At 70.1% G+C, this 57671-nt stretch carries 49 protein-coding genes (1 of these 49 running past the window's edge); 29 read left to right on the top strand and 20 right to left on the bottom strand.

Annotation, left to right across the window (positions count from 1 at the left end; all coding sequences use genetic code 11):
- Window positions 1-51 precede the first annotated feature (51 nt).
- A complete protein-coding gene (locus tag AB0C17_RS27660) occupies window positions 52-678 on the bottom strand; it encodes a helix-turn-helix domain-containing protein (RefSeq protein ID WP_357481182.1) in 627 nt (208 codons plus the stop codon).
- 118 nt (window positions 679-796) lie between these two features.
- On the opposite strand from AB0C17_RS27660, the gene AB0C17_RS27665 reads away from it, so the two are divergent.
- On the top strand, window positions 797-1516 hold the full coding sequence (locus AB0C17_RS27665; RefSeq protein ID WP_357384696.1) for a DUF998 domain-containing protein: 720 nt from the start codon (window positions 797-799) through the stop codon (window positions 1514-1516).
- Between the two features lie 396 nt (window positions 1517-1912).
- Here the strand turns inward: AB0C17_RS27665 and AB0C17_RS27670 are convergent, their stop codons facing one another.
- Together AB0C17_RS27670 and AB0C17_RS27675 are read right to left on the bottom strand one after the other, a co-directional pair.
- Complete coding sequence (locus AB0C17_RS27670; protein WP_357472905.1) at window positions 1913-4591, bottom strand: hypothetical protein; 2679 nt, start codon at window positions 4589-4591, stop codon at window positions 1913-1915.
- Entirely contained in the window at window positions 4588-6303 is a 1716-nt protein-coding gene (locus AB0C17_RS27675) for a hypothetical protein (protein WP_357472908.1), read from the bottom strand. Before AB0C17_RS27675 ends, AB0C17_RS27670 begins: the two co-directional genes overlap by 4 nt.
- 637 nt (window positions 6304-6940) lie before the next feature.
- Here AB0C17_RS27675 and AB0C17_RS27680 point away from each other — a divergent pair.
- Window positions 6941-7615, top strand: coding sequence for a GNAT family protein (locus tag AB0C17_RS27680; RefSeq protein ID WP_357481184.1), 675 nt, complete (start codon window positions 6941-6943; stop codon window positions 7613-7615).
- Window positions 7616-7702: 87 nt separating this feature from the next.
- On the opposite strand, the gene AB0C17_RS27685 is transcribed toward AB0C17_RS27680, so the two are convergent.
- Complete coding sequence (locus tag AB0C17_RS27685) at window positions 7703-8623, bottom strand: RNA polymerase subunit sigma-70 (protein ID WP_357384704.1); 921 nt, start codon at window positions 8621-8623, stop codon at window positions 7703-7705.
- 136 nt (window positions 8624-8759) lie between these two features.
- Here AB0C17_RS27685 and AB0C17_RS27690 point away from each other — a divergent pair, with 136 nt between their 5' ends.
- A complete protein-coding gene (locus AB0C17_RS27690) occupies window positions 8760-9440 on the top strand; it encodes a DUF899 family protein (RefSeq protein ID WP_357481187.1) in 681 nt (226 codons plus the stop codon).
- A 266-nt stretch (window positions 9441-9706) separates the two neighbouring features.
- Here the strand turns inward: AB0C17_RS27690 and AB0C17_RS27695 are convergent, their stop codons facing one another.
- The 4 genes from AB0C17_RS27695 to AB0C17_RS27710 form a co-directional block, all read right to left on the bottom strand.
- Window positions 9707-10489 carry a hypothetical protein gene (locus AB0C17_RS27695; RefSeq protein WP_357472914.1) on the bottom strand — a complete coding sequence of 261 codons (783 nt, stop codon included), beginning with the start codon at window positions 10487-10489 and terminating at the stop codon, window positions 9707-9709.
- A complete protein-coding gene (locus AB0C17_RS27700) occupies window positions 10486-11055 on the bottom strand; it encodes an RNA polymerase sigma factor (protein ID WP_357384710.1) in 570 nt (189 codons plus the stop codon). The genes AB0C17_RS27695 and AB0C17_RS27700 overlap by 4 nt, the downstream gene beginning before the upstream one ends.
- Window positions 11056-11090: 35 nt before the next feature.
- Complete coding sequence (locus tag AB0C17_RS27705; protein WP_357384712.1) at window positions 11091-12209, bottom strand: acyltransferase; 1119 nt, start codon at window positions 12207-12209, stop codon at window positions 11091-11093.
- 312 nt (window positions 12210-12521) lie between these two features.
- Window positions 12522-13505 carry an ankyrin repeat domain-containing protein gene (locus tag AB0C17_RS27710; RefSeq protein WP_357472917.1) on the bottom strand — a complete coding sequence of 328 codons (984 nt, stop codon included), beginning with the start codon at window positions 13503-13505 and terminating at the stop codon, window positions 12522-12524.
- Between the two features lie 83 nt (window positions 13506-13588).
- On the opposite strand from AB0C17_RS27710, the gene AB0C17_RS27715 reads away from it, so the two are divergent.
- The 9 genes from AB0C17_RS27715 to AB0C17_RS27755 all read left to right on the top strand — a co-directional run bounded on the left by AB0C17_RS27715 (window position 13589) and on the right by AB0C17_RS27755 (window position 24752).
- Window positions 13589-14914: a polysaccharide pyruvyl transferase family protein gene (locus AB0C17_RS27715; protein ID WP_357481190.1), complete on the top strand. Its 1326-nt coding sequence runs from the start codon at window positions 13589-13591 to the stop codon at window positions 14912-14914.
- A gap of 443 nt (window positions 14915-15357) precedes the next feature.
- Window positions 15358-16347, top strand: a complete 990-nt coding sequence (locus AB0C17_RS27720) for a helix-turn-helix domain-containing protein (RefSeq protein WP_357472921.1) — start codon at window positions 15358-15360, stop codon at window positions 16345-16347.
- A gap of 144 nt (window positions 16348-16491) precedes the next feature.
- Window positions 16492-16956 (top strand): hypothetical protein, encoded by a 465-nt coding sequence (locus AB0C17_RS27725; protein ID WP_357384721.1) that lies wholly within the window; start codon window positions 16492-16494, stop codon window positions 16954-16956.
- A gap of 253 nt (window positions 16957-17209) precedes the next feature.
- Complete coding sequence (locus AB0C17_RS27730) at window positions 17210-17482, top strand: hypothetical protein (RefSeq protein ID WP_357472924.1); 273 nt, start codon at window positions 17210-17212, stop codon at window positions 17480-17482.
- 411 nt (window positions 17483-17893) lie between these two features.
- Window positions 17894-19153, top strand: a complete 1260-nt coding sequence (locus AB0C17_RS27735) for an ABC transporter substrate-binding protein (protein WP_357472927.1) — start codon at window positions 17894-17896, stop codon at window positions 19151-19153.
- A gap of 71 nt (window positions 19154-19224) precedes the next feature.
- Complete coding sequence (locus tag AB0C17_RS27740; protein WP_357473014.1) at window positions 19225-20178, top strand: sugar ABC transporter permease; 954 nt, start codon at window positions 19225-19227, stop codon at window positions 20176-20178.
- Window positions 20175-21044 (top strand): carbohydrate ABC transporter permease, encoded by an 870-nt coding sequence (locus AB0C17_RS27745; protein WP_357472930.1) that lies wholly within the window; start codon window positions 20175-20177, stop codon window positions 21042-21044. The genes AB0C17_RS27740 and AB0C17_RS27745 overlap by 4 nt, the downstream gene beginning before the upstream one ends.
- A gap of 3 nt (window positions 21045-21047) precedes the next feature.
- Window positions 21048-22721 carry a CocE/NonD family hydrolase gene (locus AB0C17_RS27750; protein WP_357472933.1) on the top strand — a complete coding sequence of 558 codons (1674 nt, stop codon included), beginning with the start codon at window positions 21048-21050 and terminating at the stop codon, window positions 22719-22721.
- A gap of 66 nt (window positions 22722-22787) precedes the next feature.
- Complete coding sequence (locus tag AB0C17_RS27755; RefSeq protein WP_357384731.1) at window positions 22788-24752, top strand: right-handed parallel beta-helix repeat-containing protein; 1965 nt, start codon at window positions 22788-22790, stop codon at window positions 24750-24752.
- Window positions 24753-24827: 75 nt separating this feature from the next.
- Here the strand turns inward: AB0C17_RS27755 and AB0C17_RS27760 are convergent, their stop codons facing one another.
- The 7 genes from AB0C17_RS27760 to AB0C17_RS27790 form a co-directional block, all read right to left on the bottom strand.
- Complete coding sequence (locus AB0C17_RS27760) at window positions 24828-27230, bottom strand: phosphoketolase family protein (protein ID WP_357384733.1); 2403 nt, start codon at window positions 27228-27230, stop codon at window positions 24828-24830.
- Between the two features lie 136 nt (window positions 27231-27366).
- A complete protein-coding gene (locus AB0C17_RS27765) occupies window positions 27367-27936 on the bottom strand; it encodes an SRPBCC family protein (protein WP_357472936.1) in 570 nt (189 codons plus the stop codon).
- A gap of 39 nt (window positions 27937-27975) precedes the next feature.
- On the bottom strand, window positions 27976-30540 hold the full coding sequence (gene adhE, locus AB0C17_RS27770) for a bifunctional acetaldehyde-CoA/alcohol dehydrogenase (protein WP_357384737.1): 2565 nt from the start codon (window positions 30538-30540) through the stop codon (window positions 27976-27978).
- A 134-nt stretch (window positions 30541-30674) separates the two neighbouring features.
- On the bottom strand, window positions 30675-31487 hold the full coding sequence (locus AB0C17_RS27775) for an ABC transporter ATP-binding protein (RefSeq protein ID WP_357384740.1): 813 nt from the start codon (window positions 31485-31487) through the stop codon (window positions 30675-30677).
- Complete coding sequence (locus AB0C17_RS27780; RefSeq protein WP_357384742.1) at window positions 31480-32295, bottom strand: ABC transporter permease; 816 nt, start codon at window positions 32293-32295, stop codon at window positions 31480-31482. The genes AB0C17_RS27775 and AB0C17_RS27780 overlap by 8 nt, the downstream gene beginning before the upstream one ends.
- Window positions 32292-33062, bottom strand: a complete 771-nt coding sequence (locus tag AB0C17_RS27785) for an ABC transporter permease (protein ID WP_357384744.1) — start codon at window positions 33060-33062, stop codon at window positions 32292-32294. The genes AB0C17_RS27780 and AB0C17_RS27785 overlap by 4 nt, the downstream gene beginning before the upstream one ends.
- A 7-nt stretch (window positions 33063-33069) precedes the next feature.
- On the bottom strand, window positions 33070-34044 hold the full coding sequence (locus AB0C17_RS27790; RefSeq protein ID WP_357472939.1) for an ABC transporter substrate-binding protein: 975 nt from the start codon (window positions 34042-34044) through the stop codon (window positions 33070-33072).
- 60 nt (window positions 34045-34104) lie between these two features.
- On the opposite strand from AB0C17_RS27790, the gene AB0C17_RS27795 reads away from it, so the two are divergent.
- The 7 genes from AB0C17_RS27795 (at window position 34105) to AB0C17_RS27825 (ending at window position 39093) form a co-directional block, all read left to right on the top strand.
- Window positions 34105-35523, top strand: a complete 1419-nt coding sequence (locus AB0C17_RS27795; RefSeq protein ID WP_357472944.1) for a flavin-dependent oxidoreductase — start codon at window positions 34105-34107, stop codon at window positions 35521-35523.
- Window positions 35520-35987, top strand: a complete 468-nt coding sequence (locus tag AB0C17_RS27800) for a MarR family transcriptional regulator (protein ID WP_357472947.1) — start codon at window positions 35520-35522, stop codon at window positions 35985-35987. Before AB0C17_RS27795 ends, AB0C17_RS27800 begins: the two co-directional genes overlap by 4 nt.
- Window positions 35984-36481 carry a DUF3237 domain-containing protein gene (locus AB0C17_RS27805; protein ID WP_357472952.1) on the top strand — a complete coding sequence of 166 codons (498 nt, stop codon included), beginning with the start codon at window positions 35984-35986 and terminating at the stop codon, window positions 36479-36481. The genes AB0C17_RS27800 and AB0C17_RS27805 overlap by 4 nt, the downstream gene beginning before the upstream one ends.
- 121 nt (window positions 36482-36602) lie before the next feature.
- On the top strand, window positions 36603-36995 hold the full coding sequence (locus AB0C17_RS27810) for a DUF6153 family protein (protein ID WP_357384754.1): 393 nt from the start codon (window positions 36603-36605) through the stop codon (window positions 36993-36995).
- A 77-nt stretch (window positions 36996-37072) separates the two neighbouring features.
- Window positions 37073-37720: a DUF305 domain-containing protein gene (locus AB0C17_RS27815; protein ID WP_357384756.1), complete on the top strand. Its 648-nt coding sequence runs from the start codon at window positions 37073-37075 to the stop codon at window positions 37718-37720.
- A gap of 93 nt (window positions 37721-37813) precedes the next feature.
- A complete protein-coding gene (locus AB0C17_RS27820; RefSeq protein ID WP_357384758.1) occupies window positions 37814-38176 on the top strand; it encodes a BlaI/MecI/CopY family transcriptional regulator in 363 nt (120 codons plus the stop codon).
- Complete coding sequence (locus AB0C17_RS27825; protein WP_357384760.1) at window positions 38173-39093, top strand: M56 family metallopeptidase; 921 nt, start codon at window positions 38173-38175, stop codon at window positions 39091-39093. The genes AB0C17_RS27820 and AB0C17_RS27825 overlap by 4 nt, the downstream gene beginning before the upstream one ends.
- Window positions 39094-39117: 24 nt before the next feature.
- Here AB0C17_RS27825 and AB0C17_RS27830 read toward each other — a convergent pair whose 3' ends face one another.
- From AB0C17_RS27830 to AB0C17_RS27845, 4 genes are all read right to left on the bottom strand, one after another.
- Complete coding sequence (locus tag AB0C17_RS27830; protein ID WP_357472955.1) at window positions 39118-40677, bottom strand: CopD family protein; 1560 nt, start codon at window positions 40675-40677, stop codon at window positions 39118-39120.
- A gap of 206 nt (window positions 40678-40883) precedes the next feature.
- Window positions 40884-41300, bottom strand: a complete 417-nt coding sequence (locus AB0C17_RS27835; protein WP_357472958.1) for a hypothetical protein — start codon at window positions 41298-41300, stop codon at window positions 40884-40886.
- Window positions 41301-41325: 25 nt separating this feature from the next.
- The gene (locus AB0C17_RS27840; RefSeq protein WP_357472961.1) at window positions 41326-42759 is read right to left on the bottom strand and encodes a fatty acid--CoA ligase family protein; all 1434 of its coding nucleotides are present in this window, start codon (window positions 42757-42759) and stop codon (window positions 41326-41328) included.
- Window positions 42749-44293: an NAD(P)-binding domain-containing protein gene (locus AB0C17_RS27845; RefSeq protein ID WP_357384768.1), complete on the bottom strand. Its 1545-nt coding sequence runs from the start codon at window positions 44291-44293 to the stop codon at window positions 42749-42751. Before AB0C17_RS27845 ends, AB0C17_RS27840 begins: the two co-directional genes overlap by 11 nt.
- A gap of 63 nt (window positions 44294-44356) precedes the next feature.
- On the opposite strand from AB0C17_RS27845, the gene AB0C17_RS27850 reads away from it, so the two are divergent.
- Genes AB0C17_RS27850 through AB0C17_RS27880 form a run of 7 tightly spaced genes read left to right on the top strand, consistent with a single transcriptional unit; the run spans window position 44357 to window position 53115 of the window.
- Window positions 44357-45844 (top strand): aromatic amino acid ammonia-lyase, encoded by a 1488-nt coding sequence (locus AB0C17_RS27850; protein WP_357384770.1) that lies wholly within the window; start codon window positions 44357-44359, stop codon window positions 45842-45844.
- A 12-nt stretch (window positions 45845-45856) separates the two neighbouring features.
- A complete protein-coding gene (locus tag AB0C17_RS27855; protein ID WP_357472965.1) occupies window positions 45857-47422 on the top strand; it encodes an NAD(P)-binding domain-containing protein in 1566 nt (521 codons plus the stop codon).
- A gap of 1 nt (window position 47423) precedes the next feature.
- Window positions 47424-48515 carry an alpha-hydroxy acid oxidase gene (locus AB0C17_RS27860; protein WP_357384774.1) on the top strand — a complete coding sequence of 364 codons (1092 nt, stop codon included), beginning with the start codon at window positions 47424-47426 and terminating at the stop codon, window positions 48513-48515.
- On the top strand, window positions 48512-49846 hold the full coding sequence (locus tag AB0C17_RS27865) for a cytochrome P450 (RefSeq protein WP_357384776.1): 1335 nt from the start codon (window positions 48512-48514) through the stop codon (window positions 49844-49846). The genes AB0C17_RS27860 and AB0C17_RS27865 overlap by 4 nt, the downstream gene beginning before the upstream one ends.
- Window positions 49843-51111 (top strand): cation:proton antiporter, encoded by a 1269-nt coding sequence (locus tag AB0C17_RS27870; RefSeq protein WP_357384778.1) that lies wholly within the window; start codon window positions 49843-49845, stop codon window positions 51109-51111. The genes AB0C17_RS27865 and AB0C17_RS27870 overlap by 4 nt, the downstream gene beginning before the upstream one ends.
- A 52-nt stretch (window positions 51112-51163) precedes the next feature.
- Window positions 51164-51835, top strand: coding sequence for a response regulator transcription factor (locus AB0C17_RS27875; RefSeq protein ID WP_357384780.1), 672 nt, complete (start codon window positions 51164-51166; stop codon window positions 51833-51835).
- Window positions 51835-53115 carry a HAMP domain-containing sensor histidine kinase gene (locus AB0C17_RS27880; RefSeq protein ID WP_357384782.1) on the top strand — a complete coding sequence of 427 codons (1281 nt, stop codon included), beginning with the start codon at window positions 51835-51837 and terminating at the stop codon, window positions 53113-53115. Before AB0C17_RS27875 ends, AB0C17_RS27880 begins: the two co-directional genes overlap by 1 nt.
- Here AB0C17_RS27880 and AB0C17_RS27885 read toward each other — a convergent pair.
- Window positions 53075-54190 (bottom strand): carboxypeptidase-like regulatory domain-containing protein, encoded by a 1116-nt coding sequence (locus AB0C17_RS27885; protein WP_357384784.1) that lies wholly within the window; start codon window positions 54188-54190, stop codon window positions 53075-53077. The genes AB0C17_RS27880 and AB0C17_RS27885 overlap by 41 nt on opposite strands.
- A 243-nt stretch (window positions 54191-54433) precedes the next feature.
- On the opposite strand from AB0C17_RS27885, the gene AB0C17_RS27890 reads away from it, so the two are divergent.
- The 3 genes from AB0C17_RS27890 to AB0C17_RS27900 all read left to right on the top strand — a co-directional run.
- Complete coding sequence (locus tag AB0C17_RS27890; protein ID WP_357384786.1) at window positions 54434-54886, top strand: OsmC family protein; 453 nt, start codon at window positions 54434-54436, stop codon at window positions 54884-54886.
- 175 nt (window positions 54887-55061) lie between these two features.
- Window positions 55062-56516: a family 43 glycosylhydrolase gene (locus tag AB0C17_RS27895; RefSeq protein ID WP_357384787.1), complete on the top strand. Its 1455-nt coding sequence runs from the start codon at window positions 55062-55064 to the stop codon at window positions 56514-56516.
- A 25-nt stretch (window positions 56517-56541) separates the two neighbouring features.
- A protein-coding gene (locus AB0C17_RS27900; protein ID WP_357472971.1) for a family 43 glycosylhydrolase crosses the window boundary here: on the top strand, window positions 56542-57671 show its 5' portion. It continues 319 nt past the right edge of the window; the window shows 1130 of its 1449 coding nt (coding positions 1-1130); it begins with the start codon at window positions 56542-56544; the stop codon falls past the right edge of the window.

Consider the following 57671-nt stretch of genomic DNA (forward strand, 5'->3'; position numbering starts at 1 on the left):
GCCCGCCCGGAACTCCGGATCGAACTGACGTCTCGTCTCAGCCATGAACCTCTATCCCTCAAGCTCCGGCCTCCACGCTACGAGGGGAACCGCATCATGCTCACTCCAGCCCTGATCGAGGATCCGGAATCCCGCGTCGAGCATCGGATCGGTGTCACTCGTCACGAGTAGCTGGATCTGGAGGGCGAAACGAGCGTAGACCCGGATGTCGTCGCTCGGCTGGGACAGGCCGAGATCCTCGGTGATGGCCGCGACGAGTGCGTCCTCGTGGCGGAGCCACATCCGGGAGGCGTACTCCTGAAGGGCCGGTGTGGCTTCCATCAGCGACATGACGCGGCGGCGGAGCGGCGCCTCCTCGCCGGACCACATGGCGACGAACTCGGAGCGGTAGTAGGCCTTCAGCGCCTCCGAGATCGAGAGGCCGGCCGGTCTCTCGCGTACGGCGGCGACGAGTCGCTCGCGTTGCGCGTCTTCCTCGTGGAAGAGGAGTGCCTCCTTCTGGGGAAAGTGGGCGAAGACAGTGGTGGGGGAGACGTCCGCCTGGTCGGCGATCTCTCGCACGCTCACCGCGTCGAAGCCGCGCTTGAGGAACAGCTCCTGCGCAGCTAGCAGGATCGAGGCTCTGGTCATGGCCTTCTTTCGCTCGCGCCGCCCAGTTTGATTCAGCTCCCCTGCCATGCCCGTCATCGTACAACTCTGACCATTATTGTATTGACACCGAAACTGGTGCCACTACACTTTTGCAGTGATACCAGGGGCGTCCGTCCCTGCCGACCTCGCCGAAGGGCTCCCGGCCATGACACAACTGGTGACGGCAACGCCGACGGCAACCGTCTCTGCGGCGCAACGGAGCGGCCAGCGCCGGCCCGCCGGAGCAGCGCTCGCCGCAGCGGCAGCGATCTTCCTGCTGCTCGAGTTCGTCGCCGCCGCGGCCTGGCGGAGTCCGCCCTACAGCTACACCTACCACTACATCAGCGACCTCGGAGTCCACGGCCCGCTGACCGCGTTCGGCCAGTACGTGTATTCGCCCCTCTGGTGGGTCATGAACACCGGCTTCTCCCTCTTCGGAGTCCTGGTGTTCATCGGTGTCGCCCTGCTCAACGGCCTGCGAGGCTGGCGCCGGGGGGTCCTGCTCGGCATGGCCACCCTGGTCGGCGCCGGCGGCGTCGTGCTGGCGCTCTTCCCCGGCGACGGCGAAGCCGATCGGCAGGGCACTGTCGACTTCCACGGCCTGGGTGCCATGGCCGCCATCGTCGGCGGCAACATTCTGATCATCGTGCTCGGACGCATGTACCGAGATCTCGGCATCGGTAGGAAGCCCGGGAAGGCCATGGTCATGCTCGGCGCCTTCGGACTCGTCTCCACGGTGGCTTTCCTCGCCGTCGCCGGCTCAGGGGCCAACGTGTTGGTCGGCCTCGTCGAACGCTGCGCCGTCTACTCGATCCTCATCGGCCTCATCTCCGCAGGGGTTTCCATCTGTCGCCGCAGGTACCGGCGGGATACCGCCGCGCTCTAATACAGCGGCAGTTGTCCAGGGGGAGCCGCGTCGTCGGTAGTGGCAGATCCGGGCTTGGTGTTGGCGGCGTCGTCGCCTTCGGACCATCCCCGGCGCGGTGAAGCCGATCATCATGCCGTCACCGGGCCGGCTCCCTTTTGCGGTAATGGATCGGGCCACGGCAAGGCAGGCGTGGGCGGCCATCGAGAGCGTGATGGGCGTACCAGGCCCGTCAGTCGCGGACCTGGTACTCATAAAGGCCGGCTTCGTTCCTGGCTTGAATGGTGGTGTGCGGTGTCCGATGCACGGAAATGGACTGAAGTACACCGGTCCGAGCCCGAGGAATCCGGTGGCGTGGCCGCATCCGCCACAGCACCGGCGCCGCTGTCCGCAGGGCGGTGACCGGGCACGAGGCCGTCAGGCAGCCGCAGGGGCAACTTCCCGGCCTTCGAGTTCGTCCAGGCGCCGCCACCATTCTGGAAACTCGGGCCGCAGTTCGGTGAGATCCTTCTCCTCACCGGCTATGAAACAGATGCCCTCGCCTGTGGCGGCGTCCCAGTAAGCGACGTCGCGTCCTTCGGCGAATCGGATGCGCACGTAGTCGAGATCCGTTCCGCCCACGATCAGGTGGGCGGCGAGGCAGGCCAGATCAGTGGCCGCACGGTCGACGGTAAGGCCCGCGATCGGTTCCTGCACCCGAAGAACATCAACCTCGCTTGAGCGTGCGGGGAATCCCTGGCCGGCAAGTCGCCGCACGATGGTTCTCTCCCATCGCACGGACGCCGCTCGGATGTCCCAACTGGCACTCATCAGTTCTACGATCTCGCGACCCGTGTAGTTCCCAGCGACGTAGCGCAGGTTAGCGACGAGAGCGGCGGCCTGCCGCGCGTCTGATGCGGTCAGCCTCAGCAGATGTTGATCAAGGCCGAGCGTCGGCGACAGCAGCAGTGCCTGAGCTTGATCGCGTACGGCCGAACGTAGCTCGTCGTCGAGGTCATATGCGGCGAGTTCGGAGAGGGCACGAAGCATAGTTTGTCGAGCCTTCGCCCCGGTGAGAACCTGCTCGGCGGCTGCGCGCTCCTCTCCGGGGAGCGAGGCAACGTTACTCTTCGGGCCCCACAGAAACGACCACGTAGCGAGCTGCGCCATGATCGCCCGTCCTGGGTCGATAGCGTCACCGTGCAGCAGCTCGCGCAGGACGTGGCCCAGGATGACCGCGTTGCGCACCGTCAGGGTGGGGCCGAGTTTCTCCTGAAAGGCTTTGTTCTGCAATGCCGCAGTGAATCGGATGGCGAGCCGGTTGCAGGCCATGCGGGTCCGGGTAGAGACGCTCAGGCGCCGCGTGAGCTCCTCCTTCAGCTCGACGTCGTCTGGTTCGCCTCCGGCGTCGAGGTCGTTGTCACGGTCGCCCATAGTGGACGGCCCGGCAGCCCCGCCCAGGCGAGCGGCGATCGAGCTGAGGATGACCTCGATGTCCGATGCGGGCTCTCCATCGGGCCCTCGGCTCCGTTGGTAGCCCCGATAGCGGGGGTGCCGGTAGAGCCGGTCCCAGTCGATTTCCTCCCACCGCAGCCGCTCCCCGTCACCCCCGTCCCCGGCTTCGGTTCCCGTCTTGGTCCCTGCCACCTTCCAAGCGGTCTCGGGATCGAAGATCAGCGTCTGCTCCAGCTGTCTGAGGAGCTGGAACAGGTCACTGTCGTCGCGGGGCAAGGTCCCCGTCGAGGACAGCAGATGATTGTCGTCTCCGCTTCGCTCCATCCGACCACGCAGCGAGTCCACGTGGTAGGGCCACGTCGGCTCCGGATCGGCGGTGCCGGCGCTGCCGGGCAGGCGGACGTCGATGCGCCCGCCATGCGTGAGCCGATCGACGTCCCTGTCAGCCAACCGGAACCGGAAACTCGTGCCGTCACCCTGGGCGGCCAGCGCGAGCACCGCGGTCCCGTCCGGAAAGACCAGGTCCGGCATACCCGAACCCAGGGCTGCGTTGAACACCAGCGTCAGGAGGTTGCCCTGTAGCTCGCTGTAGAGCAGTGCCACGGCACCTGCCGATGGTGTCTCACCGCCGCCCCGAAAGGTCAACGAGATCGATTCCGCGGTAGGCAGCGGCTGTATCGTCAGCGGCTTGTAGAGGCCAACGAACCCTCCGCGCGGCCGCGTCTCAATCACCGCCAGCTCGATGTTGCCGGTGGCGGCCGTCAGCAGCAGTGCCCGTCGAGACATGTTTGCCGAACCGGTGACCAACACCTCCTGCTTGCTGCCCACCACATGAATGAACTTGGCGTGCAGGAAGGCCGTCGGAGCGTCGGTCACGTGGACCCTCTCGAGCGACACCGCCGTGCCGGGGCGAGTCGCCAACGCGGTGAGGCGCCCCCCATCGACCGACGTGTCCGGGGTGAGCAGAACCCGCAAACGGCGGGGTCGTAGCCGGTCCAGCAGTTGCCCGAGCGCCGCCACATCCTCGTCGTAGAACGGTGCGTGCACCGTGAGCAACTCGACCGGACCGTCCACCGCGGCGGTGATCACCTCGATCAGCGGAGTATCGAGATTGTGGTGCAGCGGCTGCTGCGCAGTTGGCTGAGGGATCAACCACGGAGTGGAAGACCAAGCCAGGCCCAGCCCGGCGACTGCGGCGGGATCGAGCCACCCCCACGCCGCGATCCCGTCGATCAAGGACCGGAGCGCGGCGAACACGTCGGCATGCTCACCGATGCTGTCGTCATAGGTGTAGCGGTGCCACAGCTCACCGGGTTCGGCGTACCCGTCTGGCCCCAGATTGCCCGAGCCGACCAGCAACCGGCCCGCTGTGGACGTCGTCAGCAACACCGCCTTCGCATGCGCTGCCCACGGGTTGCGGACCGGTGCGGCCAGATAGGTTCGGTTTGCCTGACCGAGCCGCTGCCCGGATCGTGCCGCAGTGGCGAACTGCTCGGCCAGCCGCCGATCATCGGCCAGCACTATCCGGTTCGGCACTCGGCTCAACTGCCGAAGCAGATGGGTCTCGAAGAAGTCCAGGTGTGCCGAGTAGGTCAGCACGATCAGGTTCGTCCACGCACCCTGGACCTGCTCCGGGACGATGAACGGGGGCACGACACTCACCGCGCGTTCTCCCGGTGGAACCGCGCCGCCGCCTTCTGCGCCGCGCCAGCTGGGAGGTCGCCGTCGGTCAGGAGGGCCGACCCGGCGAGGGTCAGCTGCCGCTGCGGCAAGCTCAGGCTGGAGACGAGGCCGAGCTCGTGAGCGATCGTACTCAGGGCCCAGAACCGGCTGTCGTTGAAGCCGACCGGCGCGTCGGCGGGAAAGAACCGCAGCGCGTCACCGACCCGCCGGAAACGAAAGGTGTCCCCGCTGCTGAAGAGCTTCGCCGTGGCCACCCGCTCATGCTGGACAATCACGAAGTCGATGATGATCCATTGGAGGAGTTCGGCGATCGTCTGGTTTGCCATGAGCCGCTTGCGTAGCAACTCGTAGAAGCGGCTCATGCCGATGCGCTGGCCGCCACCCTCGGTAAGCAAATCGGCGTCGTCACCCAGGTCGGCCTGCCGCCCGGGGGCGCCGAGTCTGCGGTGAACGAGCAGCAGGATTCCCAGCATCGCGATCAGCGTTTCGGCGTCGTCCTCGGCGTTGGCGCACCAGTCGTAGAGGCTGTGCTCGTCGAACTCCTCGTGTCGAGGCCACAGATCGTCGACTCCTGGCGCCACATCGACGTGCCCCGTGAGCCACTCGGCGAAGGCCGCGCCCGGCATGTCGGCCCCGATTCCAGGATCGGGCAGGTCGCCGCAAAAGCTGTTGTCGTCGAGTTCTTCAGTAATGATCGCCCAGAGTTTACTCAGGGGAACCAGGCTCAGACCGTCGTCGGACAGCTCCAGCCCACGGCGTGCCACCCACGCCCACAGCCGATTGAAGGCAAATGCAAAATACTCGCGCGCCTGGTAGATGCGCCACCGTCGGGCGGTGATGAGCACTCCCGGCAGCGGTACGTACGGCTGGCCGTCCAATTGCCGGAAGTAGACAAGCTGGCGAAAGCGGTCCTGGCTTACCGCCTCCGCCGGAGCTGTCCGGCAGAAGTCGAGAATGAAGCGAAAGGTGGCGCGCCGCCGCTCAGCTTCCTCGGGCTCGCCGTGGTGCAGGAACACGTCTTGAAGTAACGGTAGGTCGGCGGTGGCGGCCGTGGGCAGCTGGCACAGGCAGCCGGCGGCTGCGAACTCCGTGAGAACCTCCCGCGGGACAGCGGCATCGCAGTCCGCGAAGTAGTCCCGGTAGAATCGGGTTCCGTCGACTGCAGCGCGATACCCGGCCGCCACCGACCGACCCAACGGCGTCGGAGCGTCGAACACCACCCCAGTACCCGGATCGGTCAGCACGACCAAGCCCATCGTCTCCATCACCGTGCGGTAGTAGAGCCCGTATCCGCCGAGTGGCTCCTTGATGTAGTCGAACCCCGGATCGAACTCCTCCTGACCGATCACACCGTATGTGCGCCTGGACCCGACGATGCCGCTCGTCAGGGTCTCGTGCTCAGGCTGCTCACAAAGCTGGCAGGCAACGGAGTACAACGCCTCCCGGGGGCGATAGAACGCCCGGAAGGCGCTCCGGTGGCGCGGCAGATCCCGCGCCCAAAACTCGTCCAACAGGAACGCGTAGAACGACCAGTACCGTGGGTGGGCGGTCAGCACGTTGACGCCCGGCGACAGCCGCGTCAGCAGCCGATCAGAACTAACCGAACCGAGCCCGAGATGGTCCTGCCCCGAGCCGCGCGAATAGGCCCGCGCCGCCCAGAACGGCCCCGTCAGCTCACCCTCGGACGTCATACGCCGGCAGGTGCTGACAGCCGGAACGAAGCCGCCGGGGCTCCGCCATCCCATGGCCTGCCGGTAACCCGGCGTGTGCCGAGCGCGGACCCGCACCAAGCCGTAATCCAGCTCTGAGCCGCGTCGGCGTGGCATACGCGGTGGACACCGCCCTAAGCGAAGCCGCACTATCGCGGTCGAAAACTACGACCGATCGTCTAGCCGGAACGTATGGTACTCGTCCAGCCACCGCCCGGAAGGCTTCCATGCCGTTCTCCTGTCCGGTGAGCCGGGTGCGACATTTCCACTGAGGACTGCGGTTGCCTGTCGTCCGAGCAGAATACTGCGTAACCGCCAGCATCGGTAAGCGCGGAGCAGCAAATGAAAGCGAACCAACTGGTCCGCGAGGCTGACAGCAATGTCCTAGGGTGATCTGGTGAGGATGCGGCGCCACACAGGCATGTCCGGCCGTGGGTGCCGACCTTCACCGGCATGCATCGAGCCGGCCGTCGATCCCCTGCGGGGCGGAGGTCATCAGACGAAGATCGGCGTCAACCAGGACCCAGCCCCAACCAGCCGCGATGTTAGCCAGGCTGAGAAACGCACCAGCCGACATCTTCGGGCAACGGCAGACGGCAGGACGGGGCATGATGCTCGGATGACATTGGCCGAGATCTGGCCCGTGCGCCGTCTGCGGGTGACGACGTCCGTGCTTGAGCTGGCTGTGCCGGGTGAGGACGAGCTCGCCGAACTGGCGATCCATGCGGCAGCTGGCATCTACGATCCGCAGAACCGCTTTCTGACGCGTTCGCCCGTGGCGGGATGGGAGTCGGGACCGTCTCCCCAAGCCGAGTGGTCGTTTCTGCGGTACTACTGGGCATCCCTGGCGGACTGGCGGCCGAGCAGATGGAACCTGGTAATGGCTGTGAAGGTCGATGGCGCGTGCGTCGGGGTGCAGGAGATCGGCGCGCAGGGCTTCGGGATCACCAAGACCGTCTCGACGGGGTCATGGATCGCGCGGCGGTTCCAGCGGCGTGGTTACGGCAAGGAGATGCGGGGCGCCATCCTGCATCTCGCGTTCGCCGGGCTGGGAGCGGAGCGCGCCGAGTCCGCCGCCTGGTCCACCAACGCGCCGTCGCTGGGAGTCTCGTGGTCGCTTGGCTATCAGTCGAACGGCACCACAATCCGGGCTTTCGAGGGTGTCCGCCAGGAGCAGATCAACCTGGTGCTCGACCGCGAACGGTGGGAGAGCCGGCGTGACGACATCGCGATCCACGGACTCAGCGACGAGATGCTTGAGCTGATGGACGTCAAGCCGGCCGCATCCCGGTGATGGCCGCTGCCCGTGTGGCCGCACGTCCGTCGGGCTGCGTAGCCACTACCAGCGCAGACTCGGCCACTTGGCTTGAGACCTACTCGTCTAGGGCTCGAGCGTGGCGGGCATGCTGAAGGCGGCGACGTGACGGGCACCGATGAAGGCGTTGCTCTCTACGATCCTCCCGTTCTCGATCCGGAGTACGTCGACGACCAACGCCTCGTAGTGCGGGCTGCCGGGCCGGCGGAGATAGTTGATCAGTGCCGGGCGCCCGTTGGCCGAGGTGAGGAACGTACGCCAGTCGAGCGGTCGGCCGAGGAACTCCGCGGCCGCGTCGATCCCGACGACTGGCGGCTCGGGCGGCATCGTGATCCGTACGTCCTCGGCGAGCAGTGCCCGGATCGTCTCCGGGTCCTTCGCGTTGGCGTAGCGGCGCAGGATCTCTTCGTCCTTACTGGTGAGCTGCGGGCGGCGCCAGTCCTTCGGATCCGACGGAGCGCGCCGCCGGAGGGTGTGGCGGGCCCGCTGGAGGAGGCTGTTGACGGCCGCTACGGCGGTGTCGAGCGCGGCGGCGATCTCCTGCGGCGTCCAGCCGTAGACGTCGCGCAGCACGAAGGCCGCCCGCTGCCGCGGCGGTAGGTACATGAGCGCTGCGATCACGGCCAGTTCGACAGTCTCCCGGGCGGCGAGACCGGTCTGCGGATCGCCGCCCAGCAGGGCGTCGGGATAGGGACCGAGCTCGGTGGACCACTCCAGCGGGTCACCGTACGGTACCGTCCGGTGACTGGCCGCCTTGCGGCTGTCGAGGAAGACGTTCGTGGCGATCCGGTAGAACCAGGTGCGCGCCGACGCCCGACCCTCGAAGCGGTCGCGAGCCCGCCAGGCACGCAGGAAGGTCTCCTGCACCAGGTCGTCCGCGTCGGTGACGTTCCCGGCGAGGCGGTAGCAGTGGACGTGTAGCTCACGCCAGTGCTCGTCGAAGGCGCGCTGCAGCCAGACCGCCTGCTCATCAGGCGAGCCGGACATGTGGTTTCCCCGGGTCTGAGTGGTCCTCACAACCGTACTGACGACCGCGAACGCATCCGTCATCGGTCACCGATGACGATCGCCGACTCGGTCGTCTGTAACTGTGACCGATCCCCACTCCACGAAGGAGGCAGCCATGACGGCAACCCCCGCGGCCAGCGCCGCCGCGCCCTCGGTCGTCGACCGGGAGACCTGGCTGCGCGAGCGCGACGAACTGCTGGTCCGGGAGAAGGCCCATACCCGCGAAGGAGACGCGATCGCAGCCGCTCGTCGTCAGCTGTCGATGACCTTGGTGCCGACGGTGACGGTGCGGGGCCCTGGAGGGGACATCCCGCTGGTGGAGGTGTTCGAGGGCCGCCGAATGCTCATCGCCTACTTCCACATGTGGCACGACGGCAAGCCGTACGAGCATCAGTGTGAGGGATGCACCTTCTCGACCTGTCACATGCAGATGTTGGACTACCTGCACGCTCGGGACGTCACCTACGCCGTGTTCTGCGAGGGTCCGTACGACGAAAGTGCCCCGTTCGCGGAGTTCATGGGCTATAGGTTTCCCTGGTATTCGGCGAAAGACTCCGACCCGGCTCTTGCCGACGGTCGTGACTTCGGGTTCATCGCGTGCTACCTGCGCGACGGCGACAAGGTCTTCGAGACCTACTGGACCACCGGGCGGGGCGTCGAGGCGTTGATGACGACCTACCACGCCCTGGACCTCACGGTGTACGGCCGGCAGGAGAACTGGGAAAACTCGCCCGAAGGCTGGCCGCGGGTCACCGGGCACCCCTGGCGTCTCGACGGCCGTCCCACCGCGCAATAGTCACGCCCCGGCGTCGCACCGCGATGACGTCCTGATGATCGAGGCGATCATGCTCGGGTCGGCCGCGGTGTCAGCCTGCTGCTGCGTCGTGCCGCGGGCGGACGCTTTCCGCAGAGCCCGAATGCTTGCGTGCGACAGTGGCTGTCGTGGTCGCGGTGACCCTTGACGCCGCACCGGTTGTGCAGCACGCGGGCACGCTGCTGCTCCTGGCTTTGGCGGTGGCAATCGTCGTCGGCAGTCCGACCGAGGCCTGCCGAATCGCCCTCTCAGTCCAGCTTCGGTTGTTCGTACAGTTCGCGGGCGGACAGGTTCACCGCGCTGCCGTCTGCGAGGCGGACGGTCAGTGTGGTGGTGTTGCTGCTCGACTCGTCGAGGCCCTCGGGGTACCAGGCGCCGAAGTAACCGTCGCGAACGGTTGCCCGCGCCGTCCGTGACGAAGCGCCATCCTTGGTCCGCAAGTTGATCTCCACGCTCGTCACCTGTGAGCCGACATGTCCCGCCATGATCCGGACGTAGCCTTCGTCGGTGCGTAGTTGACCCCACGAGTACATCTCGACACCCCCGGCGCCGAGCCGCTCGGTGCTGGTCAGCACGGTAAGGATGCTGGTATTCGTCACGTCTCCATTGCGATCGCGGAAGCACGTCTGGCTTCCAGCCGGCGACACGGCGTTCACGTATGCGTACTCGCCGCGTTTTTCGCCGATGACCACCCTTGCGACGCTCGCGTCCTGGGCAGGCAGGCATTTGCTGGCGAGGTCGCGTGCCTCGGCATCCGAGATCGGGCTCGGCTCGGGCGTCCACGACGCAAACGCGGGACCAGCGTTGACAAGTGTCAGGGTGAAGGCGACAGCGGCGACGAGCGCTCCGGCCGCGCCGGCGATCGCCAGGCGGGGCCGACGGTGCGGTGTGCGCGCTGGTCCTGGGCGTGGCCGCCGATCAGTGGCGACGATCCGCTCGAGCAGTTCTCGCGCGGGTTCCTGCCCGACGCGTGCGGGCACCTGGACCGCGGCGGAGCGGATTATCTGGTCGAGGACATCGTCGTGGGTCATGCGGAGCCTCCGCGTCGTGAAGGGCCAGCCGGTGCAGGGACGTTTGTGGGTTCGCTGTTCGGCCGCTGACCAAGATGCTGACGCAGGCGGCGGCGGGCGCGCAGCAGGCGCAGACTGAACGCGGGCCGGGAAATGCCCAGTACGCGTGCTGCCTGCGGCCCGGTGAGGTCTTCGATCGCGGTCAGCGTCAGCACTTCCTGATCGGCGGATGACAGGCGCTGCCAAGCCTTCACCAGGTCGATGCGGGTAGCCGCGAGGTCGGCCTCGGCGCTGCTCGGAGCATCGGGTTCCCGTAGGACGCGAAGCGCGAGGCTCTGCTGCCGCTGGTCGCTGCGCTGCCGATTGTGCAGAACGTTGCGGGCGACGGTGAACAGCCAGGCGCGGGCCTCGCCGAGTGGTTTCGGTACTTCGTCCAAGCGGCGCCACGCTGTCAAGAACGTCTCGGCGACCACGTCTTCGGCAACGGCGAGGTGTGCACGGCGTTCGACGAAGAGCAGCAAATCGTCATACGCGGCCTCGAACAGCTCGCGGAAGGCGGAATCGGCATCCGCGGTCGTTTGATCCACACTCGTCCTCGTGTTCGGCGCGTTGCGTCTGGTGGTCATTGTCGTCGCCGGTCCGATACAAAGCCGCGGATCAGGGGTGCGAGTGGGCGCTCGACGAAGCGATGGACGAGCCAGGCTGCCGCCAGCAGCCCAAGCACGGTGCCGCCGATCAGTATCGACGCGGGGAGGTTGGTTTCCTCGTACACGTTGCGGATCACGCTGTATCCAATGCGCGGGTGCAAGAGGTAGAAGGGGTAGCTGAGTGCACCCGCGGTGGCCAGCCAGCGCAGTTTTACCCGGTCGGTGTAGCCGAGCGCGATGATGAGCATCAAAAGGTAAACCCCGGTGAGCAGTACCGGTGCCGGCCAGACGGCTACCTCGAAGCCGGGCTTCAACTCCAGGGTCCGCCCGTGCACGCGCTGCAGGCTGACCAGCCATGTGGCGAGTAACAGCACCCACAGCCATCGATCGGCTCGGTTGCGGCGAAGCAGGAACAGGGTGATTCCGGCGATGAAGTACGGCGCGAAATTGGACATCACTACCTCGTCCAGGGCGGCACCCCGGAAAACGGGCATGATCACGGCGGCGGCCAGCCACACGGCACTGAATATTTTTGCTCCCCGGTCGGTCAGCTTGGCCGCAAGAATGCACGCCGCGATCAGATAGAACCGAAGCTCGATCCAGAGGGTCCAGTACACGGTGTCGACAAGCGGCGTGTTGAGGGGCTCCGCCAGCATGGTCAGGTTGACCAGCACGCCCCACCCGTCCGGCGGAGGTGGGAAAGGCAGCCCGCCGCTGATCGGCAGCACTGCCGTTACGGCTGTCGTGGTCACCACACACACCCAGAACGCCGGATAGAGTCGCGCGGCGCGGGAGGCAGCGAACTCGCGAACGGTACGCCCCCAGCCGCTCATGAGGATCACAAATCCGCTGATCAGAAAGAACGTCTCGACTCCGAGGAAGCCATAGATCAGCACCGGTGCCGCGTCCGGCAGGAAGTATGCCGGCGGGCGCACCCCGTCCAACCTCCACGAGTCGCCGAAGTGGTATCCGGCCACCGCAAGAGCACAGATCAGCCGCAACCCGTCCAGCACGTACAACCGTGGCGCCCGCCCGGGAGGGCCGCTGACGGGCGACGGCGTCGGCGCACGGTCGAGCAACGCGGTCGTCGTCATACTCTGCTCCTGTCCTGGACACACGACTGCGCCCAGGACAGACATGTGCAGCACCGCGCCAAGTGCTACAGGTGATCACCGTCACTGTCCTCTGACGAAGCGGGCCAGTATCGCGAGCCTGACGCTGTCCCGCTGCGATAGGTAGGAATGACCGCTCAGGACGACGCCGAACTCCTGGCCCTGACCGCAGGCGACGAATGGAACGCGGTCGAGGTGTTCTACCGCCGGCAACGCGGACGTGGGCGCCGCGGGGAGGATGCTCTCGCAAGGGTCGGCTGCGGCTGCACGTCCAGCTCGGGGGACGGACGCGAGTCAGGGCAACTGGGCATCGAGTTCGTCGAGCGCGTCATGGACGTACTCCTGCCCGACGCCGTCCGGCAGCGTGGCACGGACCGCGTAGGCGAGCTCCACGAATGCCTGCCGTACCGTTGCCAGCTCTGCACTGTTCAGCTCGATGCGGTGCCATGACGCTGTGGGCGACTTGGCCGGATCGTCGACGAGTCGGTGGGCGACGGTCCGGGCCAGCGCGTACGGAGTACCGGTCCGCGCTTCCCACTCGTCATCGCCCAACTCCTCCGCCACACACTCGACGAGCTGCCCCCAGCGGCGGAACTCTGCCGGATCGCCGCGCAGCTCGTACCCGGTGGGATGCAGCCGCACGGTCGTACGGGCGATCGGTACGTCGTCCAGGCCAACGCTCATCTCGCCGAGTCGGAACTGAACGTTCTGCCGCTGCCAGCCCCGTGCGATCTCGAGCGCGCCCGCATGGTCAGCGCCGGCCAACAGCAGCACGCTGCTCACGGCCCGCTCGTTGCGTTCGATGGCGTGCATCAGCGCGGTGTGCCCGTAGCCATCGACCGCGTTCGGATCAGCGCCTGCGGTGAGAAGCACGTCAACGGCGGCGTGGTCACCGCGCCGAGCGGCGAGGATGAGCGCTGGGGTGCCGTCGGAGCGCCGCGAGTTCGGATCAGCGCCATGGCCGAGCAGCATGCGGATCGTGGCAGGTGCGGCCGATCCCAGCACCGCCTGGACGATCGGGCTCTCCTCGCCAGGCGCGGGCTTGGCACCGAGTTCCAGCAGGTAGCGCAAGACCTCCAACGCTGCGGCCTGCGGTCGGTGTCGGGTGGCGGCGATCGCGGTGGCGAGAAGGCTGCCGTTGGCGTCCAGGTCGAGCGCCACGGCTCGCTCGCCCAGACGCTCCACCGAGAGCTGGACGCGCTCAGCACGGGCGGATGTCAGGTGCCGGGCAGGCGGGATCCGGTTCGGCATGGAGCGGTAGGATTTCTGCTTCTGCACGGAACAGGGCCGTGCTCGGCCGGTCGCGCCGCTTCGGCCTCGCCGGGCGCCGTGGCGTCCGAGACGAAGGGTGGACACCCCGGATGCACCAGCGGATCCTGCTGCGAGCCCGCAAGGGCCCGTTCGACGTCGTCACCGCAGAGGAGACCTACGAGCGGGACTGGATCGGCAAGAACAGCGGCAACCTGGTCTTCAGCCACGCCGCGCACAAGCTGCTGGCCACCTCGGCGGCGGAGATCACCCCGTCGCGGTTCCGGGCGGACCCGCGCGATGCCGACGAGATCAACGAGAAGTACGACGCCTTCGTGATTCCGCTGGCGAACGCGTTTCGCCACGACTACGTGAACCGGCTGACGTCGATGACGCGGCTGATCGAGCGGCTCAAGATCCCGGTGGTGGTGCTCGGGGTCGGGGCGCAGACCGACGTGGACGGCGACCTGGAATACCTGCGCCCGATCGACGAGCCGGTGAAGGCCTTCTGCCGGGCGGTGCTGGACCGATCGCACAGCATCGGCGTACGCGGCGAGATCAGCGAAAACTACCTGCGTACGCTGGGTTTCTCCGCCGTCGAGCAGATCGGCTGCCCGTCGATGTTCCTGCACGGCGACAGCCTCCGGGTCGAGAAGGCGAAGGCGACCCTGAGCACCCAGGATCGGCTCGCGTTCGTCATCTCGCCGTACGTCCGCGCGCTGGCCCCGATCGTCGCGCACCACCACCAGCGTTACCCGAACCTGCGCTACCTGGCGCAGGGCCTGTACGCCCTCGGCACCCTGCTCTACGGCGACGCGCCGAAGTTGCTCGGCAAGACCGACGACATGCCGATCTACACCTCACATCCGCTCTTCGTCGAGGACAAGGTGCGGATGTTCGTGGACCCGTGGCCCTGGATGGAGTATCTCTCCGGATTCGACTTCGCCTTCGGCACCCGGATCCACGGCACGATCGCGGCGCTGCTCGCCGGCACTCCCGGGTATCTCCTCGCGCACGACTCGCGCACCCTGGAACTGGCACGCTACTTCGACATCCCGCACCGGTTGATGCGCGACGTGCCGGCCGACGTCGATGCCGCCCAACTCTACGAGGAAGCCGACTACACGGCCCTGAACGAGGGCCACAAGGAGCGCTTCGCCCGGATCACCGCGTTCCTCGCCAAGCACGACCTCGGCCTTTCGTTCGCCGACGGGGACAGCGCCACCCGTTTCGACGAGCAGGTCCGCCAAACCGTCTACCCGCAGGCGGTCCGGCCGGCCTCCGCCTACACCGCCGAGGAACTGCTGGCGCGCATGCGGTGGCTTCGGGACGAGAACCAGGCGCTGCGGCAGAAGCTCAAGGCGCTCGGCGCGCAGCCACTGCGCGACCGGGTCAAGCAGGCGGTGGGCGGTCGGGTCCGCCGGATGCTGTCGCGCTGACCGTCGTACGCCTGGTCGGCAGCGGAGCAACCGGCGACGGTGTCCGGCCCGGCGCCGACGTCGATCACCCGCCGTCCGGCCCGCACCCCGCCGCGTCCAGCAGCGCTTCCGCCGGGTACGCGCAGAGCTTGGCGAAGCTGCGCTCGTACGCTTCGGCCCGTCCGGCCCACCGCGACCGTTCGTGTACGAGAACGTGCGGCGACCGGGCAGCCAGCCCTCACTCCAGAGCGAGCAGCACCGCTGTTTCCTTACGTCACCAGCGGTGACGAACGCCAGCACGTCAGGAGCTGAAGATCACCGCCGACCACGTTTTGGCATCGATGCTCGTCGACCCTCTCGACGCATGCGGTGCAGTACTCACGGTGTGCTGTACTTCCCAGTAAGTCGCGGGACCTATGTAGTCGCCCTGGTCTCTTGCTGTCCTGTTCGAAGGGGTGATGACGATGATCCAGACGTTGTTCGACAGCAGGGACTTCCCGGTCGACGAGCGATTCGACCGCTGGCACGAGATGACGATGCGATCGCTCGCGGCCTCGGACGTAGCCACCGAGATCCCGCACCAGGACTTTCGGGCAACGATGCAGCATCTCGACCTGGGCGCGGTCCAGATCGTCGCCATGACGTATCCCTCGTTGCGGTGTCGGCGTACGCCGAGAATGATCCGGCAGAGCGACCCCGGGTATCTCAGCCTCGGGATGATCCTTGGGGGCAGGCAAGGGATCGCCCAACGCGGCCGGGAAAGCGTTGCGGGGCCGGACGACCTCGTGCTCTACGACACGTCACATCCATACGAGGCGCACGTGACCGCCGCGAATCCGGTGGCGGCTCGCACGGTGGTGGCACAGTTCCCCAGAGCGCTGCTGCCCACGCGCAACGTCGAGCAACTGCTCGGCGCGCGCTTGTCCGGGAGAGTCGGAACCGGAGGTCTGGTCGCACAGTTCCTGTTCGGACTGGTCAGGGGTGCACGCGACTACGAGCCTGCGGACTCCCCTCGGCTGGCCACGGTCTTCCTCGATCTGCTGTCCATCACACTCGCCCGGGAACTCGGCGCTGGATGCGGACTGCCGTCCGAGAGCCCTCAGAACGCTCTCATGCTGCGCATTCACGCCTTCATCCAACAGCACCTCGGTGATCCGGAGCTGTCCCCGGTGACCATCGCCGCCGCGCACCAGATCTCGGTCCGCCACCTCCACCAACTCTTCCGGCAGCAGGACTTGACCGTCTCTGCCTGGATCCGTCGTGAACGACTGGCCCGTTGCCGCCGCGATCTCGCCGATCCCCGGCTGCGAGACCGTCCGATCCACGCGATCGCGCTGCGCTGGGGCTTTCCGCGACCGGCCGATTTCACCCGGACATTTCGGCTCTCCTACGACATGACGCCCAGCGAGTATCGGGGGATGGTTTCGCGCAGCCTGGTCGGCATCGAGAGCTAAGCGGCGTGCGCTCTGCGCTAACGCCATCCTGACTCGTGGCGTCCAGAATGGCTTGCAGGTCGACTCGCGCACCCACGTAGCGCGATACGGGGACTCAACCCCCGTCTTTCCGCGATCGCTGGAGCATGGAGGTTTCACGCGCTCATGAGATTCATCAAGAGGACGGCCCTGATGGCTTGCGCAACGGCGACGGCAGTCATGGCATTCGCCACTCCGGCCAGCGCCGCCACCACGTTGAACTTCTACGCCAACGGGCCAGCTGATTCGGGCCGCGGCTGTGATATGACGACCAAGGCGGGGGGCACCTACACCTACTACGCGAATGGCGGCGTCAAAGGTGGCTACCAGGCATTCGCAGGTGGCTTCGACGCATGGGAGCGTGATCTCTGCCCGGATGGTTACGGTGCGGCGCTGCACCTGACCTACTACAAGTGGAACGGCAGTTCATGGGTTTACTCGACTGCCAACCCGATCAAGGTGACCACCGGGGCTTACGACACTGTGTATCACAGCTGGACCTTCAAGGACGTTCGCGACGTGCAGATCTACAGCTGCAGGATCAACAGTGCGGGTGCGGTCTCGTCGTGCGCCAAGGCAACCCTCTTCTAGGGGGCCGGAACGGGCATCGGCCCGCTGGTCACCCACGACATCACGCGGCTGTGGATCGTCTCCGGCCCGCCTCCGTCGCCCTCTCGCCGAGCTTCCCGAGGGCTGCGGCATCCCGTCGGTGAGATTCGCCGCGGCAGTCGCTCAGCACGACCATCCACCTGCCGGGCTCCGGGCCATGAGGTCCGGAGCCCGGCCGGGTGGGGGAGCGGTCGGTAGCCGTCGCGTTCGGGTGCGGCGACGTGCCCTTCGTGGCATGTCGGCGTACACCGGGCGATCGATTATCCGGCCGGGAGGCGCAGACACCGGGGCCGGCCCAGAGCGAGTATCGACGGCGCGAGCAAGCAGTGCCGCGCAGCTGAGTACCGTCCCGTGGGCGCCCACACAGTTCTTCGAGTTCCTGCAGGGCATTGTCGACGCCGCCACGGACGGCGACACCGTGCACCTCGCGCCGGTGCTGATCCAGCCGATGGCGGCGGACGACGCCCGCCTCGACGACCGGCGAACGCGGGCGACCCGCAGTCGGTAGACCATCGCGCTGCGGCGGCTTTCCGGGGCAGTCCGGTGGCGCCGTTCGTCAGGATCCCGCCACGGGTGGGAGGACCGGCTCCGCGCGTCTTCCGCGGCGTCCGCACTTCCGTGCTCCCGTTCGCGGCGCCGCCGTCGGCGTGACGCCGCTGTCCGGGAGCGGAGGCGAGGGCCGCCGGTGTCCTTCGCGCGGAGTCACGCCCCTTGCTCCGAAACTTTCGGCGCTGTGCCGATCAGGATTCCACCCTGCCGTCCGGCGCTCTCGCTGGCAGCGCGCCTGTTGACGGACGGCGGGGCACTTAGTAGCCTCAGCGCACAAAATCATGGCATGTAAATATCTCGATAAGTTTCGGAGGCGGCGAGATCCCGCCACCCCACCATCGCCGCTCACGATCACCCCGTTGGAGGGCCGTTGAAACGCGTCCGGACCACCACCGTCGCCGTCGTCGCCGCCATCGCGCTCCTCCTCGCCGGCTGTGGGGGATCAGACGGCAAGTCCGACTCGAAGACCTTCGAGTTCTGGTCGTTTGCCAACATCAACCAGAAGGCCGACGTCGACGTCTACACCAAGGCGCACCCCGACGTGCGCGTCAAGCTCACCGAGGTGGGCACCACGACCGAGACCGCACAGGCGCTCACCGCCGCGCTGGCCGGTGGCAAGGTGCCCGACCTGGTGCTGATCCAGGCCGACGACCTGCCGAAGTTCATGCAGTCCCCGGACAACTTCGTCGACCTCACCACGCTGGGCGCGAACGACATCAAGGGCAACTACCTCGACTGGGTGATGGCGCAGTCGACGACCGAGGACAACAAGATCATCGGTGTGCCGACTGATGTCGGCGGCCTGGCGGTGGCCTACCGTACGGATCTGTTCAAGGCGGCCGGCCTGCCCACCGACCGGGAGGCGGTCGCCAAGCTCTGGCCGACGTGGGACGAGTTCATCAACGTCGGTAGGCAGTACGTGCAGAAGACCGGGAAGCCGTTCGTGGACAACACGCCGACCAGCGTCTTCTTCCAGGCGGTCAACCAGGGCAGCCAGCGCTACTACAGCGCCGACCGCAAGCTCGACTACGACAACGAGCAGGTCAAGGCGGCGTTCGACGTGACGCTGAAGGCCTTCAGCGCGGGCATCTCCGCCAAGCAGGGGTCGTTCTCCTCCGGCTGGACCGCGGCGATGAAGAAGGGCGACTACGCGGTGGTGTGCTCACCGTCCTGGATGCTCAGCCAGATGAAGACGAACGCCCCCGAGACGAACGGGAAGTGGGACATCGCCACCATTCCCGGTGGCTCGGGGAACTGGGGCGGCAGCTTCCTCGCCATCCCCAAGCGCGCCAAGAACGCGAAGGCGGCGTGGAACTACATCTCCGAGATGCAGTCGCCGAAGGGCCAGCTGGACCACTTCCTGATGCAGGGGTCGCTGCCCACCACGCCGTCGGTCTACACGGATCCGCAGCTGGTCGGGAAGACCGACCCGTTCTTCAGCAACGCGCCGATCGGCAAGATCTACACCCAGTCGGTGGTGGGGATCAAGCCCTTCTACTTCGGCCCGCAGGACGGCCCCGTCGGCACCGAGTTCCTCAACACGCTCACCAGCGTCGAGCAGGGCAAGGTGAATCCGGCGAACGCCTGGGACACCGCGCTGAAGAACGTCAAGAACGCCGTACGCGAATGACGGAGGGCTGATGCGCGGCGGCCGGGCACCGTCCGGCCGCCGCCCATCGGAAGGGTGACGCTTTGACCACCATGCTCGGCCCGGCCACCGCCCCACCGGACATCCGGGGCCCCGTTCGCAACCGGCGGATCCGGCAGGGCGTACGGGAGTTCCTGGCGCCGTATGCGTACATCTCGCCGTTCTTCGTGCTGTTCCTAATCTTCGGTCTCTTCCCGTTGCTGTTCACCTTCTACATCTCGCTGTTCGACTGGGATCCCATCGGCGAGCACCGTTTCGTAGGGCTGGACAACTTCTCCGAACTCGTGCACGACCCGCGTTTCTGGGGTGCGCTGCGGAACACGTTCAGCATCTGGGTGCTGTCGACGGTGCCGCAGTTGCTCCTGGCGCTCGGCCTGGCGCACCTGCTCAACCACGCGCGGCTGCGGCTGGCCGCCCTGTTCCGGATGTCGGTGCTCGTTCCCTACGTCACCTCGGTGGCGGCCACGACCATCGTGTTCGCCCAGATGTTCGACAGGGACTACGGCATGATCAACTGGTTCCTCGGGCTGCTGGGCTTCGACCACATCGACTTCACCGCCTCGCTGTGGGGCAGCCACGTCATGATCGCCACGATGATCGCCTGGCGCTGGACCGGATACAACACGCTGCTGTACCTCGCCGCGCTTCAGGCGGTTCCCCGGGAACTGTACGAGGCCGCCGCCGCCGACGGTGCGAACGGCTGGAAGCAGTTCCTGCACATCAGCATTCCCTCGCTGCGGCCGATCATCGCGTTCACCGTCGTGACGTCGACCATCGGCGGGTTGCAGGTCTTCACCGAGCCGTTGCTGGTCAACCCGGTGGGCGGCCTCACGTGCGGGGCGGCACGGCAGTGCCAGACCGTCACCCTCTACCTCTACGAGCAGTCCTTCGGACAGTTCCACTTCGGCTACGGCGCGGCGGTCGGCGTCGCCCTCTTCGTCATCGTGGTGGTGTTCTCCGGACTCAACTATCTGCTGACCACCCGCATCCGTTCGGAGCGCCCATGAAGCCCGCACCCCCGACCGCCGCGCCCACGCGGGCCCGGCGGCGCCAGGCCAACCGCGTCCCGATCCCGGTGTACGTGCTGCTCACGCTCATGGCGCTCGTCAGCGTCTTCCCGCTCTACTGGATGTTCGTGGTGGCGACGACGGACTCCGCCACCGCGACGACCCTCCCACCGACGCTCACTCCCGGCGGCAACTTCCTGCGCCTGGCGGAGCTCGTCTTCACCATCGTGCCGTTCGTGCAGTCCCTGCTCAACAGCGTCATCGTCGCCACCACGATCGCCGTCGGCCAGGCGGTGCTCTGCGCGCTGGCCGGCTTCGCCTTCGCCAAGCTGTCCTTCCCGGGCCGCAACACGCTGTTCCTCATCGTCGTGCTGACCATGACGGTGCCGGCGCAGCTCGCGGTGGTGCCGCAGTACCTGATCATGTCGGAGCTGAACTGGGTGGACAGCCTCCAGGCGGTGATCGTTCCCGGGCTGGTCAGCGCGTTCGGCATCTTCTGGATGCGCCAGCACATCGGCAGCACCATCGACGACGAGCTGATGCAGGCGGCGCGGGTGGACGGCGCGACCACCTGGCAGATCTTCTGGCGGATAGCCTTCCCACTGGTCCGCCCAGCGGCGTACGTGCTGGGTCTGTTCGCGTTCGTCTACGCCTGGAACGACTTCCTGTGGCCGTTCATCGTCCTGAAGTCGCCGGAGAACTACACCGTCCAGATCGCCATCAAGGCGCTGCAGCAGAACCGGGACATCGATCTGGGCCTGGCCATGTCCGGCTCCTTCCTGGCCACCATTCCGCTGCTGGTGTTGTTCGTCTTCGTCGGACGCCGGCTGGTGCAGGGAATCATGGAAGGCGCGTTCAAGGGGTGAGTGATGACGAGCCTGCGCCGCCGACTGGCCGGGTGGCGCCGGAAGGCCCGTCGCGACACGGCCACGCAGCCCTCGTACGCCTTCACGGTGCGGCGCGGGCTGCGCGTGCCGATGGACGACGGCGTCGAGCTGATCGCCGACCTCTACCTGCCGGCCGGCCCGGTGGAACGGCCGTTGCCCACGATCGTCGTCCGCTCGCCGTACGGCCGGCACGCCTCGCTCACACACGCGCCGGCGCTCGCCGGCGAGGGGTTCACGGTGCTGGTGCAGAGCTGCCGCGGTACCGGCGGCTCCGGTGGCACCTTCCGGCCCCAGCTCGACGAACAGCGCGACGGCATGACCACCCACCGGTGGGTACGCCGCCAGCGGTGGTTCACCGGCACGGTCGCGACGTTCGGCGAGAGCTACCTCGGTTACACCCAGTGGGCCGTGGCGGGCCGGATGTGCCGGGAGGATCCCGTCAACGCCCCTGATGCCCTGTGCCTGAACGTCACGATGGCCGACTTCGGCGCCGTCACCTGGAACAACGGCGCGTTCTCGCTGGGCGGCTCGCTCGGCTGGTCGCGCCGGATGGCCCTGCGGGGCGTGCACGGCACCCTGGTCCGGGCGTGGCTCGCGCGGCGGCCGGACCGGAGGCTGGCCGAAGCCTTCGACGTCCTGCCCCTGTCCGGCGGCGACACCGCGGTGGCGGGCCACCCGATCGGCTGGTACCAGGACTGGCTGGCCCACGAGAAGCTCACCGACGACTACTGGACCCGGCAGTCGCACACCGCGTCGGTGCCCGACGTCACCGCGCCCGTGTACATGGCCACCGGCTGGTACGACATCTTCCTTCCCTGGCAGCTGCGCAACTACGCCCGGCTCGCCGCAGCCGGTCGCCCGCCCCGGCTGACCATCGGCCCGTGGGGCCACACCAGCGAGCAGAGCCCGTTTCTCGCCGAGTCGATCGCGTTCCTCAAGGAACACTTCGCCGGTGCGCCCGCGGCCCGGCCGGCGCCGGTGCGTGCCTTCCTCACCGGCGCGCAGCAGTGGCGCGATCTGTCCGCGTGGCCACCGCCGGGCACCTCCGTGCGGCGGTGGCACCTGCACCGGTCCGGGCTGCTCGACCCGGCCATACCGGCCGGGGGCAGCACCCGCTACACCTACGACCCCGACCGGCCCACACCCGCACTCGGCGGCCCCGGGCTGGGGTCGGCCCCCGGGCCGGTCGACAACAGCGCCCACGAACGCCGTACGGACGTGGCGGTCTTCCGCAGCCGACCGCTGGAGCAGGCTGTCGTCCTCGCCGGGGAGCCGATCGCCCGCGTCCGGTTCCGCTCGACGGCAGCCAGCGCGGACGTCTTCGTCCGGATCTGCGACGTGCACCCCGACGGCCGCTCGATGAGCGTGTGCGACGGCATCCGCCGCGTCGGCGGCGTCGGCACCGCGGCCACCGACCCGCGGCCCGACGCAGACGGTTTCGTCGAGCTGGACGTGTCGCTGTGGCCGGCGTTCCACAGCTTCGCCCCCGGCCACCGCGTCGCCGTCCAGGTCAGCTCCGGAGCGCATCCGCGCTACGCCCGCAATCCCGGCAGCGGCGAACCCGCCGCCACCGCGACCACCACGGTACGGGCGCAGCAGGAGATCTCCCACGACGGCGCTCGCCCGTCCGCCATCGACCTGCCGGTGTGGACGTGAACGGGCGCGGATGTGCCGGCCGCCGCGCCGAAGGCATCTCCATCAATCGACGAGGAGGGCTCCCCGATGACATCCGTGTTCCATGTGGCGATCAGCGGCTCGGATTCCGCCGACGGCTGCGCCGAGCGGCCGTTCCGGACGATAAACCGGGCGGCGGGCGTCGCGCAGCCCGGTGACACGGTGGTGGTGCACGCGGGGGAGTACCGGGAGTGGGTGAAGCCACGCCACGGCGGTCTCAGCGACTCCCGCCGTATCACCTACGAGGCGGCGCCCGGCGAGCACGTGGTGATCAAGGGATCGGAACGCGTCACCGGCTGGGAGCCGCTCGGCGGGACGGTGTGGCAGGCGGTCGTCGACAACGTGTTGTTCGGCTCGTTCAACCCGTTCGCCGAGGAGGTGACCGGCGACTGGATCGTCTACCGCGATGGTGCGCCACGCCGGCATCTCGGCGACGTCTACCTGAACGGCGTGAGCTTCTTCGAGGTGGGGAGCCGGGCGGAGGTCGACGATCCGCCCCGGCGTACCGAGATCGTCGACGACTGGACCCGGGTGACGCATGCGATAGGCGATCCCGACCGGACCCGGCTCGTCTGGTTCGCCGAAGTCGGCGAGCGGACGACGATCTGGGCCAACTTCCAGGGCGCCGACCCGAACACGGAGCTGGTCGAGATCAACGTACGCCGCAGCGTCTTCTACCCGGAACAGCCGCACCTGGACTACATCACGGTCCGCGGCTTCGAGCTGGCGCACGCGGCCAGCCCGTGGGCGCCGCCGACCGCCGACCAGCCGGGCCTGATCGGACCCGGCTGGGCGAAGGGCTGGGTCATCGAGGACAACGTGATCCACGACGCCAAGTGCGCGGCGATCTCGATCGGGAAGGAGGGATCGACCGGGCAGAACTTCTCGGCCCTGCGCGGTGACAAGCCGGGCTACCAGTACCAGGTGGAGTCGGTCTTCGCAGCCCGCCGGATCGGGTGGGACCGGGAGCACGTCGGCTCGCACCTGATCCGCCGCAACACGATCTACGACTGCGGCCAGAACGCGATTGTGGGCCACCTCGGATGTGCGTTCTCCACGATCGAGGACAACCACATCCACCGCATCGGAGTGAAGCGCGAGTTCTACGGGTACGAGATCGCCGGCATCAAGCTGCACGCCGCCATCGACGTGGTGATCCGGCACAACCGCATCCACGGCTGCTCGCTCGGCACCTGGCTGGACTGGCAGGCGCAGGGCACCCGGCTGTCGCGCAACGTCTACCACGACAACTGCCGGGACCTCTTCGTCGAGGTCAGCCACGGCCCCTACCTGGTCGAGCACAACATCTTCGGCTCGCCCGCCTCGCTGGAGCTGTTCAGCCAGGGCGGCGCCTTCGTCTGCAACCTGATCTGCGGCACCGTGCGGCTGGAGCCGGTGCTGGACCGCGCCACGCCGTACCACCTGCCGCACAGCACGCAGGTCGCCGGGTACGCGGTGATCTACGGCGGCGACGACAGGTACGTGGGCAACCTCTTCCTGGGCGGCGACCCGGGCGCTGCCTACGGCGCGGGTGCGGAGGGTGAGGGGCCACCGACGGCCGGCACCGCCGGATACGACGGCCATCCCGCGTCGTTCGAGGAGTACCTGGCCCGCCTCGCCGACCAGCCGCCGAGCGACCAGCAGAAGTACGTCGAGGTGAGACAACCGGTGTACGCCCGCGCGAACGCCTACGCCGCGGGAGCCCGCCCGTTCGAGGGTGAGCCCGAGCCACGGGTGCTGGGCGTTGCGACGGCGACGGTCGTCGACGACGGTGACGGGGTCTGGCTCGTCACCGATCTCCCCGACGCGTTCGACGCGGCACGTGTCGGTGTGGTCACCGGCCGGGACCTGGAACGGGTCCGCTGCGCCGACGCGGAGTTCGAGGAGGCGGACGGCAGCCCCGCCGTCATGGACGTCGACCTGACGGGCGAGCCCCGGCAGCCGGGACGGGACGGCGCCGTCGGCCCGATCGCGGTTCTTGCGTCCGGCGCGCGCCGTACGCGCGTCTTCTGACGGCGGTCACTGTGCCGCCGCCGGCACCGTGAGGACGGTGGCGCCAGCCGTCCGGCGCCACCGTCCGCGCCGGACTCAGCCGCGTGCGGCCCAGTCGCCGAGGGACCAGTCGCGGACCTCGGGCATGTCCTCCAGGTGCTCCACCACGTACGCCTCGTGGCGGTCGAGCTGACTGCGGCACCACGCCTTGAGGTCCGCCGCGCCGCGCGGGAGACGCTTGGCGTTGTTGATGGCGTCCATCACGAGGTGGTAGCGCGACGCCTTGTTGCGCACCGTCATGTCGAACGGGGTGGTGGTCGTGCCCTGCTCGATGAAGCCGCGCACGCGGAACCGGTCCGCGTCCGGGCGGCCGTGGACGAGCTGGTGGATCGCGCCCGGGTAGCCGTGGAAGGAGAAGACTACGTCCACGTCATCGGTGAACAGCTCGGTGAACAGGGTCTCGCTCATGCCGTGCGGGTGGTCCTTGGGCCGGACCAGGGTCATCAGGTTGACCACGTTGACGACGCGCACCTTCAGACCGGGCAGCCGGTCGCGCAGGATCTGTGCCGCCGCGACCGTCTCCATGGTGACGACGTCACCGGCGCAGGCGAGGACGATGTCGGGGTCGCTGGTGCCGTCGTCGGTGCCGGCCCACTCCCAGATCCCCGCGCCGCGGGCGCAGTGTTCGATCGCCTCGTCCATGCTGAGGTACTGCAGCTGCGGCTGCTTGTCGATGACGATCAGGTTGATGTACGACCGCGACCGGAAGCAGTGGTCGGCCACCGACAGCAGGGTGTTGGCGTCCGGCGGCAGGTAGACCCGGGCCACGTCGCCGCGCTGGGTGAGCACCACCTGGATCAGGCCCGGCCCCTGGTGGGAGAAGCCGTTGTGGTCGTTGCGCCACGCCGTCGAGGTCAGCAGCACGTTGAGGCTGGGCACCTTCGCGCGCCACGGCAGATGCTTGGCCTCCTGCAACCACTTGCCGTGCTGCACCGTCTGCGAGGCGCTGACCATGGCGAACGCCTCGTAGGTGGCGAACATGCCGTGCCGGCCGGTCAGGTTGTAGCCCTCCAGCCAACCGTGGCAGTTGTGCTCGCTGAGCACCTCCATGACCCGGCCGTCGCGGCTGATCGCCACGTCCTCCGGGGTCACCCGCTCCATGAAGGCGCGGTCGGAGACGTCGAAGACGCCGCCGAGGCGGTTGCTGTTCGTCTCGTCCGGGCAGAACAACCGGAACCGGTCGGCGTTGCGCGTGTAGATGTCGCGCATCATCTCGCCCAGCTTGCGCGTCGACTCGGCCCGCTGCTGCGCCGGCTGGGGCACCTCGATCGCGTAGGAACGGAAGTCCGGCAGGTCCAGGTCCCGGGTGAGCAGGCCGCCGTTCGCGTGCGGGCTGGCGCTCATCCGCAGGTCACCGTCGGGGGCCTGGTCCCGGATCAGCGACACGGGCGTGCCGGTGGAGTCGAACAACTCCTCCGGACGGTACGACTTGAGCCATCGCTCCAGCAGCGCGAGGTGCTCCGGGTTGTCCTTGACGCCGGACAGCGGCACCTGGTGCGAGCGCCACGTCCCGGTGACGGTGACCCCGTCGACGGTGTCCGGGCCGGTCCAGCCCTTCGGCGACCGCAGGATGATCAGCGGCCAGGTCGGGCGGGTGCCGTCCCAGGAACCGTCCCGGGCGGCGGTCTGGATGTCGCGGATCCTCGTCCAGGCGGTGGCGAGGGCGGCGGCGAAGCGGTGGTGCATGCCGGGCAGGTCGGAGCCCTCGACCTCGATGACGTCGTAGCCGTGGCCCCGCAGCAGGTGGCGTACCTCCTCGGGGTCCTTGCGTCCCAGGACGGTGGGACCGGAGATCTTGGCGTCGTTGAGGTGCAGGATCGGCAGGACCGCGCCGTCGCGCTCCGGGTTGAGGAAGGACACCCCCTTCCAGGAGCCCTCCAGCGGCCCGGTCTCGGCCTCACCGTCGCCCACCACCGCGATGGCCAGCAGGTCCGGGTTGTCCATGACCGCGCCGAACGCGTGGACCAGGACGTAGCCCAGCTCACCGCCCTCGTGAATGGAGCCCGGGGTGGTCACCGACACGTGCGACGGGATACCACCGGGGCTGGAGAACTGCCGGAACAGGCGCAGCATCCCGGCCTCGTCCTGGCTGACGTCCGGGTAGATCTCGCTGTAGGTGCCCTCCAGATAGCCGGCGGCCACCAGCGCCGGCCCGCCGTGACCCGGACCGGCCAGGTAGATCGCCTGCTGGCCGGTGTGCCGGATCAGCCGGGAGACGTGCGCGTAGATCAGCGACAGGCCGGGGCTGGTTCCCCAGTGGCCGAGCAGGCGCGGCTTGATGTGCTCGGCCGCCAGGGGCTCGCGCAGCAACGGGTTGCCCTGCAGGTAGATCTGCCCGATGGTCAGGTAGTTGTTCGCCCGCCACCACGCGTCCAGACGGGCGAGTTCGGTGTCGTCGAGTTCGGCGAGCGTACGGATTTCGGATTCGACCGCGGTCACCGTGCTTCCTTTCACTGATCTCGTCATGTCCGGATCCAGGTTAGGCCCAGCCGGGCCCGGCCACCGGGGGCCGCAGGCCGCAAGCCGAAGGACCTTCGGCCCTCGATGGCGACCGCGACGCGCCGACCGGGCACGTTCATGACGTCCCTTCCGCGCGTTGCTTGATGCCCAGCAGCATCCGGCGCTCCATGACCAGGCTGCCCGGTTCCATCACCATCCGGTACGCGGCCCGGCCCGGTCCCGGACGCCCCGCCAGGGAGATCCGGTTGCGGCTGATCAGCCGGGTACCCGCGCCGTCCGGTCGCAGGTGGAAGCCCCACACCCAGGCCCCGTCGGCGGACCGGAACACCAGCGTCCGGCGCGGGTCGAGGATCTCCACGCGCATGGCCGGCCCGTTCTTGCCGAGCGGTAGTTCGTCGCCGCCGGCGAGCTGCTGGAACTGCGGCAGGATCGCGTCGGCGCTGTGCATGTCGAGCCCGAACAGGTTCTCGATCCAGTCGTAGGTGTAGGCGCCGCCGCGACCGCTGCCCATCTGCACGAGCCACGGCCAGACCGCCTCGGGTGGCGCGTCGATGGTGATCGCCCGGGTGGAGACGACGTCCGGATCGGCGAGGAACTCGTCACCGGGCAGCGCCGCGTCCACCTCGATCGCGGTGGCTCCCCAGGTGAGCCACCGTCCGGGCCGTTGGAGCACTGTTCCCTTCATGACCTCTCCCTCCTGAGCGAGGCGGCGGTCACCGGCGGGTCAGCCGGCGGCCGCCGGTCCGTAGTACGCGGCGCGCATCAGTTCCTGCATGTCGCCGAGCATCGGCATCCGCGGGTTGGCCGGCGCGCACTGGTCCTCGTAGGCGTTCAGCGCCTGTTGCGGTAGCGCCGCGAGGAAGGCCCGCTCGTCCACGCCGACCGCTGCGAACGACGGCTCGATGCCGACCTCGTCGCGCAGTCGCTCGATCGCCGTGGCCAGGGCTTCGACCGCCTCGGCGTCGGTCGTCACGGGAAGCCCGAGGGTACGGGCGATGTCGGCGAAGCGTTGCGGCGCGCGGTACGTCTCGTACTTGGGCCAGCCGGTGAGCTTGTTCGGCACGGTGCCGTTGTAGCGGATGACGTGCGGGAGCAGGATCGCGTTGGTGCGCCCGTGCGCGACGTGGAAGGTGGCGCCCAGGGTGTGCGACATGGCGTGCACGATGCCGAGGAAGGCGCTGCCGAACGCCATGCCGGCGATCGTGCCGGCGTTGTGCATCTTCTCGCGGGCCACCGGGTCGGCGGCGCCGTGGTGGACGGCCCGGGCGAGGTTGCCGAAGATGAGCCGGACGGCGTGCAGGGCCAGACCGTCGGTGAAGTCGTTGGCGTAGACGGACACGTACGACTCGATCGCGTGGGTGAGCGCGTCGAAGCCGCTGTCCGCGGTGACCACCGCCGGCAGGTCGGCGGCCAGGATCGGGTCGACGATCGCCACGCTCGGCGTGAGGGCGTAGTCGGCGAGCGGGTACTTCTTGCCGGACGCGGTGTCGGTGATGACCGCGAACGGGGTGACCTCGGCTCCGGTGCCGGAGGTGGTGGGGATGCAGACGAGCTGGGCCAGCGCGCCGAGGGTGGGGAACTTGAAGGCGCGCTTGCGGATGTCGAAGAACTTCTCCCGCAGATCGGCGAAGACCACCTCGGGGTGCTCGTAGCGCAGCCACATCACCTTGGCGGCGTCCATCGCCGAACCGCCGCCGAGCGCGATGATGGTGTCCGGCCGGAACGAGCGCATCGACTCGGCGCCCCGGTCGACGGTGCGCACGCTCGGCTCCGGCTCGACGTCGTCGATGATCTGCAGGGCCACCTGCTCGCGGCGGCGGTGCAGCACGGACAGCACGCGGTCCACGTACCCCAGTCTGGTCATGGTGTGGTCGGTCACCACGGTGACCCGGTGCACGTCGGGCATGTCGGCGAGGTAGCGGATCGCGTTCGGCTCGAAGTAGATCTTCGGCGGAACCTTGAACCACTGCAGGTTGTTCGTCCGCCGGGCGACCCGCTTGACGTTGATGAGGTCGACCGCCGTGACGTTGTGCGACACCGAGTTGTGGCCGTAGCTTCCGCAGCCCAGCGTCAGCGACGGCAGGAAGGCGTTGTACATGTCGCCGATGCCGCCCTGCGAGGCCGGCGCGTTCCAGATGATCCGGACGGCCTTGACCCGGCGGCCGTACGCCTCGGCCAGGTCGGCGTCCCGCGTGTGGATGACGGCGCTGTGGCCCAGGCCGTCGAACTCGACCATCTGCTCGGCGTACCCGAAGGCCTGGTCGTGACCGGTGGCGGGCAGCAGGGCGAGCACCGGGCAGAGCTTCTCCCGGGTCAGCGGCTCGGCCGGGCCGACCCGGTCGACCGGGACCAGGATGATCGAGGCGTCCGGGGCGACCGGGAAGCCGGCGTGTTCGGCGATCCAGGTCACCGGCTGCCCGACCACGTCCGGGTTGAGCTTCCCGGAGCCGAAGAGCAGCTTCTCCAGCAGCGACTTCTCCTCCGGCGTCGCGATGTGGGCGTGTAGGCGCCGGAACTCGGCGAGGGCGGCCGGCCGGATCGCGTCGTCGATGATGACCGCCTGCTCGGAGGCGCAGATCATGCCGTTGTCGAACGCCTTGGAAAGCACCACGTCGTTCACCGCGCGGGCGACGTCGGCCGACGCCTCGACGTACGCGGGGACGTTGCCGGCGCCGACACCGAGCGCCGGTTTGCCGGTGGAGTAGGCGGCCCGGACCATGGCGTTGCCACCTGTCGCCAGGACCACCGAGACGTCGGGATGGCGCATCAGCTCGTTCGTCGCGGCCACCGACGGTTCGTCGATCCACTGGATGCAGTGCTCCGGCGCGCCGGCGGCGACGGCGGCGTCGCGCACCGTGCGGGCCGCCTCCGCGCTACAGCGTTGCGCCGCCGGGTGGAAGGCGAAGATCACCGGGTTGCGGGTCTTGAGGGCCAGCAGCGCCTTGAAGATGGTGGTCGAGGTCGGGTTCGTCACCGGCGTCACCGCGGCCACCACCCCCACCGGCTCGGCGATCTGCGTGATGCCGGTGATGTCGTCCTGGGCGATCACCCCGACGGTGCGGACGTCGGCCATGTGGTTGGTGACGTGCTCGCAGGCGAAGATGTTCTTCACCGCCTTGTCCTCGAACACGCCGCGACCGGTCTCCTCGACCGCCAGCATCGCGAGTTCGGCGTGCCGGCCGAGCGCGGCCACCGACGCCTTCTTCACGATCCCGTCGATCTGCTCCTGGCCGAAGGAGTCGTAGCCGCTCAACGCCGTGAGGCCGTTCGCCACCAGGGTTTCGATCATGCTTCCGCCCTCCATCGGTCCGTCGCCTCGACCATAGATCCGCGACGATCGATGCGGGCACGGCCGATGGACCCGTGCGGACGGGACCACCGGCCCGCGTCCGTACGCCTGCTACGTGACCCGGCGAGGTGCGGTCACGGTGCCGGGTGCGGCGTCGCGGCCGGCCCGCGCTTGGCCCGCTGGATCTGCTCGTAGACGTGGGTCCGCAGTTCGGTGAATCGGGGCAGGGCCCGGGTGGTGAGCTGGTCGCGTTCCCGTGGGAGGTCGATCACGAGGTCCTCCCGCACCCGGGTCGGTGAGTTCGACAGGACGAGCACGCGCTGGCCCAGATAGACCGCCTCGTCGATGTCGTGCGTCACGAAGACGGTGGAGATCCCGCGCGTCAGGTGCAGGTCACGGACGAGATCCTCCAGGTCCGCGCGGGTCTGCGCGTCGACCGCGGCGAACGGCTCGTCCATGATCAGCACTTCCGGCTGGTACGCGACGGCGCGCGCGATGGCCACCCGCTGCTGCATCCCGCCGGAGAGCTGCCACGGGTGGCTCCGCGCCGAGCTTGGCAGTCCGACCGCGTCGAGGGCGTCGGCGACCAACCGGCCGCGTGCGGCGCGGGAGAGCTTCTTGTGGCGAAGCGGAAGCTCCACGTTGCCCCGGACCGTCAGCCACGGGTAGAGGCTGCGGCCGTACTCCTGGAAGACCACAGCCATCGCCGGGCTCGGGCCCGTCACCGGTGATCCCTCCATCTCGACCAGGCCGCTGGTGGGCCGGAGGAGCCCGGCCAGGCATTTCAGGAGAGTGGTCTTCCCGCAGCCCGAGGGACCGACGACGCACAGCAGCTCACCGGGACTCATGGTGAAGCTGATGTCCCCGATCGCCTCGACCTCGCCCCGGCCGGAGGCGTAGACCTTCCGCAGGTGCTCGACCCGCAGCAGAGGGCTCCCGTCAGGCACGGGTGACCTCCTTCATTCCGTGGTACCAACGCAGGACGCGGCGTTCGGCGACACCGAAGAGCACGGCGAGGACGACGCCGATGAGGCCGAGCAGGAGGATGCCGCTCCACATCTCAGCGATCAGGTAGTTCCGCTGGAAGTAGGCGATCCGGTATCCGAGGCCGGCGGACGACGCGAACATCTCCGAGATGACCATGAGGATCAGGGCCACCGAGAGCGCCTGGCGTACGCCGGTCATGACGCGCGGGCTCGCCGCCGGGAGGATCAGCAGCCACAGCCGGTCCCACCGGGAGATCCGGAACGAGTACGCGGTCTCCAGCATCACGCTGTCGGTCGCCCGGACACCCTCGATCGTGTTCAGCAGGATCGGCCAGATCGCGCCGGACACGATGACGACGACCTTCATGGTGTCGGTGATGCCGAGCAGGAGCATCGCGACCGGGATCAGCACGGGTGGCGGAATCGCGCGGAAGAACTCCAGTAGCGGTTCGAGGATCTCGCGTAGCGGGCGGAACCGGCCGATGAGGACGCCGGCGGCGACGCCGAGGAGGACCGACGCGAACAGGCCGATCAGCAGCCGGTACACGCTCGGCAGCACGTCGTCGACGAACGCCGGACCGATCCAGGTCTGCCGGAACGCGTCGAGGAGCGTACGGGGGCCGACGAGGAACCGGTTCGCCGACCGGGTGGACCAGACGGCCCAGAGCACCACGGCCACGACGGGAAGCCCGACCGCGAACAGGACGTTCTCGGCGACCCGGATGCCGAGGCCGCGACGGCCGGCCCGGCCCGCGCCGAGGGCGGTCACCGGGTTGCCCCGTCCGCGAGCACCGACTGGTGCCAGGCCAGCGAGCGGCGTTCGGCGAAGCGGAAGACGACGTTCACCAGCAGGCCGAGGAGCCCGGTGACCACGACGAGTCCGTACAGGCCGACGGCGTCCCCGGTGGAGCGGGACAGCTCGATCATGCGCCCGAGACCGGGGTTGCCGATCACCATCTCCGCGGTGACGGCCAGGATGAGCGCGACGGCGGCGCCGAGACGCAGACCGGTCATCAGGTACGGCAGCGCGGTCGGAAGGACGAGATACCGCAGGCGCTCGAGGCGGGTCAGGCCGAAACTGCGAGCGGTGTCCCGGGCGACGGTGTCGACGTCCGCGACCCCGTAGATGACCTGCACGAACACCTGCCAGAACGCCGCGTAGACGATGATGACGAGCGCGGCGCGCATCTGCAGGCCGAACATCAGCACGGCGAGGGGGATCAGCGCGACCGACGGCACCGGCCGCAGGAACTCGACTGTCGTGTGCGTCGCGCGACGCAGGAACGGCACCAGCCCGACCACAGTCCCCAACGTCACCGCGGCGAGCGTCGCCACTGTCAGTCCGATCGCCCACGACGTCATGGTGAGCCGGATCCGCCGCCAGAACGCCAGGTCGCGGACCTCCTCGGCCAGCCGCCCGAACACGTCGGTGGCGTACGGCAGGTAGTGCGGGTCGACGAGTCCCAGCGTCGGGAGCAGTTGCCAGACGGCGAGGAACCCCAGCAGGCCGGCGGCACCCAGCAGGACCTTGCGCATCGGCCGGCTACTGCTGCTGGACGAGGCGGTCGAAGTCGGGCCGCCGGTCGAGGACGCGGTACTTCTGGGCGAGGGTCGCCAGTTGCTCCAGGCCGGGCCGGTCGAGCTCCCAGCCGAACGCCGGGAGCCGCACGGAGTCCGCCACCGCGTCCGGTAGTTCGAGGTTGTCCTTGATGGCCTGCCGCAGGGCCGTCTCGTTCGCCGGATCCTTGGCCCAGGTGAGCGTCTTCTTCATCGCCGCCGAGAAGTCGGCTACCAGCGCGGCGTCGGAGTCCGTCAGCTTGCTCGACGTGATCGTGGTCAGGGTGGTGAGACCTGGCACCGTGGCCTGATAGGGGGCGACCACGAGGACGTCACCGCGCTTGCGCATCTGGGTGATGAACGGTTCGGTCACCCAGGCGGCGTCGATGTTGCCGGCGGCGAGCTGGGCCGGGGCGTCCGGGAAGGCCACCTCGACGAACTTGACCTTGGTGGGGTCGCCGCCGTCCTTCTCGACCGCCGCCATGATCGTGACGTCGCCGGCGGCGCCCAGGCTGTTCACCGAGACCTTGCGCCCCGCGAGCTGGGCCGGCCGGGTGATGCCGGACTTCGCCGACGCCAGTACGGCGTTGATGTCGTCGCCGTCGGCGTATGACGACGCGTAGTTGCCGATGATCACCACACCGAGGTTCTGCAGATCGGCGCGGAACGGGCCGAACGGCTGACCGATGGCGAAGTCGATGTCGCCGTTGATCAGGGCCGGGATGGCCTGCGCGCCGCCCTGTGCGGGCACGACCTCCACATCGAGCCCCTGCTCCCGGAAGATGCCCGCCTTGATGCCGCCCCACAGCGCGGCGGTCTCGCTGATCGGCAGCGCCGCCACGCGGACCTTCCGCAGGTCGCCGCTGGCCCCGGGGGACGGATCGGTGGCATCGGAGTCCGTGCACCCGGTCAGGGCGATCACGACGCCGGCGAGAACAGCGAGGGCGGTGGCCTTCTTCATGGACGAGCCCTTCCGTGCGCAGCCTTTGTGCAACCTCGGGAGTGGGGCCGGCCCAGCGGGGTGAAGCATCCGACCGCGTCGATCAGCGTCATGCAGAAACGATTGATTGTCAAGAATTCCGATAAGGCGGATCGCGGTGCGATCAGAGTGGTCCGGCATCGATGTGAATGCGTCTTGACGAGCGACGATTTTGTGACCAAACTGTGCGGTTGGTGGTGCGGTGGCGGAGGGGGCGACGACTTGGCGATCGTGATCGTGGGCGCTGGTATCGGTGGCCTCACCACCGCGCTCAGCCTGCACCGGGCCGGCTTCCGTGAGATCACCGTCTACGAGCGCGCCGCCGCGCTGCATCCGCTCGGCGTGGGCATCAATCTGCTCCCGCACGCCGTTCGTGAATTGACCGAATTGGGCCTCGGCGAACGCGTGGAAAGGCTGGGCGCCGCACCCGGCACACTGGCCTACTACAACCGGTACGGTCAGCAGATCTGGAGCGAGCCGCGCGGGCTGGACGCCGGATATCGCTGGCCGCAGCTTTCCGTGCACCGTGGCCGGTTCCAGATGGAACTGCTCGCCGTGGTGCGGGAACGGCTGGGGGCCGACGCGGTCCGTACCGGACACCGGCTCGTCGGCGTCCGCGACGGCGTCGCGCGCTTCGAGACGGCGGCGGGGGAGGTCAGCGTCGCGGGTGACCTGATCGTCGGAGCGGACGGCATCCATTCCGCGCTGCGCCGCCAGCATCAGCCCGCCGAGGGAGCGCCGCTCTGGAACGGGCTGACGCTGTGGCGGGGGACGGCACGGGCGCCCGGATTCCTGGACGGGCGGACCATGATCATGGCAGGGGACGCCGAACAGAAGTTCGTCGCGTACCCGATCGGCGCCGGCCTGATCAACGTCGTCGCCGAGCGGCGCGGGCCCGGTTTCGCCGGGCCGAACGCGGACTGGAACCGGGCGGTCGACCCCGCGCCGGTCGTCTCGCTCTTCGCGGACTGGCGCTTCCCCTGGCTCGACGTGCCGGAGCTGCTGGCCGCCGCCGACGAGATCCTCGAATACCCCATGGTGGACCGTGACCCGATCGACGCGTGGACCCACGGGAACGCGACGCTGCTCGGCGACGCGGCGCACCCGATGTATCCGAACGGTTCCAACGGGGCGTCGCAGGCGATCCTTGACGCGCGTACCCTCGCCTTTCACCTCGCCACCGCGCGGACGGTGCGGGCGGCGCTCGACGCCTACGAGGCGGACCGGCGGCCGGCGACCACCGCGCTCGTGCTGAGCAACCGGCGGCAGGGCCCGGAACAGGTGATGGTGCTCGCCCGCGAGCGCGCGCCGGACGGGTTCGCGCACATCCACGACGTCATCCCGCCGCAGGAGCTGATCGAGATCGCCACCGGGTACAAGAAGGCGGCCGGCTTCCTGCCCGCCGACCTCAACGAACGGGCCTCCCTGACGCCGACGGTCTTCTCGGGCGTCCTGCCGTGACCGGCCCGGAGCCGACCGGGCTGGACGCGGCGCGACTGGCGTCGGTGATCTCACCGCTACGCCGCACGCTGCTCGCCGCCGCCCGCGCCGCCGAGCACCTGCCGGAGATCCCGGACGCGCAGATCGAGATCGTGCGGGCGCTGCCACGGGGCACCGTGGCCGGCCCCGGTGAGCTGGCCGAACGGCTCCGCCTGAGCCGATCCACTGTGAGCAACCTGCTCACCACGATGGAGGGCAACGGTCTCGTCGAGCGCCGCCCCCGTCCCGGCAACCACCGCCACGTCGACGTCCTGGCCACCCCGAAGGCCCTCGACCTGTTCGCACGCTTCGACCTCGCGAGCGGAGACCTGGTCGCCCGCGCCGCGGCCACCCTGCCGGCGGCGGACCGGGCGGCCCTCGCCGCCGCGGTGCCCGCGTTGGAACGCCTGCGCGACGCCCTCGCGCAGACCAAGGACACCCCATGAGTACGCGCCGACCCGCCGGCCCGGGCCCGGCGAGCGACCCGCCGGTTCCCGGCCTGGAGGCCGCGTTCGAGGTGGAGGCGCGGCTCGGCGCCCTGGAGGATCACGGGGTGACCCGCGCGGGCCACCGGCGCGTGGTGCCCGTCGTCGGCGGCCGGGTCACCGGCCTCTTCGAGGCCGACATCCTGCCCGGCGGCGCGGACTGGCAGGTGGTCCGCCCCGACGGCGCGATCGAGATCGACACGCGCTACTCGGCGCGCACCGCCGACGGCGGCCACGTCTACCTCCGTACCTTCGGCGTCCGCAGCGGCCGCCCGGAGGTCCTCGAGGCGTTGTTGCGCGGCGACGCGGTGGACCCCGCCGAGTACTACTTCCGCCTGGGCGTACGACTGGAGACGTCGGTGCCCGCGCTGGCCGTGCTGGAGCAGTGCGTCTTCGTCGCGTCGGCGATCCGGGAGGCCGACCGGGTGCGCTACACCGCCTACCGCGTCACGTAGGCGTTCCCTGGCAGCGCGTTTGGACGCGTTCGCCCGCCCCGTGCCCGTCCGCTGTGATATCCCATCTACTATGCGCCTGTAGTAGATGCTGGTGCCGGGCCGGACGTGCGGAGGGAATGGGATGGGACGCGCTCACCCGCTGCTGCGGCTGGCGCTGTTCGTCGCCGTGACGTTCGGGGTGTTCGGCATGCACACCTTCGGCCACCCGGCCGGGCTCGACGCCGCCCACGCGAGCGCCGTACACGGGAGCACCGGCCACGCCGCCACCGCTCCCGATGCCGCGCACGGAGACGACGGCTCGCCCGGGCACCGCGAGGGGACGCACGTGTTCACCGTGTGCCTGGCGGTGCTGGGCGGCGCCCTCGTCCTCGGCGCCATGTCCCTGCTGTGGCGGCCCCGCCGCGGGGCCGGCGCGCCGACCGGCCCCCGATCACACCTGCCCGGCCGGGACCGGGGTCCACCCCGCCGGCCCATCGGGTTGCGACTGCGAGCCGTGACGGTCCTGCGTACGTGAGGAGAGCACGGTCCGGCGCCTCGCCCGGATCCGACGACTCCGTTCCGGCACACCTCACGACAAGGACCACGTACCTGATGAGACCGACCATCCTGCGCCGCGCCGCCCTCGCGGGCGTCGCCCTGTCCGCCCTGCTCGCGACCGCCGCCTGCGGCGGCGGGGACGACACCGGCGGCATGACGCACGGCACCGGCAGCGGTTCCACGGCGGGCGCCTCCGCCTCGGCCGACGCCACATTCAACGACGCGGACGTGATGTTCGCCCAGATGATGATCCCGCACCACCAGCAGGCGGTGACGATGGCCGACCTGGCCCCGACGCGCGCGAGCGACCCCGAACTGAAGGACCTGGCCGCAAGGATCAAGGCGGCGCAGGATCCGGAGATCGCCACCATGAAGGGGTGGCTCACGGCCTGGGGGAAGCCCACGGACCTGCCCGGCGACCACAGCATGCCCGGCATGAGCGCCACGCCCGGGCACGGCATGCCGGGGATGCCCGGCATGATGTCCGAGCAGCAGATGGCGGGCCTCACTGCCGCGAACGGCACCGCGTTCGACAAGATGTTCGCCGAGATGATGATCGCCCACCACAAGGGTGCCATCGACATGGCCAGGACCGAACAGGCCGACGGCCGCAACCCCGAGGCCAAGGCGCTCGCCGCCAGGATCGCCTCGGATCAGGCCGCCGAGGTGCAGACCCTGCAGAAGATCCTCGACCGCCTGTAGCGTGCCGGGTGCGGCCGGCCCCGGCCACGGCGCCGGGACCGGCCGCACCGCCACGACACCTGACGTACCCTGTCCGGCACGAAGGGAGAGCGCGTGGCGGAACTGGGCAGACTCGAGTCGGCGGTGATGGACGTCCTGTGGCGTGCCCCCGAGCCCGTGCTCGTGCGCGACGTCCTCGACGCGGTGACCACCGGCCGGGCACTGGCGTACACGACTGTCCTCACCGTGCTGGACAACCTGCACCGCAAGGGCTGGGCCGTACGGCAGAAGGACGGCAAGGCCTACCGCTACCGTGCCGCCGGCACCCGTGAGGAGATCATCGCGCGCACGCTGCGCCGGGTCGTCGAGACGAGCAGCCATCCCGACCTGGTGCTGCTGCACTTCGCCCGGTCCGCCTCCGACCACGAACTGCACATCCTGCGGCAGGTCCTCGACGAGCGGGAGTCCGAGGCGTGAGCCTCGCGCTCGCCCTCGTCACCGGCGCGACGGTCGTCGCCTGGTGTGGCCCCGCCGCGCTGCGGCTGTGCTTCCGGCACGTCGCGGACCCCGTCGCGATGCTGCTCGGCTGGCTCGGCCTGATCGTCGCGGTGATCGCCACCTTCGTCCTCGCCACCGTGATGCTCCTCGCCCCGGCCAGCACCCGGCAGTGGGCGCTGCACGACCTCGCCCGCATCTGCTGGCACTGGGCGCAACCCAGCCGGCCACCCGCCGTCGACGAGATCGCAGGGGCGACGGGAGCACTGCTCGTGCTGGCCGTGCTCGCCCGGTTCACGGTGACGTGCACCCGCCGGGCGGTGCGCGCCCACCGCGCTCGCCGCGCCCACGCCGACCTGCTCACCCTCGCCGGTGGCCGGTCGGAGGAGGGCGGGGCGGCGGTGCTCTGGATCCCCCACCCGACGCCGATGGCCTACAGCCTCCCCGGATCCGGCGGGCTGACGGTCCTGGCCAGCGCCGCCGGTGACCTGCCGCCGGACCAGCTCGCCGCGGTGCTCAGCCATGAGCGGGCACACCTGCGGGAGCGTCACCATCTCCTGGTGGCGGCGGTGGAAGGGCTCGCGGCGGCCGTACCGTGGCTGCCCCTGACCCGGCAGGCCCCCGCGGCCGTGCGCCTGCTCGTCGAGCTGCGCGCCGACGCCGCGGCGGTCCGCGAATGCGGCCCGGCCGCCGTACGCGACGCGTTGCTGGCTTTCGCCGGTGCGCCGCACCCGTCGTCCGCGCTCTCGATGGCCGGTGCCGACGTGGCCGTCCGGCTCCAGCGCCTCCAGGGCCGCCCGCACCGCCGCGAGGTTCTCGCCCGCGCCGTGCTCGCCTCGACCGCCCTGGCCGCGCCCCTGGGCGTCGGCGTGGTGACCGGCCTCCTGTTCTGCCTGTAGGCCCCGACCCCCGGTGAGCGCCGCCTACGTGCCGGCGTTGACCAGGAGCGCGGTGGTCATCAGGACGGCCACCATCAGCGTCGCCTCCGCCAGCACCGTGTGGCGCAGGCGACGCATCCCGTCCGGCGTGGGATCGTCCAGCCGGGGCACCACCCGCCTGCTGTTGTAGAGCCCGACGACGGCGACGACCGCCACCAGCGCGACCTTGACCAGGAGCATCCGGCCCCAGCCGGTGCTCACCAGGTGACCCGGCCGGTCCAGGATCGCCACTGTCAACGCGACACCGGCGACACCCGTGAGCGCCACCGCCGCCGTGGCCGGAACGGAGAACCGCACCGCCATCTCCGCGGCGCCGGTCGGCACACCGAGACGCGCACGACCCAGCAGCAGGGCCGCCAGGAGCAGAACCCCGCCGACCCACACCGCCGCGGCGACGGTGTGCGCCACATCCGCCGCCACGACGATCGCCCGCGGTCGCGCGGTGACGGTGTGCCCGTCGAACAGGAACGACCCCACGAGCAGCGCCACCGTGACACCGAGGAGCACCGGCCGCGCCGCTCGCGCGCGAACCCGTTGCGCCTCGTCGCCGTTCGCGCCACCGGCGGGCGGCACCACCAGCGGGCGAGGGGCGGTCGGGATCGCGGCGACAGTCGCCACGGCGTGCCGCCCGACCGCGTGCCGGCCCCGGATCAGCGCCGCCTCCAGCGAACCGGCCGCGAGCAGCCCGGCCGCACCGACGAACCGCAGGCCCAGCCCGGCCGCCACCGGCGTACGGCTGAGCGCGGTCACCGCGTCCACACCGAACGCCGAGACGAGAGTGCCCTCGACGCTGAACGCCGCCGCCAGCGCGACGAGTTCGAGCAGCGTGCCGGCCACCACCGTCAGGCCGGCGGCCCGGACCCAGACCTGGACCAGCCGGATGTCGCCGCGCGTTCCCACCAACGTGGTCAACGCGAAGACCAGTCCGCCCACCCCGAGCAGGATCGCCCCGTAGGACAGCCACCGTCCCGTCGCGCCGACGAAGCGCACCGAACCCCGGTCGGCGTCGGCGGTGTACCCCACCGTGTGCCCGCCGGAGTGGACCGGCGGCGACGCCGAGGGAGGCGCCGGCGCACCGTGACCGGCATGCCCGGGTGGACCGTTGCTGTGCCGGGGGGTGGCTGTCGCGCTTGCCGGGGCCACGGTGAAGGTGACGTCGCCGGTCAGGGGGTGGGCGTCCGGGGCGGCCACGCTCCAGCGCAACGTGAACTGCCCGCCGGTCAGCGCGGTGGCCGGGTGCACCAGCCACGTACGGCCGTCGTCGGGGGTGTGACTGGTCACCGGAACGGCAGCACCCTCGCGGGAGAGCCGGAAGCCGGCCCCGGTGGGGGTGCCCGGGGCGCTGAACGTCAACCGGATCTGCGTGACCGCGCCGTCCACGCGCGCGCCGTCCGCCGGTACGACCTTGAGCAGCTTGAAGTGCGCGGCGGCGGGCGAGGCGAACCCGAGCACCAGGAACACCGCGGGACAGCACGCCAGCCACACGAGCAGCAGCCACCGCGCCGCGCCGCGCGCCGGCAGCCGGTGACGCCCTGGGAAAGGCACCGCTGATCCCTTCGTCAGGGAGACATGGACCCGGCGCCCATCGCTCCGACCAGATGCGGTCGCCATCCTAGGGGAACTACTAGCAGTCGGTAGTAGAGCGTCGGCCTGATCAAGCTCGTGGCCGAGCGGCGGTTCCGGTTTCGCCGGGCCGGATGCGGACCGAACCCGTCACGTCCTTGTTCCCGGAGACGGACGGAACCCGGTCTTCAGAACCGCACTCCCGCGTAGATCCGCGGCACGATCAGCGCGTACGCGAGGACGAGCGCGGCGACGGTGACCAACGGTGTGCCGACGAGCACCGCCGCCGACGCCACGCGGACCCGGGTGCGCAGCCCTGTGTGCATGTCGGGGGTCCGCGCCAGCACCACCAGCGCTGTGATCCACGTGGCGAGGCCGACAGTGGCGACGATGCCGAGCCACGACAGCAGCACCATGACGTTGGTCCCGAACCGGTCACCCGCGTCGCTGCCGTACTCCAGCAGGTACGGCCGGTTCCGCAGCCCGACCCAGAGGTTGACGCCCACGAACGCGGTTAGGGCGACGCACCACAGGGCGGCGAATCCGACGGCGGTGCCCCGCAGGCGGGTGCGGGTACGCTGCGCTGCCTCGTCGAGTACGGCCACGCACGGATGCTAGGCCATGGCTGGTTCACCTGATCGCCGCACGTTCCAGGGCGCGCTTGTCCGGCTTGCCACTCGGCCCCACCGGCACCCGGTCGATCGACTGGATGGTCCGGGGGACCGACGCTTGCCCCAGCGCCTCCGCCACCAGCGCACGCAGCCGTCCGGCATCGGGCACGTGATCGGCGGCGGGCACCACGTACGCGTGCACCGCCTCCCCGGTGACGTCGTCGGGACGGCCGACCACGTACGCCTCGGCGACAGCGGGGTCGGCGGCGAGCACCCGTTCGACCGGACCGGCGTACACCAGGTTGGCCTGCACGATGATGACGTCCCGGATCCGGCCGAGCAGGTGCAGGTAGCCGTCGGCGTCCAGCCGGGCCAGGTCGCGGGTGCGGACCCAGCCGTCGACGAAGACCTCGGCGGTCTCGGCCGGATCGTTCCAGTAGGCGGCGGCCTGCGCCGGGGTCCGGACGAACAGTTCCCCCTCGGTGGCGGGGCGGCCGTCGGCGTCCCGGATGGACAGCCCGGTCACCGGGGGAGGCCGGCCCACCGAGGCGAGGGCGGCCGGGTGTGCCAGCATCTCGGCCGGCGTCACCATGGTGATCATGCCGGTCTCGGTCTGGCCGTAGCCGTGGAAGACGACGGGCCCGAGCACGTCGAGGGCCTCGGCGAGCCGGCCCGGCGCGAGCGGGGAGCCGGAGACCAGCAGGGCCCGCAGGCTGCTCAGGTCGGCCGGGTCGGCGCGCTGGTCGCGCACGAGCTGGTTCAGCTTGCCCACGGTGATCACGCTCGCCGTCGCCCGGTGCCGGGCGATCATGCCGGGGAAACCAGGAGGGCGGGCCGCGACCACTGTGCCGCCCGCCGCCAGGGTGAGGATGCCGTACTCCAGCATCACCTGGCTGCTCAGCGAACCGAAGACGAGGTACCGCTGGAGCCGGGTGGCGAGGTCGGCGATCGCCGGGGGCCAGCGATCGGGGTACGGGGCCCAGGCCGCGCTCATCGCCGCGTACGTCTGCGCGCAGCCCTTCGGGCTGCCGGTGCTGCCGCTGGTCCAGATGATCCGGGCGACGTCGTCCGGGCGCCCGGCGGCGATCAGCCGCTTCCCGTCGTCGGGGCTGCGCGCCAGTTCGGCGACCCGGGCGTCGTCGAGCAGCAGCGTGTTCTCACCGAGCTGCCAGGCGCGGTGGGCCGGGCTCAGGTCGGGGCGGATCCCGGAGACCCGGGCGCCGACCGCGAACGCCGCGATGATCGTCGCGAACGCCTCCGCTGTGACGCCGAGCCGCAGGGCCACCCCGACGCCGGGGCCGGCCCCGGCGGCGCGGAGCCCGGCGGCGACGCGGCGGACCAGCCGGTACATCTGGGCGGTGGTGACGGTCCTCGCGCCCTCCTCGAAGACCGGACGGTCGTCGCCGGTGGCGAGCAGATCCAGTACGGGCTGTGGCCAGACCTCAGCCGGCATCGGAGAGCACGCCCTTGAGGAAGAGCACGAGTGGCTGGTGGTGCACGTCCGGCAGATTCCAGTGGTTCTCCAGGTTCTCCGCGAGGTGGTGCGCCGCGACGACCCGGCCGCCGCTGTGGACCCGGACGACGGGGTGCAGGTAGCTGGCGTCGTGGGCGTGCGCGGCGTCGTTCTCGGCGATCCGGGGCACCGTGATGTCGAACGGGTCGACCTGGTCGTGGTCCGGCCCGTACTCGAGCGTGACCACGAACGCGAACGGTTCCGGTCCCAGGCCGCCGTCGTTCAGGTACGCGACAGGCACCTCCTCGTGGTAGCGCGCGGTGTCGCCGGAGACCACGACGACGTCGCCGAGGACGGCGAACTGCTGCCACAGCGCCGAGGTGCGGTTGATCCGGGCGATGATCGCGTCGGCGATCGCCTCCGGGGTGACCTCCAGCGGCGTGCCGGGCCACGGCGTGCCGTGGTGGCGGGCGCCGAGGATCCGGTGCAGGGCCCGTACGCCGTACCGGAAGCCGTGGATGAACCCGTTCGTCGAGCGTTTGAAGTCGCGCTGCTGGGTGAGCGTGCCGGCGAAGTACAGGCCTGGTACGTTCACCGACTCGTACGCGGAGGTCTGCTCGGGAAAGCGGTCGTTGATGACGAGCCGTGGCCGGGCGGACGGGTCGAAGATGCTCGCGTCGAACCGGAATCCGGTGCAGAGGATGATCCGGTCGTAGTCGATCGGCCGGATCGCCTCGACGGTGCGGGCGTACCGGAAGTCGATCCGGTAGCCGCCGTCCTCGCGCCGGACGATCCGCTCGACGGTGCCGTCGAGTACCGCGTTCTGCGACTTGAGCTGGTACGTGTCGAGGAAGTTGTTGTTCACCGCGCGCAGGTGCCCGACGTAGTGCGACTGCCATGCCAGCTTGATCGAGTGCGGGCCGGCGACATGGATGACCGCCGCCGTCTCGACGAGCGCGTCGGCGGTCTCGAAGGCCGAGTTGCCCTTGCCGATGATGAGCACGCGCTGGTCGGTGAAGTCGTCCGGGTCGACGCTGACCGTGTCGTACCGTTCGGCCAGCTCGGCGCCCTCTATCGGCGGGACGTACAGCTGGGACACGCCGGTGGCGACCACCACCCGGCGGGCGGTGACCGTCTCGTCGCCGGCGCGCACGGTGAACAGGTCGCCGTCGCGCGCGACGCCGGTGACCCGGGTGTCGTATCTGACCCGCAGCCCGCGGGCGACGTCGGCCAGGTAGCGCACCAGGTCCTCGGCGTCGGGGAAGTAGCGCCGGCTGTAGTTCTTGAACAGCAGCGCCGGATCGTCGGTGAGCAGTGAGTTCCAGTCCGCGCGCAGGTTGAACTCCGGATCGTCGGAGCCGGTCCAGACCTTGTTGATCGAGATGAGTTGCCGGTGCCGGGGATAGGTGGTGAAGAACGTGCCCGGCGCCGGGCCGGCCTCCACGACCAGATAGTCGCGGCCGTCGCGCTCGAGCAGGTGAGCGAGCTGCAACCCGGCCGGTCCGGCTCCGATGATCAGATAGTCGAGCGTCATGCGACGCAACGTATCGACCCGATCTCAGAGCGCTCTGAGAATCCGTCTCTAGGGTCCGGTCGCATGACGACAGAGGTCGACCTCGGGGTTCCACTGCGGATCGCCGACCTGCGCGCCGCCCGCGACCCGATCAAGATCGTGGTCGGTCCGCGGGTCCGCGATCGGGTCACCGCCGCCCGTACCTTCCTGGCGACGGTGCTCGGCGACGACCGCGCGGTGTACGGCGCCACCACCGGCTTCGGCGCGCTCGTCGGGTACGCGGGCCGCGCCGACCTGCGCGACCAGGCCGACAACACGCTCGCCCACCTCGGCGCGGGCCAGGGCCCGGACCTCGATCCGGAGGTGGTCCGCGCGACGGTGCTGCTGCGGGCCGCGTCGCTGGCCCGGGGCGCGTCGGGGGTCTCCCCGCACGTGATCGACGCCCTCGCGGCGATGCTCGCGACCACGTTCGTCCCCGCGATGCCCCGGCTGGGTTCGGTCGGTGCCAGCGGCGACCTGATCCCGCTGGGCGCGGCCGCACAGGCGCTGCGCGGCCGTGGCCACGCCTACCTGGACGGGGTACGGCTACCGGCCGCCGAGGCGCTGGAGCGGGCCGGCCTGGAACCGCTGCCGCTGGACGGCCGGGACGCTCTCGCCCTGGTGAACGGCACCTCGCTGACCACCGCGGCGACGGCGCTGGCGCTGGACGCGGTCCGCGCCGCGCACCTGGCGGTCCAGGTGCTCACCTGCCTGCTCGCCGACCTGCTCGGCAGCGGCACGCAGTTCATCGACGCCCGGCTGCTACGCGCGTACGGCCATCCGGGCGCCATCGACGTGGGCGCGCGGATGCGCCGGGTCAGCGCCGGGCTCGTCGCGTCCGGCACACGCCCGCTCCAGGAGCCGTACAGCATCCGGTGCACGCCGCAACTGCTCGGCGCCGCCGAGGACGCCCTGCGTTACGTCGACGCCGTCGTCGCCGCCGACCTCGCGAGCGTCACCGACAACCCGTTGTTCTTTCCCGGCGACGACCTCGTCGTGCACGGCGGGAACTTCTTCGGGCAGCCGGCCGCGTTCGCCGCCGACGTGCTGTCGATGGTCGTGGCGCAGGTCGGCAACCTCGCCGAACGGCAACTCGACCTGCTCGTCGACCCGAACCGCAACGGCGGCCTGCCGCCGATGCTGGCCGCCGGGCCGGGACAGCAGCACGGGCTCCAGGGGGTGCAACTGGCGGCGACCGCGCTGATCACCGAGATCCGCCGGGACACCATGCCGGCGAGCATCCAGAGCGTGCCGACGAACCTGCACAACCAGGACGTCATCCCGCTCGGCACCCAGGCCGCGCTGCGGGTGCTGGACCAGGCCCGGCTGCTGCGCCTCGTCGTCGGGTCGCTCGCGCTGGGGCTGCGCCAGGCCGCCTACGTCGGTGCGCGTACGCCGACCGCGCCCGGCTGTGCCGAGGCGCTGGCCGCGCTGGCCGCGGCCGTACCCCCGGTCGACCCGGACCGGCCGCTCGACGGTGACGTGCGGCGCGCGGCCGACGTGATCGCTGATCTCTCCGTTTCTCTTTCCTGAGGGTGGACGCACATGACGCTCGACTACCTGATCGTCGGAGCCGGTCCGGCCGGCCTGCAACTCGCCGCGCTGCTGGAGGCCGACGGCAAGCGTGACTATCTGGTCCTGGAACAGGCGGACATCCCGGGTGCGTTCTTCGCCACCCATCCCCGCCACCGGCAACTGATCTCCATAAACAAGCCGCACACCGGCTCGGACGACCCGGAGCTGAACCTGCGGCTGGACTGGAACTCGCTGCTCAGCGACGACCCGGCGCTGCGGTTCACCGGCTACACCGAACGGTACTTCCCGGACGCCGACGTGATGGTCCGCTACCTGGCGGACTTCGCCGCGAAGACCGGGGCGCGCGTGCGGTACGGCACCCGGGTGACGTCGGTCGGCAGGGTCGACGGGCTGTTCGAGGTCCGGGCGGGGGAGGAGGTCTTCCGGGCGCGACGGCTGATCGTCGCCACCGGCGTCTCCCGGCCGTACCTGCCGGCGATCCCGGGACTGGAACTGGCCGAGCAGTACGCGGACATGTCCGTCGACCCGCGCGACTACCTCGACCAGAAGGTGCTGATCATCGGCAAGGGGAACTCCGCGTTCGAGACGGCGGACAACCTGATGGAGACCACCACGCTGATCCACGTCGCCGGGCCGAGTTCGGTGCGGATGGCCTGGCGCACCCACTACGTCGGGCACCTGCGCGCGGTGAACAACAACTTCCTGGACACGTACCAGCTGAAGTCGGCGAACGCGATCCTCGACGGCGAGGTCAAGCGCATCGAACGCGACGGCACCGGCTTCACCGTGACGTTCTCGTTCTCCCGGGCGAACGAGGTGGTCAAGGAGCTGTGGTACGACCGCGTTCTCGTCTGCACCGGGTTCGCCTTCGACGCGTCCATCTTCGACGACACGTGCCGGCCGGCGCTCGCGATCAGGGACCGCTTCCCGGCGCAGACCCCGGAGTGGGAGTCGGTGAACGTCCCCGGCCTGTTCTTCGCCGGCACCATCACCCAGGAACGGGACTTCAAGCGCTCGACGAGCGGCTTCATCCACGGCTTCCGGTACGGCGTGCGGGCGCTGCACCGGATCCTGGAGCGACGGTACGGGGACACGCCGTGGCCGGCGGAGAAGCTCGACGCCACCCCGGAGTCGATCGCCGACGCCGTCATCGCGCGGGTCAACCGCACCTCCGCCCTGTGGCAGCAGTTCGGCTTCCTCGGTGACGTGGTCACGGTGGCCGGGTCCGAGGCGCGCTACCACGACGAGGTGCCGGTCGAGTACTTCACCGGCACCGGCCTGCGCACCGCCGACCACGACTACGCGCACGCCTTCGTCGTCACCCTCGAGTACGGCCCCGAGCACGACCGGGTGGACCCGTTCGACGTCACGGTCAACCGGATCGCCCAGGACGTGCCCGGCCAGGCTCACGACGCCGCGTACCTGCACCCGGTGGTCCGTCACCACCACGCGGGCCGGGTCGTCGCCACCCATCACCTGGCGGAGAACCTGGAGAACCGGTGGGACCGGCCGCAGACGCACGTCGCGCCGCTCGTCGCGTTCCTCGGCCGCTGCCTGAGCAGTGCCGAGCGTTGAGATGCGTCCGTTCGAGGGCGCGGCGCCGCCCGGTTCCGCGCTGGACGGTCCGGCGCTGAACCTGGCCGACCTGGCCGCCGACGCCCGGGCCCGCCTGGACCCGGTGCACTGGGACTTCTTCTCCGGTGGGGCCGGCGAGGAGCGTACGGTCCGCGCCAACGAGGCGGCGTTCGCCCGGCGCTACGTGGTGCCCCGCGTCCTGCGCGGCGCGAGCCGGCGCGACCTGCGGATCTCGCTGCTCGGCAGCCGGATCTCGATGCCGGTGCTGATCGCGCCGACCGCGTTCCACCGGCTGGCCCACCCCGAGGGCGAGGTGGCCACGGCACGCGCCGCCGCCGAGGCGGGCACGGTCATGGTGGTCAGCATGGCGGCCACCCGGCCGGTCGAGGAGATCGCCGCGGCCGGGGGGCCGCTCTGGTTCCAGCTCTATCCGCAGACGGACCTCGACTTCACCGCGTCAGTGGTACGGCGGGCGGAGAAGGCCGGCTGCACCGCTCTGGTCGTCACGGTCGACTCGCCCGTGTTCGGCCGGCGGGAACGCGACCTGCGGCACGGCTTCGTCGACCTGCCGGCCGGGCTGGTCTGCGAGAACATGCGCGACGCGACCGGCCGGGTGCGCGACATCGGCATGGACGCCGGGCTGGACTGGGCGCGGATCGCCTGGCTGCGCGAGGTCACCACGATGCCGATCCTGCTCAAGGGGGTGCTGCATCCGGCGGACGCGGCGCTGGCCGTCTCGTACGGCGTCGACGGTCTGCTCGTCTCCAACCACGGCGGCCGGCAGCTCGACGGCGCACTCGCCACCCTCGACGCGTTGCCCGCCGTCGTCGAGGCCGTCGCGGGGCGGCTGCCGGTGCTGCTCGACGGCGGGGTCCGCCGGGGGTCCGACGTGCTGGTGGCGCTGGCGCTGGGCGCGAGCGCGGTGCTCGTCGGCCGTCCGGTGGTCTGGGGGCTCGCGGCCGGCGGCGCCGCCGGGGTACGTCACGTGCTCGACCTGCTGCACGCCGACCTCGACCGGGCGCTGGCGCTGGCCGGCGCGACCGGGCCGGCGGACCTGCGCGTTGACCTGGTCGCCACGGTGGCAGCCGGATGAGCGCCCTGATCGTCCTGATGGTCCTGGCGGGGATCGCGTGGACCGTGCCGTACTGGCTGCCCCGGACGGTGGTCCGTCTGCGCGAGTGGGTGTTCGTCACCGTCAACGGCGCCGAGGGCGTCCCGGTGCCGGGTCCGACAGTCGGCATGGAGCACTTCGAGCGCGTGTACGCCGATCCGGCGGCGGACGGCCGCAGCCGGGGTGCCGGACTGTCCGACCTGTTCTGGTACTGGCTGGCGCCCGGGCCGCACATGCACCAGGAGCATCTGGAGCCGGGCGACCGCTACCGGACGGTGGCCGCCACCACCCGGCGCGTGCTCGCCGTACGCCGTCAGCGCTGCGACGACCTCGCGACCGCCGCCACCCGGCGTGCGCTCGACCGGCTGCCGGCCGGCCGGACCAGCCACGTCCGGCTGCGCGACCTGATGATGCCGGTCTGGGCCGAGGTCTACTACGAACTCGTCTTCGGCGAGGCGTGCCCGCCGGACGCGCGGGCGTTGATCGTCACCAACGCCGAGGACGTGGTCAACGGGCTCAAGTGCACCGGCCTGCGGCACATGCGGCGGCGCGACCGGCTGACCCGGTATCTGCGCGACCGGATCGAGGCGGGGACCTGCCCGGTGACGCTGCCGCCGCCGTTCACCACGCAGGAGACGGCCTGGTACCTCCAGGGCGCCTTCTTCAACACCGCAGTGGTGCAGATGTCCGAGGCGACGGCGCACGTGCTGCTGGCTCTCGCCACGCATCCCGGCGTCCAGCGGGGACTCGACGACGACGAGGCGCTGGACCGGGTGATCGACGAGACGCTGCGGGTGCACCCGCTCTTCGGCGTCGCGCACCGGATCACGTCCGCGCCGATCACGCTGCCCGACGGGGTGTCCCTGCCCGCCGGAACGGTGCTGCTCTTCAACTACCTGGCGTTCCACCGGGGCGGGTCGGCCGGCGACGACCGGTTCGACCCGGACCGGTGGCTCACGCTCAAACGTGCCGACGCGCACTTCATCCCGTACGGGGTCACCGCGAACCGGGCCTGCCCGGCGCGCGGGGTCGCGCCGGTGATGATGCGCGCCGCGATCCGCGAGGTGCTGCGCCGGTACGTGCTCACCTCCTCGGCCTCGCACACCCGGTCGATGCCCAGCCGGGGTCCGGCCTACCTGACGCCGGCCGGGCGCACCGGCCCGGGGCGGCTGCGGCTGGCCGCGATGCGGTCGCGGGACCGGTGGGCCGACGTGGGCCGCAGTGTCCGGCAACTGGTGTTCGGCACCTGGATGGTGGTCGACGCCCGCCGGCAGCGGTTGTGCACCGACTATTTCGAGAGGGCTGTCCGATGACACCAACTGAGCTCGCGCCACGGTTCTTCATCGCGGTCACGGTGATCCTGATCTTCTGCAAAGGAGTCGCCTGGCTGCTCGGCAAGGCGGGTCAGCCGGCAGTGGTCAGCGAGATGCTCGCCGGCGTACTCCTCGGGCCGTCGCTGCTGGGGCTCCTCCTGCCGGACGTGCAGGACGCCCTGTTCCCGGCCCCCCTGCTCCCGGTCCTCTACGTCGTGGGTCAGGTCGGCCTGGTGCTGTTCATGTTCCAGGCCGGGTACGCGTTCAGCGCCCACCGGGTCACCGGGCTCGCCGGCACCGCCGGCGTGATCTCCCTGGCCGGGGTCACCGCGCCGCTCCTTCTGGGGGTGCTGCTGGTCCCGGTGGCCGCCGGTGCCGTGCCGATCCAGGCCGAGGGGACGTCCCTCGGCGTCTCGGCCGCGTTCGTCGGCGTCGCCCTGGCCATCACCGCGTTCCCGATGCTGGCCCGGATCATCACCGAGCACGGGCACGCCGGCACCCGGCACGGCACCCTCTCCCTGGCCAGTGGCGCGATCGACGACGTGGTCGCCTGGATCATGCTGGCCGCCGTACTGGCCTTCGCCTCCGGCCGGGCCGGTCCCGCGATCGTCACCGCGGGCGGGGCGATCCTGTTCGCGCTGGTGCTCTGGTTCGGCGGGCGGCCGGTCGCCTCCACGCTGATGGGCCACCGTGCCCTCAACGACCGGGCCCGCCTGCTCGGCACCGTCGCCCTGCTCTTCCTGGTCGCCTGGTACACCGACGAGATCGGCCTGTACGCGGTCTTCGGCGCGTTCGCGGTCGGCGTGGTGATGCCCCGCACCGCCAACACCGACCGGGTGGTGGACACGCTCACCCCGGTCGCGGCGACGCTCTTCCTGCCGTTGTTCTTCACGTACTCGGGCCTGCGGACGGAGTTCGGCCTGCTCGCCTCCCCGCCGGTGCTGTTGTTCGCGCTGGCCTGCGTGACGGCGGCGATCGTCGGCAAGTTCGGCGCCTGCTGGGCGGCGGCCCGGCTCCGCGGCGAACCGCAGGGTGTCGCGCTGCGGGTCGGCGCGCTGATGAACGCCCGCGGTCTGATGCAGCTCATCGCGCTGAACGTGGGACTGGAGGCGGGCATCGTGAACCCGTCGCTGTTCACCGTGCTGGTGCTTGTCGCGTTGGTCACCACGCTGATGACCACGCCGGCGCTGAGCTGGATCGAGCGCCGCGAGGCCCGCCGGCCCGATCCGGTGCGCGCACCAGCGCTCGCGGTTTCAGATAGTTGAAGAGGCAAATACCAGTGCGTGCATCGGTCGCTATCTATGAGATCGTTAACATATGCGGGGCGGAAGATCGAACCGGCTGCTGCTGGTCGAGGACGACACGGACCTGACCGAGATGCTCACCGAGACGCTCGGCCACGAGGGCTATCTCGTCGACCGGGCCTTCGACGGCCAGCGCGGGCTGCACCTCGGACTCACCCGGTCGTACGACGTGATGGTCATCGACCGGATGCTGCCGGCGCTCGACGGCCTCGACTTGGTCACCCGGCTGCGCGCCCGGGCGGTTCCGGCCCGGACCCTGATGCTCACCGCGCTCGGCACCGTCGACGACCGGATCGCCGGGCTGGACGCGGGCGCCGACGACTACCTGGTCAAGCCCTTCGACCTCGACGAGCTGAGCGCCCGGGTCCGGGCGCTGTGCCGGCGCACGTCCGAACCGACGGACGTGCTGCCGATCGGCGCCGGGCAGCTCGACCTGGGGCAGCGGGACGCGGTGCTGCCCGACGGCACCCGGGTGGCGCTGTCCACCCGCGAGTTCGAACTGCTGCGGGTGCTGGCGGCCCGGCCGAGCACCGTGCATCCCCGGGCCGCGCTGCGACGTAGGGTCTTCGAGGAGGCGGCGGGGGCCTCGGTGGTGGACACCTACGTCTACTACCTCCGCCGCAAACTCGGCCGGCCGGTGGTACGCACCGTGCACGGGTTCGGCTACCGCCTCGGGACGCTCTGATGGAGGCGGCCGAGCAGGCGGTCGTCCGCCGGACGCGGCTGCGCATCGGCCTGCTCGTCGGCCTGACCATCGGCGCCCTGCTGCTGCTGGGCGGCGGCATCTCGTACGCGGTCCTGGTCCGCAGCCAGGAGGCGCAGATCCAGCGCGAGCTGGAGTGGGGCACGGAACACGGCGCGATCGCCGGCCCGCCCGCGTGCAGCTGGATCTTCCGGTACGACGGCGTCACGGTGCGCACCGGCACGAACCCGCCGCCCCCGGGCTTCCCGTTACGCGGGGCGCTGGACACCGTGGCGGCCACCCGGCACACCGAGACCACCACCGTTTCGCGTAACGGCACCACCTATCACGTGCGTACCGAGGCTCGCGGCGACGACGTGGTCCAGGCCGTGTTCGACGCCCGGTTCCAGCTGTCCGACCGGCGGCATCTGCTGCTCGCGTTCAGCCTCGCGGCGGCAGCCGGGCTGCTCGCCGCCATGCTCACCGGTGTGCTCGTCGGTCGCCGGGCCGTCGCACCGCTCGCGGAGGCGCTGACCCGGCAGCGCCGCTTCGTCGCGGACGCCAGCCACGAACTGCGAACCCCGATCGCGCATGTGCACACCCGGGCCCAGCTGATGGCGCGGCGGGCGCGCGACGACGGCACCGCCACGAACCTGGACGACCTGGAACGGCTGGTCGGCACCACCCGCCGGCTCGGCGAGATCGTCGACGACCTGCTGCTCTCGGCCCGGCTCGCCGCCGCGCCCGCGGACCGGGAACCGGATCCGCAGGTCGATCTCACCTCGCTGGTCGGGACGACCGTCGCCGCCGAGAGCGACCGCGCCGCCGAACGCCGGGTCACCCTCACCCTGGACACTCCCGGCGACCCACTGCCGGTGCCGGGTGTCGAGTCGGCCCTGCGCCGGGTCGTCGGGGAACTGCTCGCGAACGCGCTGGCCCACACTCCCGCGGGAGGCCGGATCGACGTGACGCTCCGGGCCGTCGGCGACGCCGCCGAGTTCGTGATCGCCGACACCGGGAAGGGCTTCGACCAGGCGGACGCCCGGCGGATCTTCGACCGGTTCCACAGGGGCGCGGGTGCCGGGGACCGCCGCTTCGGCCTGGGGCTGGCCCTGCTCCAGGAGGTCGTCACGAGCCACCACGGCACCATCGAGGCCGAGGGACGCCCAGGGCGGGGAGCCCGATTCACCGTACGCCTTCCCGTGACGGGCCCGCCGAGCCCCACCGGGAGGGTGTCGCGGATCAGGAACCGTCGGATGTGGCAGGTGGGAGCCGGTACGTGAGCGCCGGATCGTGCGGCGGGTTCTCCGGCCTGCCCGACCGGCCGGGCACGACGTGCAGGATCGCGGTCGGAGCGTCGGCCAAGCCGCCGGCCGGCTGCCAGGTCGCCGGGGGAGCGGCCTCCGCCACCGCGCTCGGTGCGTTCCTCCGCCGCACCAGCACCAGTGCGAGCGCGCCCAGGCCCGCGGCGACCAGCAGGCCGCCCAGGAGGAACATCGACGTACTGCCGCCCTCGTCGCTGACGGCCTTGAGCGTGGGCGGCGCGGCCGCGGGGGTGCCGTCGTCGTCCCCTGCCGCGAGAGGGCTCGCCTCCGCGGTGGGCGACGGCGGCGTCGTGGCCGGCGTTGCCACGGCGGAAAGGGTCAGCCGTACGGTGGCGACGTCACCGGCGCTGCCGCGTACGGTCGTGCGGGCGGAGCGGTAGCCGTCCATGCTTGCTCGGACCGTGATGGGTCCCTCGGCGATCGTCTTGCCGGCGCCGGACGTGATCGAGAACTGGCCGCTGCGGTTGCTGGTCGTCCGGTACTCGTGGCCCGCGCTGTCCCGGATGGTCAGGTCCGCGCCGTCGATCGCCTTTCCGTCGGCGTCGCGGACCCGGCCGGAGACGCCGCTGACTCCGGCCGTCGCCTCGGCCGCACCGGACGGCGACGCACCCGGGCCGTGCACGTAGACCAGCTTGTAGGCGTAGCTGTTCTGCCCGGCCAGCCGCACCCCGACCGAGATGTTGAGCCCGGTGGTCTCGCCCGCGCGGGCATCCGGGGCGACGAGCGTCGCGTCGAAGGTCCGGCTCTCGCCGGGCCCGAGGTTCGGCTCCGCCCGGCATCCGGCGGTGCACCGCAGGCCGCCGCCGACCACCACCACGGCCTTCTCGGCCCGGCGTCCGTTGTTCGTCACGCGGAACCGCACGCGTACCGCCTCGCGGGGTTTCACGTTCTCCGCCGACACGCTCAGGATGCTCACCGTCTCCGGTGCGGCCGGCGCGGCCGTCGAGGGTGCCGCCGGCAGCGCGAGCGTCCCGGCGGTCAGCGTGACAACTGCCGCCGCCCGGGTCCATCGGACACGTGAGCGCGTCGTCACTTCCCACCACCTTCGCCGATATTGGCAACACCGGTCGATGGAGCCGCGGCCACTATGCCCTGTGCGAGACGTGTTGCGCGACCCGGTCCCGAGTGCGGTGGGTCTTCTCCCGCTGCGGGCAGCGCCTGACGTCGACCGGCGGCCGTGCCGACCGGTGGGTGAGGCGGTCCGCCGCGGTCCCCGCCGCTCGTCACGAGGACGGTCCGGTGGGTCGGCCGTCGGCCCGGTCGGTAGGTTCGTGGCATGAGTGAGGACACCTTCCGGTCGGTGGAGATCGAGCGCACCAGCGTGGGCAGATACGTCGCGCGCAACGCCCGTGGCGGCGAGCTGTCCATGGGTACGGGGGAGGACGCGACCTTCACGCCCGTGGAGCTGCTGCTCGCGGCGCTCGGTGGCTGCACCGCCGTCGACGTCGACCACGTGACCAGCCGTCGTGCCGAACCGACCCGGTTCGCGGTCACGGTGACCGGCGACAAGATCCGTGACCCGGAGGCCGGGAACCGGATGGAGAACCTCACCGTCACCTTCGCGGTGACGTTCCCGGCCGGCGCGGACGGTGACCGGGCCCGCGAGGCGCTGCCCCGCTCGCTGCGGCAGTCCCACGACCGTCTCTGCACCGTGTCGCGGACCGTGGAGCTGGGCACGCCCGTATCGATCGTGGACGGCAACGACCCGGGCGCGACCGGGTCCCGATAACCACGGAAGCCGCGCCGGAGGCAGCGCGACCGAGCCGTCCCGGCCGGCGCTTACCTTGACAGACGTCGATGTTATCGCAAACATGGCTGGTAACCCGGACGTAACACCGCCGCCATGATCCTTGTGCCTGATCGTGACCTCGGGAGCCGGAGGCGACCACGCGCAGGAGGTTTCCGTGACAGGGACCGCTCGGAGGACGCGTACGGCGGCGGCCCTGGCCTCGGCGGCGCTGCTCCTCGCCGCGGGGGTGGTGGCCGGGATGCCACCGGCGTCGGCGGCGACAGTGGACACGTCCGCGTCGTACGTGGTCGTGAACCGGCACAGCGGCAAGGCGATGGACCTGTACGACTGGTCGACGGCGGAGAACGCGCCGGTGAACCAGTGGACGCGCAACGACCTCGCGGTGCAGCAGTGGCAGTTCGTGGACGTCGGCGGCGGGTTCTACAAGGTGCGGTCCCGGCACAGCGGGAAGGTGCTGGAGTTGCCGGACGGTGGCGACGGCACCCAGCTCGTGCAGAGCACCGACCGGTCGTCGGCCACGCAGCAGTTCCGGTTGCGGGACTCCGCGGGCGGGTTCGTGCGGTTCGTGAACCGGCAGTGGGGCAAGGTCGTCGACGTCTGGGAGTGGTCGACCGCGGACGGTGGGCGGCTGGCCGGTTACGCCGATCTGGACGGCGCAAACCAGCAGTGGCAACTGATCCGGCTGGGCGGTGGCACGCCGACCACGCCCGCGCCGACCACCCCGGCACCGGCCTACCCGCAGCCCGGCCGGGTGACCGGGGACATCGGCGTCCACGACCCCACTGTGGTCAAGCGGCCCGACGGCACCTACGTCGTCGCGCACACCGGTGACGGCATCACGCTGAAGACGTCCACCGACCGGATCGCCTTCCGCAACGCCGGCGCCGCCTTCCCCGGTGGCGCGCCGTGGACCACCACGTACACCGGGGGAGCGCGCAACCTGTGGGCGCCGGACCTGTCGTACCGCAACGGGCGCTACTACCTGTACTACTCGGCGTCGACGTTCGGCTCCAACCGCTCGGCGATCTTCCTCGCCACCAGCACCACCGGGAACGCCGGGAGCTGGACCCACGAAGGGCTGGTCGTCGAGTCGCGGACCACTGACGACGTCAACGCCATCGACCCGAACCTCACCGTCGACGACCAGGGCCGCTGGTGGCTCACCTTCGGCTCGTTCTGGTCCGGCATCAAGATGATCCCGATCGACCCGGCCAGCGGACGCCGGCTCGGCACCGCCGTCTACGCGCTCGCGAACTACGGCCCCGGCATCGAAGCGCCCGTCCTGGTCAAGCGCGGTGCCTGGTACTACCTGTACGTCTCGTTCGACCGCTGCTGCCAGGGCGCCGCCAGCACGTACCGGATCATGGTCGGTCGTTCGGCGAGCCCCACCGGGCCGTTCGTGGACCGCGCGGGCCGGGACATGCTGGCCGGGGGCGGCACGCAGATCCTGGCGTCGCACGGCAGCGTGCACGGCCCCGGCCACCAGGCGGTCCTCGCCGACACCGACGGCGACGTCCTCTTCTACCACTACTACGCCGACAACGGCGCGTCACTGCTCGGCGTCAACCGCATCGGCTACGACGCCGCTGCCTGGCCCTACGTGTACTGATCTCCGGCTACCTGGGAGGGCGCGCATGTCGCCTCGGCACCTACTCCGCCCGATCCTGGCCGCGGCGCTCGCGCTGCTCACCACCTCAGCCGGCCTCGCCGTGCCCGGCCCCGCGTCGGCCGCGCCCGCGGTGAGCTACACCAACCCGCTGGTGAACCAGCGGGCCGACCCGCACATCGTCCGGCACACCGACGGCTACTACTACATGACCGCGACGGTGCCGCAGTACGACCGGATCGTGCTCCGGCGGGCCACCACCCTCCAAGGGCTCGCCACCGCCACCGAGACGACGATCTGGCGCCGGCACACCAGCGGCGAGATGGGCGCCCACATCTGGGCCCCGGAGATCCACTTCATCAACGGCAGATGGTACGTCTACTTCGCCGCCGGGCGGACCGACGACGTGTGGCGGATCCGGATGTACGTGCTGGAGAACGCGAGCGCGAACCCGCTGACCGGCTCGTGGACCGAACGCGGCCGGATCACCACGCCGTGGGACACGTTCAGCCTCGACGCCTCGACCTTCGTGGTGAACGGGGTGCGCTACCTGACCTGGGCCCAGCAGGAACCGGGCATCACCACCAACTCCAACGTCTACCTGGCCCGGATGGGCCCCGAACCGTGGCAGATCACCGGTCCGGTCGCCCGGCTGGTCGTGCCGGCGTACGACTGGGAGACCCGCGGCTACCGCGTCGCCGAGGGACCGACGGTGATCCAGCGCAACGGCCGGGTCTTCCTCACGTACTCGGCCAGCGCCACCGACGCGAACTACTGCCTCGGCATGCTCACCGCGTCGGCCCGCGCGAACCTGCTCGACCCCGCCGCCTGGAGCAAGAGCCCGGTCCCCGTGTTCGCCAGCAACGCCGCCACCGGCCAGTACGGCCCCGGCCACAACTCCTTCACCGTCTCCGAGGACGGGCAGAGCGACATCCTAGTCTACCACGACCGCGACTACCGGGACATCAGCGGTGACCCGCTCAACGACCCGAACCGGCGGACCCGGATCCAGAAGCTGTACTGGAACGCCGACGGCACCCCGAACTTCGGCGTCCCCGTACCGGACGGGGCCACCCCGGTCCGGCTGCGCTCGCACGACCTGACCACGAGCTACGTCCGGCACTACGACTACCGGGCCCGGGTCGAGCCGAACGTCAG

The organism is Micromonospora sp. NPDC048887, assembly GCF_040649715.1.
GTDB lineage: Bacteria > Actinomycetota > Actinomycetes > Mycobacteriales > Micromonosporaceae > Micromonospora.

Bases quoted from the DNA above. Each gene is read 5' to 3' on its own strand.
- AB0C17_RS27805 (WP_357472952.1), top strand. From the start codon at position 35,984: ATGAGTACGCGCCGACCCGCCGGCCCGGGCCCGGCGAGCGACCCGCCG.
- AB0C17_RS27765 (WP_357472936.1), bottom strand. From the start codon at position 27,936: ATGAAGGGAACAGTGCTCCAACGGCCCGGACGGTGGCTCACCTGGGGA.
- AB0C17_RS27745 (WP_357472930.1), top strand. From the start codon at position 20,175: ATGAAGCCCGCACCCCCGACCGCCGCGCCCACGCGGGCCCGGCGGCGC.
- AB0C17_RS27850 (WP_357384770.1), top strand. From the start codon at position 44,357: ATGACGACAGAGGTCGACCTCGGGGTTCCACTGCGGATCGCCGACCTG.
- AB0C17_RS27740 (WP_357473014.1), top strand. From the start codon at position 19,225: ATGCTCGGCCCGGCCACCGCCCCACCGGACATCCGGGGCCCCGTTCGC.
- AB0C17_RS27725 (WP_357384721.1), top strand. From the start codon at position 16,492: ATGAGATTCATCAAGAGGACGGCCCTGATGGCTTGCGCAACGGCGACG.
- AB0C17_RS27715 (WP_357481190.1), top strand. From the start codon at position 13,589: ATGCACCAGCGGATCCTGCTGCGAGCCCGCAAGGGCCCGTTCGACGTC.
- AB0C17_RS27665 (WP_357384696.1), top strand. From the start codon at position 797: ATGACACAACTGGTGACGGCAACGCCGACGGCAACCGTCTCTGCGGCG.
- AB0C17_RS27675 (WP_357472908.1), bottom strand. From the start codon at position 6,303: ATGACGTCCGAGGGTGAGCTGACGGGGCCGTTCTGGGCGGCGCGGGCC.
- AB0C17_RS27890 (WP_357384786.1), top strand. From the start codon at position 54,434: ATGAGTGAGGACACCTTCCGGTCGGTGGAGATCGAGCGCACCAGCGTG.
- AB0C17_RS27785 (WP_357384744.1), bottom strand. From the start codon at position 33,062: ATGCGCAAGGTCCTGCTGGGTGCCGCCGGCCTGCTGGGGTTCCTCGCC.
- AB0C17_RS27685 (WP_357384704.1), bottom strand. From the start codon at position 8,623: ATGTCCGGCTCGCCTGATGAGCAGGCGGTCTGGCTGCAGCGCGCCTTC.
- AB0C17_RS27810 (WP_357384754.1), top strand. From the start codon at position 36,603: ATGGGACGCGCTCACCCGCTGCTGCGGCTGGCGCTGTTCGTCGCCGTG.
- AB0C17_RS27815 (WP_357384756.1), top strand. From the start codon at position 37,073: ATGAGACCGACCATCCTGCGCCGCGCCGCCCTCGCGGGCGTCGCCCTG.
- AB0C17_RS27870 (WP_357384778.1), top strand. From the start codon at position 49,843: ATGACACCAACTGAGCTCGCGCCACGGTTCTTCATCGCGGTCACGGTG.
- AB0C17_RS27660 (WP_357481182.1), bottom strand. From the start codon at position 678: ATGGCAGGGGAGCTGAATCAAACTGGGCGGCGCGAGCGAAAGAAGGCC.
- AB0C17_RS27865 (WP_357384776.1), top strand. From the start codon at position 48,512: ATGAGCGCCCTGATCGTCCTGATGGTCCTGGCGGGGATCGCGTGGACC.
- AB0C17_RS27755 (WP_357384731.1), top strand. From the start codon at position 22,788: ATGACATCCGTGTTCCATGTGGCGATCAGCGGCTCGGATTCCGCCGAC.
- AB0C17_RS27860 (WP_357384774.1), top strand. From the start codon at position 47,424: ATGCGTCCGTTCGAGGGCGCGGCGCCGCCCGGTTCCGCGCTGGACGGT.
- AB0C17_RS27845 (WP_357384768.1), bottom strand. From the start codon at position 44,293: ATGACGCTCGACTATCTGATCATCGGAGCCGGACCGGCCGGGTTGCAG.
- AB0C17_RS27750 (WP_357472933.1), top strand. From the start codon at position 21,048: ATGACGAGCCTGCGCCGCCGACTGGCCGGGTGGCGCCGGAAGGCCCGT.
- AB0C17_RS27720 (WP_357472921.1), top strand. From the start codon at position 15,358: ATGATCCAGACGTTGTTCGACAGCAGGGACTTCCCGGTCGACGAGCGA.
- AB0C17_RS27695 (WP_357472914.1), bottom strand. From the start codon at position 10,489: ATGACCCACGACGATGTCCTCGACCAGATAATCCGCTCCGCCGCGGTC.
- AB0C17_RS27730 (WP_357472924.1), top strand. From the start codon at position 17,210: ATGTCGGCGTACACCGGGCGATCGATTATCCGGCCGGGAGGCGCAGAC.
- AB0C17_RS27790 (WP_357472939.1), bottom strand. From the start codon at position 34,044: ATGAAGAAGGCCACCGCCCTCGCTGTTCTCGCCGGCGTCGTGATCGCC.
- adhE (WP_357384737.1), bottom strand. From the start codon at position 30,540: ATGATCGAAACCCTGGTGGCGAACGGCCTCACGGCGTTGAGCGGCTAC.
- AB0C17_RS27875 (WP_357384780.1), top strand. From the start codon at position 51,164: ATGCGGGGCGGAAGATCGAACCGGCTGCTGCTGGTCGAGGACGACACG.
- AB0C17_RS27690 (WP_357481187.1), top strand. From the start codon at position 8,760: ATGACGGCAACCCCCGCGGCCAGCGCCGCCGCGCCCTCGGTCGTCGAC.
- AB0C17_RS27680 (WP_357481184.1), top strand. From the start codon at position 6,941: ATGACATTGGCCGAGATCTGGCCCGTGCGCCGTCTGCGGGTGACGACG.
- AB0C17_RS27880 (WP_357384782.1), top strand. From the start codon at position 51,835: ATGGAGGCGGCCGAGCAGGCGGTCGTCCGCCGGACGCGGCTGCGCATC.
- AB0C17_RS27855 (WP_357472965.1), top strand. From the start codon at position 45,857: ATGACGCTCGACTACCTGATCGTCGGAGCCGGTCCGGCCGGCCTGCAA.
- AB0C17_RS27840 (WP_357472961.1), bottom strand. From the start codon at position 42,759: ATGCCGGCTGAGGTCTGGCCACAGCCCGTACTGGATCTGCTCGCCACC.
- AB0C17_RS27705 (WP_357384712.1), bottom strand. From the start codon at position 12,209: ATGACGACGACCGCGTTGCTCGACCGTGCGCCGACGCCGTCGCCCGTC.